Origin of the sequence: Moraxella catarrhalis, assembly GCF_001656295.1 — a bacterium.
Lineage (GTDB): Bacteria > Pseudomonadota > Gammaproteobacteria > Pseudomonadales > Moraxellaceae > Moraxella > Moraxella veridica.
Window position 1 is genome coordinate 1 of the sequence record NZ_LXHE01000022.1, and the last position, 57,671, is coordinate 57,671.

Below are 57,671 nucleotides of genomic sequence, written 5' to 3' on the forward strand. Positions count from 1 at the left end.
GGTAGTGCTTTAAAAAGTATGCTGTAAAAAAACAGGCTGAGAAATTGATAAAATAGTGAAATGCAAATCACACTATACATCAACTGCCCAGCCTGTTTAGGGGACAGTATAAAGAAAAACGGTAAAAAAAGCTATGGTAAGCAGAACTACCAATGCAAAGACTGCAGGCGGCAATTTATTGGCGACCATGCGTTAAGTTATCTTGGATGTCACTCTCAAAAAGAAAGCAAAATACGCCAACTCATGGTACGAGGTAGTGGCATAAAAGACATCGCTTGCGTTGAAAGGATTAGCCAAGGTAAAGTATTAGCTACTTTGGAAAAATGCAACTACCGACTGATACCAAAGCAAAGTCACTATGACCAACTAGAAGTAGACGAGCTATGGATGTTCGTAGGTAAAAAGAGCAACAAACAATGGCTCATCTATGCTTACCACCGTCAAACAGGCGAAATTGTTGCCTATGTATGGGGAAAGCGAGACCTTAAAACGGTTAAACGATTAAGCGCAAAACCTCAAGCCTTGGGTGTAACTTGTGCTGTTATTGCCAGTGATAATTGGGATAGCTTCGTCACTGGCTTTAAAGGCTTTACTCAAAGAATTGGTAAATTTTTCACCGTGGGCATCGAAGGAAATAATTGCCGTATTCGGCATAGGATAAAACGAGCAGTTAGGCGAAGTTGTAACTTTTCCAAAAAACTCGAGAATCACTTTAAAGCCTTTGATTTAGTGTTCTTTTATATTAATAACGGGTATGTCTGATGTCAGCATACTTTTTAATGCACCACCAAATTATAATAATTTTTTGAGCACTTTTGAGTTACGGCTATGATCATAGCTGTCTTGGCGATCTTTTGGCAGCTCATCTACCGACACTTCGCCAAATCCTTGCTCAACAAACCAATGTGCGGTATGAGTCGTCAAAGCGTATAACTGATGGCGTCCATGACTTCTGGCTTGTTGCTCCAAAAACGCCAACAAATCAGCACCGCGGCTGCCTTTGCGGTAATCAGGATGAATGGCAAGGCTTGCTACTTCTGCCGACTGGGTATCTAGTGGATAAAGCGCCGCACAGCCTAAAATGGTGCCATCACGCTCAATCACATTATAAAACTCGATCTCTTGCTCTAGGCGCTCTTGGCTGCGGCGCACTAAGATGCCTTGCTCTTCAAGAGGTTTTAGCAGCTCAAGCAGACCGATGACATCGTTGAAGGTCGCACGGCGGATCTCTTCGTAAGGATCATGGCTGACCAAAGTGCCCGACCCGTCACGCGTGAACAACTCCTCAATCAAGGCGCCATCTTTGGCATACGAGATGATATGAGTGCGGTGTACGCCTTGACGGCAGGCACTGGCAGCGCAGCGCAGAAAATGCGCAATCTCTTCATGATCATCACGATCACGCAGCAGGCGATCGACTTCATTGGGGATCAGCTCATGCAGCAAGCGACCATCACGGCTGATGATGCCATCTTGCTCACCTAAGAAAATCAGCTTATCAGCCTGTAGGGCAACTGCCGTGGTCAGCGCCACATCTTCTGCCAGTAGATTAAAAATTTCACCCGTAACCGAAAAACCCGTCGGTCCGAGTAGGACAATGTGGTCATTATCCAAATTGTGGCGGATGGCATCCACATCAATCGAGCGCACCTCACCTGTCATCTGATAATCCACACCGCCTCTGATGCCATAAGGGCGCGCGGTCACAAAATTGCCTGAAATGGCATCAATGCGAGAGCCGTACATGGGGGAGTTGGCAAGCCCCATCGACAGCCGAGCTTCGATTTGTAGACGAATTGAGCCGACTGCCTCCAAGATGGCAGGCATGGATTCACGCGGTGTCACGCGCACATCCTCATGGAGGCTTGATATCAATCCGCGACCTTGTAAGTTTTTTTCCACTTGTGGGCGCGCGCCATGCACAAGCACCAATTTGATGCCCAAGCTGTGTAGCAGTGCAAAATCATGAATCAGCGTACTAAAATTATCACGAGCGACCGCCTCACCACCAAACATAACCACAAAGGTTTTGCCACGATGGGTGTTGATATAAGGGGCAGAATTACGAAACCAATGCACAGGCGTGAGTGCAGAGGTGTTCTGATAAGTGCTGACAGAATTCATAAATGCTCCCAAGATGTAATGGCTGATAAAATAAGAATGGCAAAAATATATATGGCTAGAGCATCTGATTTTGGTCAAATGTCCCATTAATGACTATTAAGATACATAATACCATAGCAAAGTTTTGGGCAGATGCCAAGCGGTTTATCTGCTTGATAAGGTTGGCATATGATAAAATCGCCATCATCGTCGCCAGTTTTAAGCATGTGTAAGTAGTTACCATAATTAAACAGTCAAGAAATTCACACCGCCAATCAGCTGTGCTATGCTTATGGGCACATAAAACTTGATCAACACAGGATAAATTTATGAAAATTTCTGCTGCTTTTTCTTTGAGTGTCATGGCTTTGGCGTTGTCTGCGTGTGTAACCGCACCAACACAAACCTCGCCAGTGGTTACCGAAACGACTGCTGTTGTACCTAGCATTTCTGAAGAGACGCCATCAGTTTTGCCCTCATCACCCAAAACGACACCAACTGTGGTAACCAGTGAAGATATCAATGCCGTCATGAATGCCTTTATTGTACGCAAGGATAATGCCCAAGAAACACTTGAGCCTGTCACTACTCAAAGTAGTATTAAGGCAGGCGATCTTATTGAATATCAGGTGCTACTTACCAATGATGGTAACAATCGTGTGCGTGATATGCGTGTGGCTTTAAGCTTGCCGCAAGGAGCAGAGTTCACGGGTGTGGTATCACCAAGTGTTGGCACGCAAGCAAGTGCAGATGGTTCACGCTTTGTCTTTATGCCAATTCGCACCACAGCAGCTGACGGCTCTATTCAAAATTTGCCGTTTAAGCAATATCAAGTATTACGCTGGAATATCCAAGACCTCGGCATTGGTGCAACAGCGGTTGTTAAATATCGTGCGGTTATCAAATAATCAGATGAATAAAACAGTGGATTGATACCATCATTTCGTCCCAAAACAAACAAACTGACAGCCAGCTTATATTTGGCTATCTCATCAATCCAAAAACACCAAGACACTGCCTTGGCTGCCTTTTCTTCCAATCAAATGGGTGAACTTGTAGAGATTAAGGTTGAGTCTTGGTGTTTTTTGTTAGTTGATATCTATTTTATCGATAAAACGATACAATCAGAGCAGATACTTTTAGCCAATAGAGTCATATTTTTTGGTTAATAGTTTTATAAGAATATACTTTATAGTGTATTGATAATCATTATTATTCATATTATAATGGTTCTCATATCGTTTATCTGTCATTGATTATCTTAATAATTTTAAGATAAATTATTTGGGACTCATTGGGTAACTTATCATGCAAACTTTTTCTAAATTTTCTAAATCTTTACTTTCTGCCAGTGTTTTGACATTGACTTTAGCCGCTTGTCAAAAACCAGCAGATAAACCCACCGAACCTGTGCAGCCTGCCCAAACGCAGGATGGTCATAAACCCAGCCATGATGGTCATGAGCATCACAAAACAGATGATGATACCATGGTGGATTTGAGTGCCGAAACGGCGGAATATAAGCATTGGGTAGAAGGTCAGATGGAGATTTTATTGGAGCAGACACAAAAATTTGTTGCTCTGCTTGATGCAGGTCAGCTTGAGGAAGCCAAAGCCTTGTATCCGCATGCTCGTATGCCATTTGAACGGTCAGAGCCAATTGCTGAAATTTTTGGCGACCTTGATCCACGCATTGATAACCGTGAAGCTGACCTAGAAGCAGGCGAGGTTTGGTCAGGCTTTCATGCCATTGAAAAAATCTTATGGACAAAAAATACTACCGAAGGCACCAAAGAACTTGGCCAGCAGCTGATTGCTGATATTAAAGAATTAAAAGATAAAATCCCAACTGCTGAGGTAACGGGTGATTTGATGGTAGAGGGTGCGGTAGATTTACTCAATGAGATTTCAACCACAAAAATCACAGGCGAAGAAGAGATTTTCTCAAAAACTGACCTTTATGACTTTAAGGCTAATATTGAAGGGGCACAAAAAATCTTTGAAATTTTAACCCCAAAACTACAAGCTAAAAATCCTGATTTGGTTACCGAATTAACAAAAAAATTCCAAGTTGTCAATGATTTACTTGCCACTCACCAAGTTGGTCAACATGATTACAAGCCTTATAATGAACTGAGTGCCGATGAAACCAAAGCGTTAGCTGAAGCGGTCAATAAATTGGGTGAGCCATTGGCACAAATGGGTGTGGTGCTACAGTAACCGCTCACATCAGACAATGACGCTGCTGTATATCAATCTAGGCAAATAAAGATACAGGCTAAACTTTATTTGCCATTGGTATGTTTAGTTAGGGGTATGATAAATGACGATAAAACAACCAATCAATCGCAGACAATTTTTAACAAAAGTGGGTATTGGTTCTGTCGCTGTTGGTATTGGTGCAATTGGATTGGCAGGATGTCAACAAGGTCATGAAAGTAAATCTGACGGGCAAACTGACCATACGCCCAAACCCGACAGTCCGCCTAATCCCAAGCAGGCAGGTGAACAAAATACCAATGTCAAGCACTGCTTGGCAGATAATCAGTATGATTTTTATGGTAAACATCAAGCGGGTATCATCACGCCAGCACAGCGTAGCATCTATTTTTTGGTCTTGGATTTGCATACAGATAAGTTGGATGACATCAAGGAGGTTTTTAAACAATGGACACAGTATGCCGCAAGATTAACCAAGGGTGATAATATCGCTCCTTATGGCTCAAATCCGCATGTGCCACCAGTTGATACAGGCGAGGCTGATAGCCTTGGAGCATATGGCTTGACTTTAACTTTTGGTGTCAGCCCATCGTTTTTACAAAAATTAAACTTAACTGATAAAAAACCGCCTGAATTTAGCGATTTGCCCAAATTCCCCAGAGACCAAATCCGCCCAGAATATTCAGGGGGCGATATTTGTATCCAAGCCTGCAGTGACGATCCACAAGTCAGCTTTCACGCCGTTCGCCAATTGGTACGCCAAGCCCGCTCAAGCGTTAGTATGCGATGGAGTCAGTCGGGATTTTTGGGTTTTGATTCAGGCAATCAAACCGCTCGTAACTTATTTGCCTTTAAAGATGGCACGGCTAATAGCAACACACTTGATAATGCTGATAAACATGTTTGGATTCAGCAGCCAGACTGGTTAAAAGATGGTACTTATTTGGTCGTTCGGCGTATCCAAATGCACCTAGAAACATGGGATAGAACCAGTTTAAACGGACAAGATGAAACCTTTGGCCGTCATCGAGATAGTGGTGCGCCGATTGGTCAAAGTGATGAATTTGCCCATCTGGATATCACCGCTAAAGATGATGAAGGTAATTTTATCATTCCTGAGATTTCACATGCAGGACTTGCTAAACGCAGCGGATTGCAGTTGCTTCGCCGTTCTTATTCTTATGCCAGTGGCATTGATCCAAAAACAGGTCAATTTGATGCAGGATTGTTGTTTATTTCATTTCAAAAATCGCCCATGCAATTCACCGCCATTCAAAGCTCTCTTGGGCGAGTGGATAAAATGAATGAGTACATCACCCACATTGGCAGTGGGCTATTTGCCTGTTTTGGTGGGGTAAAACAAGGCGAGTATTTGGGGCAAAAATTGTTTGAATAAAACCCATCACACAGTTTTATAAATCTATTTAGACAAATCGCTTGGTTTTGGCATGCCTTAGTGCTGTGGGCTGTATTGTAAAAATGACCGATAACACGGATGATGCTCAATGTGATCATATCTCTTAAGTGATATAAAAGATATGCTCAATGGTGATGAGTACTTTGGATAATTAATTGCTCAATATCACTTTTATTTTTGAGTTTTTTGACCGCTTGCCAAAGCTGATGTGCTTGAGTGTAGCCTTTGGTGAGCATCGCAAGCCACTGTTTATAGCGTCCAATCAGGCCATTTTGGTTATCGGTGCTATCATTAATAAAGTTTAGCTGATGCTGGCATAGATTTGCCCAACCCAAATCAGGCTTACCTGCAATGATGGCTGTTAAGTCAGGGCGAGTGACTGCTCCACGCCCGAGCATGAGATGGTGGGTTTGTGATTGAGCGATGCAGCGTTTGGCATGTTCGGCATTCCAAATCTCACCATTGGCAATGATGGGTAATCCTAAGTCATTAAAAGGTGCAATTTTTTCCCAATAAGCAGGTGGCTTATAGCCATCAACTTTGGTGCGTGCATGAACCGTTAGCCAATCTGCACGAGCATCTGCCACCGCATGACCAATCTCAGCTGATTGACTGGTATCAGTATAACCAAGACGAATTTTGGCAGAAACTGGAATTTGATTTGGTATAGCGTCACGCACCGTACGAATGATGGTATATAGTGTTTCAGGCTCTTCAAGTAAAACTGAGCCGCCTTTATGATTGTTAACGGTTTTGGCAGGACAACCAAAGTTAAGGTCAATGGCTTTAGCCCCCAAACTGACTGCCACCAAAGCACTGGCTGCCATGGTTTCAGGGTTGTTGCCCAAAAGCTGTACATGTACAGGTGTGCCGCTGGCAGTACAGCCTTCGGTGTATAGTTCTGGGACATATTTATAAAAAACATGTGCAGGCAGTGGGTAGTGTGTAACTCGAATAAATTCACTGACAGCCCAATCATAAGGCGAACCCAAATCATACGCAATTTGGGTTAGGATACGACGCATTAACGGATCGGTCAGCCCTTCCATGGGTGCAAGTAGGCGAACAGGATTGTTAAATAAGTGTGTCTTTTGCATGTGATTATCCCAAAATCAACTTTTTGTGTTGTAGAGCATGCAACAGATCGCTGATGTGATGAATGTCTAACAGGTTTTTGCCTCGTGTACAAGCCACATACAATAGGCGTAACTCTTCGGGTGTAATTTTAACAGCCAATGAGTTGATGTCATATAAAAAATCATCGCTGATTTGCACACGATTCCATTCAAGACCTTTAGATTTATGGGCAGTTGAGACGACATAATCTGCATGACTTGGCATGGTCAGGCTATTAATCGCCTTGGTGATGATGGTCGTGCCATGTTCTTCGATGAGCTTCACCCAAGTTTTTAAATCCCCACCCTCACCAGTTTCACTAAATTCTTGAACTTCCTGCCAGTGATTAAAGTAGGCAAGTTCAGGGATGCCAGAGGCAGATTTGCCATTTCTAAGGCTGTCAGCACCTTGGCAAAATCTTAAAATTCGATGACTATCAGCCTGTAAAGCAACCTTATGCCCAAGCTTTAGACCATCAAGCAAATGACTCATGGCAGTGGCATTTGTGCGGCATAAGATGGCATCTTTTGCACCATGAACCAAACTTTTGGCTAAGATTGAAGATTGATTGGGGTTGCCCTTTAAGGGAATGTTTTCATTGAGTGCCTTTAAAAATACATTGGCAATCTTGGCGATCGGTTCACCAAAACGAAACGACTGCGTCAATAGTGTCTGTGGATAGGGCAGGCGTTTCATGGCATTTAGAGCGCCACGCCATTCATAGATTTGTTGATGAGCATCGCCAACATAGATGGTTTGCTTATCTTGGCGAATCAAAGCACCCATCATTAAAGGGTCGGCATCTTGAGCTTCATCAAATAAAATAAAATCAGCAGGAATGATGGGATCAGACAGCGTCCACAATTTTAGATAAATATCATGACTGATGCCTGCTTGATGGCGTGGATCGATCGACTGAAGCCACCGCTGCTCAAAAGCAGGGTATAAAGTCATCTGAAGCGCTTCGGCATCAGATTCGCTCATCCAACTCGGCGCAGTGATGTGACGCGGTGCAGGATAAGCAGAAGAGGTCTTACAAAAAGTGGTGATGGCTTCACTGATGATATTAGCAAGCTTGGCAGGCGTAAGCGTCACTGGCTTTTTGATGCCATCCACGATGCGCTCAGTGCTGATGGCACGAAGCCCAAGCTCGCTTGCTAAGCGCGATGGCGTCAGTCTAGGTAAACTGATTTTGGCAGTCACATCGCGGCTGACATGACGAAATGCCAAAGAGTGAAACGTTTGGCAGCGCACACTGGGCGGAAATTTTTGCTGTGCTTCGGTAGCGATGGCTTTATTAAATGCCAAATACAGCCCCCGACCACGCAGATTTTCGCTGATAAGCTTCAGCGTCGTCGTTTTACCTGCACCAGCATAAGCAACGATTTTGAAAGATTGCCCTGTTTTTGCCATATCAAGTGCCGCCAACTGCTCTTCGGTGGGCGTTGGACGGTCGTGGGCTTGAGTTGCCCCGTACATCGCAGGGCTTTGGTAATCGCTGTGCATCATGGGGCAAAAGATTGACAAAAGCTTATTATACCATAGCTTATGATCGCTGAGCAGATTTCATCTGCCTAAGTCAAACTGCAGTTTAGGAATGACCTAAGCCATTAGGCGTCGGTGCATATTTAAGCTAGACGACTTATGAATTTTAAGACTAATAAAAACTACTGAGATGATCGGTATCATCTCAGCAGTGGTTGGGTATTTGATGAATTATAACCGACCGCCAAATGAAAAACGGCTACCAGGGTGCCACATATTCACAAAAGTGACAGGCTGCCCTTGGGATTTGGTGTGCCGAGCATGCAAGAGTGCGGGCTCATACGCTTGTATTTGCAGCGCTTCACAGACATTGATGGGTGCAAGCTTGGCTTGGATTTGATAATCGCCATACTCAAGTGGCACATGGTCAATCAAATAATCACTGGTATTGATACTGCTAAAATCTTGATTGATAAAATCAGGAATGATGGCAGCATTCACCCAGCGATCTTCATATTGAATGGGTAGGTCGTCGCCATAATGCACGATACACACCTGATAGAGTTTGTCAGTGTGAGCAGGCTGACTGTGAAAAAACAGCGCATTCAGCCAATGATTTTCAGGTTGATTCAATGCCTCAAAATCAAGCGTCTTTTGTGCGATCACTTGAGCGCGATAGTGATTAAATCGCTCATTGATATCTTTGGCGATATTGCGAATTTCAATATGGGCATTATTGTACTTTTGCTGAGCCACATAGGTGCCCGAACCTTGACGACGCTCCAACACACGCTCAGCTTCAAGTTCTTTGACCGCGCGATTGACTGTCATGCGTGATACGCCAAAATCTTCAGCAAGCGTAATCTCAGCAGGAATGGCGGTGCCAGAAGCCCAAGTGCCAGCATGAATATTGTCCAAAATGGCATTTTTGATGCGCAAATAAGCAGGGGTTTTGTTTGACATAATCGGCTAATGAACCAAATGAGGCGGAATGATGCGTGATGATAAATCACTGAAATTCTTGCCATTGTAGCCAATATTTGAGTAAAAATAAAGCGGCTAAATGCTGATTTTTATAATAATTTAAAATCGCGTACTAAAACTTTGGATTGTTTGGATTAAGATTTATCAAAATCTTTGATGACTTTATTACTATTGGCAAATTATTATGATAAATTAGCTATGTTATAATAGCCAAATATCAGCGACTGACAGAATGTGTTTATTTAATCTGTGTCTCGTTTTATATCACAAATAACCTGATTGCCTCATGACATCATCAAAGACACCCTCAAAACCTTCTCAAGATTCAGCCAATTATCTATTTTTGGTCTTGCCACGCTTTGCGCTCCTTTGGGTCTGTGTGGCGCTGATTCCTGTTTCGATTTTATTTAAAATTTGGTGGCTGCTTTTTATCGCCACTTGCTTAACTTGTCTTGGTATTTATAATATCAACCAAAAGCGTCATGCGATTTTGCGTAATTATCCCATCAGTGGGCACATTCGCTTTTTGTTTGAAAATTTTCGTCCAGAAGTGCGTCAATATTTCATCGAAGGTGATCGTGAAGAAGTGCCATTTTCACGGATGCAGCGCTCGATTGTGTATCAGCGCGCCAAAGATGTTGATAGCACGACTGCGTTTGGTAGTTTGAATGACTTGACCAAGCCTGGTACGGATTGGTTTTTGCATTCAGGCAGAAGCCACAAGATCAGCGATCATGATTTTCGTGTGCGCGTGGGCGGTGATCGCTGTGAGCAGCCTTATGACTTATCGGTGTTTAATATCTCGGCGATGAGTTTTGGCGCGCTGTCCGCGGCGGCGATTGAGTCGCTGAATAAAGGTGCCAAAGAAGGCGGTTTTGCGCATGATACAGGTGAGGGGAGTATTAGCCCTTATCACCAAAAGTATGGCGGTGATCTGATTTGGCAATTGGGCACAGCTTATTTTGGCTGCCGTGATGAAAATGGACGCTTTAATCCTGAGACTTTTCGTCAAAGAGCGACACTGCCCCAAGTCAAAATGATCGAAATTAAACTGTCACAAGGCGCCAAGCCTGGTAAAGGCGGCGTATTACCTGCCTCAAAGATTACCCAAGAAATTGCTTTGACGCGTGACATTCCGATGGGGATTGACTGCATCTCACCGCCAACCCATCCAGAATTTAGCACGCCCACTGAGCTTGTACATTTTTGGCAGCGTGTGCGTGAGCTGTCTGGCGGTAAGCCTGTGGGGTTTAAGCTGTGTATCGGCATGCCTTGGGAGTTTATGGCAATTGTCAAAGCCATGATCAAAGAAGATAACTACCCAGATTTTATCGTCGTCGATGGGGCAGAAGGCGGCACAGGTGCAGCGCCTGTTGAGTTCATGGACTCGGTTGGCATGCCTTTGGTGGACGCTTTGATTTTTGTTCAAAATACGTTGGTTGGTGCAGGTATTCGTGATAAGATCAAAGTCGGCGTGAGCGGTAAAGTGATTTCAGGATTCGACATCGCAAGAATGATGAGCTTAGGCGCTGATTGGTGTAATTCAGCGCGTGGCTTTATGTTTGCGGTTGGCTGTATTCAGTCGCGTTCATGCCACACCAACAAATGCCCAACTGGCGTGGCGACCCAAGATCCCGTCCGCCAAAAAGCCATTGATGTCCCTGATAAATCACGACGCGTGGCAAATTTCCATCAAAATACACTCAAGGCACTCGCTGAAATCGTCGGCTCTGCAGGGCTTTGGCATCCATCAGAGCTAAAACCACATCACATTGTACGCCGACAACCAGATGGCTGGATTAAGCTGTTATCTGAGCATTATCAATTCATCGAAACAGGTTCGCTATTAACGGGTGACTGCGGTCGCCGTGTGTTAGATGATATGTGGAAGCTTGCCGATCCAAACAGCTTTCAGGCGATGACGATTGCAGATAAGATTGTTGGTGCTGAAAATAAACGCAACCGCACGATAGAAAGTCTGTATTAATAAAACTAAGGGTAACATAAATTGACCAAGATAGACACCCTTTAAATTGATGTCAAGCAATCAGAGGTTTCATGTGAAACCATCAAAAAAGCCAAGTTAACACCACCTTGGCTTTTTATTTTGAAGGTATGTTCTTAGTGTTGATTTGATTGCAATTGATTTGATTTTTAAGGAAAAATGGTTGGTTTTAGGCGGCGTTTGTCCTATGGTGCTTTGGGTGTTTTGACTAATAATTTTGCCATGATAAGCCCAAGTTCAAACAGTAAACACATCGGAATGGCAAGCATGAGCATACTGGCGCCATCAGGCGGCGTCACCACGGCAGCCACCGCAAAGCAGCCCACGATGATATAGCGGCGCTTATCTGCAAGGCTTGTAACTGTGACAAGGCGCATCAGCACCAAAATCAGCGTCACGACCGGAATCTCAAACATGATACCAAAAACCAAAAACAGCTTCATCACAAAGCTAAGATAGCTGTCAATATCGGTCATCGGTAAGACATTATCAGGGGCAAACATGATAAAAAACTTAAGCGCAGGCACAAGCACAACAAAATACGCAAAAGCCACACCAATATAAAACAAAGCGATGGACGAAAATAATAAGGGTAAGGCGGCGCGCTTTTCATGTTTATAAAGCCCAGGCGAGATAAAGCCCCAAAGCTGAGCTAAGATAAACGGAACAGTCACAAAAAGCGCAATAAAAAACGTCAATCGAATCGGTGCAAGAAATCCAGAGGCAACATCAGTCGCAATCAAGCTTGCCTCACTGGGCAGAAGAGCCACCAAAGGATCTGAGATAAAATCATAAAGCTCGCGGCTAAAACCAACCAATGCCAAAAAGACAACCAAAACTGCCAAAAATATGCGGATAAATCGTCCACGCAGTTCGATAAAATGTGACATCAGCGGCGTGTCATCTGTGGGTAAGTCAGCTTGATTCATAGGGTTTGGTTAGGTTGATTCAATAAAGGATCGGCAGCATAATTGGGCAAATGAGGCGCAGGCGGCAGGCGACGACGTCGGTCATAGTCGCTCAACAAAAACCAGCGGTTAGTCATCGGTAGCGTGATCGCTGTGGCGATGGCATGGGCTTCTTGACGATTTTTGTCGTCAGATGATGCCAGATTGTGCTGATGCGAGGCATTGTGTGTTGGTGAATCGCTCTGCCATGCGTCCATAGTTTGTCGTTTGGAGGTTTGCAAAGTCGCTTCGGTGCGATTGAGCGACTGCTGTAAAGCATCCATCTGAGCCTTCATACGTGCTTCAGACTGGCGAATCTCATCAAGCTCTTTTTTGAGGAGTTCTTGGGTCTCTAGCAGTTGCAGCTCGCTGGTGATCTCGCTTTGTAGTCTTTGACTGGCACGGCGAAAATTGCCATACCATCGCCCAAGCGTGCGTGCAGCGACAGGCAGTTTTTCAGGACCCAAAACAATCAAGGCAATGATACCAAATAAGGTCAGCTCAAAAAACCCAAGGCTTCCAATCATAGTAAAACTTAGCTATTGTCTTTGGTTTTTTCGACTTTGACTTCTTCGGCAATAATGACTTTTTCATCATTATTATTAGCAATTTTTGGCTTGTCTTCTTCTTTGACGGCATCTTTAAATCCTTTTACCGCACTGCCCAAGTCTTTGCCAGCATTTTTTAATTTGCTGGTGCCAAAGACAATGACCACCACCACAAGTAAAATTAACCAGTGCGTAATAGAAAGTGAACCCATAAACTACCCCTTAATTGTCTTAATTATCGTTAAAAATTAGTAAGCTAAGCTTAATTATAGTGCTATTTTGTACGACTGTTCTTTTCTTCGATGCCTGAGATACCAAAGCGACGCACCAGCTCATTGATGACATCTTGAACAGACAGCCCTAATGCTGATAATGCCACCATTTGATGGAACCAAGTATCTGCCACTTCATAGACCAAGTCATGCGCCATCTCATCGCAGTTTTCATCAGCGTTTTTGGCACGCTCAAGCTCTTTGGCGGCGATGATGCTCTCAACTGCTTCTTCGCCCACTTTTTCTAGGATTTTATTTAACCCTTTGTGATATAAGCTTGCCACATACGAGCTGTCTTTATCGGCGGATTTACGCTCATCTAATATCGCATCAAGACTTGCCAGGACATCAGATGACGACTGATTTGTCACAGCTATACTGTCATCATCAGCGGCTGTCGGCTGATTTTCCCCATAAATTTGACTGGGATCTTTGATGACATCACTGATGATTTGCCATTCGCCTTGATCATCAAGCTGTTTAAAAAAACACGACTCGCGCCCTGTATGGCAAGCGATACCGCCGATTTGAGTGATGGACAAAATGATCACATCACTGTCACAATCGGTAAAAATGCCATGAACAATCTGCGTATGACCTGAAGTTTCACCTTTATGCCAAAGCTTGCCGCGCGAACGCGAAAAGTACACCGCTTCTTTGGTCTCATAAGTGAGCTTGAGCGCTTCTTTATTTTGCCAAGCCACCATCATCACGCGTCCTGTTTCTCGGTCTTGTGCGATGGCAGGAATAAGTCCGTCGTCATTGAATTTTAGGGTTTCAAGCCAGTTCATATCAGTTTATGCCAAGGTTTTGGTATGACGGCATTAAAATCGGTCATCAAAATTATGACAAATCTTACGCCAAAAATGTGTCAATCTAATGACGAATGAGCTTAGGCAAAATAAAATCAGTATTTTATAGACACCTTGGTTCGTCAATTGAGATGATAGTGCTATTGTAACGCTTGCTAAGAGCTAAGTAAAGGCAAAGGGTGCTTGTTTTGGCAAGTTTAATCTGCTATAATTTGCGTCCCACCTTCCGTCAGTGCCCGTATGGCATTAGGCAAAAAGGTTCATTGTTGGGATACCAACTTTAATTTAAGAGGTTATTATGAAACTTAAAACCAAACGTGGTGCCGCCAAGCGTTTCAAAAAAACTGCCAATGGCTTCAAGCGTAAGCAAGCATTCAAGCGTCACATTTTGACCAAAAAATCTCCAAAGCGTATCCGTCAATTGCGTGGTTGCGTTATGGTTCATGCATCAGACGTGGCTTCAATCCGTCGTATGTGCCCATACATCTAATCAACTTTTGGATATTTTAGGAGAATAACATGGCTCGTGTAAAACGTGGTGTACAAGCAAATCGCCGTCATAAAAAAGTTCTAGCTCGTGCAAAAGGTTACTATGGTGCACGCTCTCGTGTGTATCGTGTCGCTGTACAGGCTGTCATGAAAGCTGGTCAATACGCATACCGTGACCGCCGTAACAAAAAGCGTTCTTTCCGCCGTTTGTGGATTGCTCGTATCAACGCTGGTGCTCGTCTAAATGGTCTAAGCTACAGCCGCCTGATTAATGGTCTTAAAAAGGCAAATGTTGAAATTGACCGTCGCATTTTGGCCGATATCGCCATGCATGATGCGGCTGCCTTTACTGCCATTACCGAAAAAGCAAAAGCTGCTTTGGCATAATCGTTGCTTTGGCATAATCATAGAGTGTGATGGTTAGTCAACCATCACACTTAGGATTATCACCCAAAAACCATAATACATCATTGTATTATGGTTTTTTTATTGCTTGATTTATGGATATGAACTTAAGACATGAGCCTAACTGGTTGGTATTGATTTATTTATTTACATTAGCTCACAATATTGATGGAAAGTATTAACATGTATTTAAAATATATGTTATACTTTGCTTGTTAATCAATCATCGCTGACTTTAATTGTGCCTTTTCATCATTTTGATGATAACTGTTGAGCCAGTCAATGGATAACAGCAAGTATAAACCAGCCATTATTCAAGCGAATGATATATGTTTCATCCACCTAATGACACTATGAGGAGTATGGCAATGGGTGAATATAAAAAACATTGGTGGGGGCTTATCATTACACTGATTATCGCCTTCATCTTATTGGGTTGGGGCGGTTTTGAGATTTACCGCACCACTCCGCCCATTCCTGATAAGTTCGTTGACTCATCAGGTCAAACTTTAATCACAAAACAAGACATTTTAGACGGTCAATCCGCTTGGCAATCGACAGGCGGCATGCAGTTGGGTTCAGTCTATGGTCACGGTGCGTATCAAGCCCCTGACTGGACAGCCGATTGGTTGCATCGTGAGCTGGTCGCATGGCTTAACATCAAAGCCCAAGCCGATTATGGCAAGGCGTTTGATGAGCTGACCAGCATTGAAAAAATGGGCTTACAACAACAGCTCAAAGAAGAGTACCGTGGCAGTGGCATGGGGTCAGATAACACGGTGATGTTATCCGACACTCGCATAGCAGCGATTAACCAAGTTGCACCTTATTACATTGATTTATATGGCGATACCCCAGAGCTTGCCAGCTCTCGTGAAAGTTTTGCCATGAAAAATAACACATTACCTGATTTGACGGCTCGTCAAAATCTGGCTCATTTTTATTTCTGGACAGCGTGGACATCGTCCGCCAACCGCCCAGGAACGGTTGCCACTTATACCAACAACTGGCCGCATGAACCTTTAATTGACAATGTGCCTACCGCTGAAAATGTGATGTGGTCGATTGCCAGTGTGGTGTTCTTATTGGCAGGCATTGGTCTTTTGATTTGGGGTTGGGCATTCTTGCACAAACAAGAAGAAGATGACATTAAATTAACCGTACCAAAACAAGACCCATTAAGCTTAATTGAGCTAACACCCTCACAAAAAGCCTTAGCCAAATACGCCTTTTTGGTGGTGGCGTTGTTTGTGGTGCAGATATTCTTAGGGGGCTTTGTGGCTCACTATACCATTGAAGGTCAAGACTTCTATGGCATTCCTGTGTCTGATTTTATCCCTTATTCTTTGGCTCGTACTTGGCACATTCAATCTGCCTTGTTCTGGATTGCCACCGCCTTTTTGGCAATCGGTTTGTTTGTTACGCCCATCATTCATGGCGGTAAAGACCCCAAATATCAAAAGCTTGGGGTGGATTTGTTATGGGTGGCGTTAATCATTGTGGTGGTTGGCTCATACATCGGTCAATACCTTGCCATTGCTCACATCATGCCTGCTCATCTTAACTTTTGGTTTGGTCATCAAGGCTATGAATTTATTGATTTAGGGCGTTTTTGGCAAATCCTAAAATGGGTTGGGGTGTTATTCTGGCTGGTCTTGATGTTGCGTGGTGTGATGGCTGGCTTTAAAGGTGAAGGCGATAAGAACCTGTTGTTCATCTTTGTTGCTTCTGTGGTTTGTGTGGGCTTATTTTATGGCTCAGGCTTGTTTTACGGCGAACATACCCCGATTGCCATCATGGAATACTGGCGTTGGTGGGTGGTGCATTTATGGGTAGAAGGGTTCTTTGAAGTCTTTGCCACAGTGTCCATTGCCTTTATTTTTTATAACTTAGGTTTGGTGAGCAAAAAAATCGCCACAGGCTCTTCAATTGCATCAGCTGCCTTGTTTTTATTGGGCGGTGTGCCTGGCACATTCCACCACTTATATTTCACAGGCACAACCACGCCAATCATGGCAATCGGTGCGTCATTTAGTGCTTTGGAAGTGGTGCCTTTGATTGTCTTGGGTTATGAAGGTTATGAACACTGGTCAATGCAACGCCATGCCAAATGGATGGAGCGTTTAAAATGGCCTGTGCTGTGCTTTGTTGCCGTGGCATTTTGGAACATGTTGGGGGCAGGTGTGTTTGGTTTTATGATTAACCCACCCATCTCACTGTTTTATCTGCAAGGTCTGAACACCACACCTGTCCACGCTCACGCAGCTTTATTTGGCGTGTATGGCTTCTTGGCATTGGGCTTTGTGCTGTTGATTGTGCGTTATTTGCGTCCTGAATATCGCTTCAGTGATAAATTGATGAAAACTGGCTTTTGGGGATTAAACCTTGGCCTGTTACTGATGATTTTTACCAGCTTGTTGCCAATTGGTATCTATCAAGCCTATGCGTCTATCACCGAAGGCTTGTGGTATGCCAGAAGTGAAGGCTTCTTACAACAAGACTTTTTAGAAACATTGCGTTGGGTGCGTACCTTTGGTGATGTGGTCTTTATCATCGGTGGCGTGAGCATCGCTTTACAGGTGGTCAAATTGGTATTTGGTCAATCGCCAAAACACCCAAAACATGACACACCCATCACAGACTAACCCTCGTGTGATGTCTAAAGTATTCGTTCTTATCAACCATAAAAATTCCCCCAAAATCATTGGGGGAATTTTTATGGTTGATAGTGGTTAATGGTGGTTTGAATAAATCCAGCCATCATTAGCCGCAAATGAGTCAATCACAAATGAGTAAACTACCCATCATATAAAGACAAACAGTGCCTTAGCTCATCGGCGTTGCTGATGATGTCCGCCAGCGTATAGCTGTCCAAAACCTGCAAAAATGCCTTGGTGGCTTCGGCAAAAACCTGCTTTAAATGACAAGCAGGTGAGATGACACAAGACAGGGCGGGCTGTCCCACAGACAAATCCAAAGTTTTGATTTTTATCAAATTATCTGTCATCACATCATCTGTCATCACATCATCTTGTACTGGCTCATCAGCAAAACACGCCACCACAAAAAAATCTGGCTCTGTTTGGCGAACGATGTTGCCAACATTGATGTTTTTGGGGTGCATTGCCAAGCGAATGCCACCGTTTTTACCCCGCGCACTGTCAATGACTTTAAGCTTGTTCAACTGATGAATGACCTTGGTCAAATGGTTTTTAGAAATCCCATAGCTTTTGGCAATGTCATCAATGCGTACCAATTCATCATCATTGGGTATGGTCGCCAAATAAATCAGCACACGCAACGCAAAATCACTGTATTGAGTTAATCTCATAATCACACTCTGCAACCATGTTCATCTTGACACGCCATTGGTCAATCTAAAACACCCAATCTCAATCCATGCAAATTCAAGCAAAAAAGCTAGGAATTCTATCAATTTTAAATAAAAATGACAATAATTATTATCTTTAATCATGTTTAATTTACATGATAAAACATTGATGTAAAAAGATTGAAAAATTGGTTTACTTTTAAGAAAAATGTATTTAAAATACATGTTAAGGATATGGCATTATACATGTGTTTGACATGTATTTTAAGTGCCTTTTCTAGGCATTTTAACCTTTCTGTGCTTTTTATTTTTATTGATGGCATTGAAGAAAATTACAGGCAACCTTTCTATAAGGAGAACCCATATGTCTAAGCCTACTTTGATAAAAACAACCTTAATTTGTGCCTTAAGTGCATTGATGCTCAGTGGTTGTAGCAATCAAGCGGACAAAGCCGCCCAGCCAAAAAGCAGCACGGTAGACGCTGCTGCCAAGACGGCAGATAATGCTGCCTCACAAGAACATCAAGGCGAGCTGCCTGTCATTGATGCCATTGTTACGCATGCACCAGAAGTGCCACCACCTGTTGACCGTGACCACCCCGCCAAAGTGGTGGTAAAAATGGAAACCGTTGAAAAAGTCATGCGTTTGGCAGATGGCGTGGAATATCAGTTTTGGACATTTGGCGGTCAAGTTCCAGGGCAGATGATTCGTGTGCGTGAAGGCGACACCATCGAAGTGCAGTTCTCAAACCACCCAGATTCAAAAATGCCCCATAATGTTGACTTTCACGCCGCCACAGGGCCTGGCGGCGGGGCAGAAGCGTCATTTACCGCACCGGGTCATACATCAACCTTTAGTTTTAAAGCCTTACAGCCTGGTTTGTATGTCTATCACTGTGCGGTTGCACCTGTTGGCATGCACATTGCTAATGGCATGTATGGCTTGATTTTGGTTGAGCCAAAAGAGGGCTTGCCAAAAGTAGACAAAGAATACTATGTCATGCAAGGCGATTTTTATACCAAAGGCAAATATGGCGAACAAGGTCTACAGCCCTTTGATATGGAAAAAGCCATTCGAGAAGATGCTGAATATGTTGTCTTTAATGGTTCGGTGGGGGCGTTGACTGGTGAAAATGCTCTAAAAGCCAAGGTTGGCGAAACTGTTCGCTTATTTGTGGGTAACGGCGGTCCGAATTTGACATCATCATTCCATGTCATTGGTGAAATTTTTGATAAAGTTCACTTTGAGGGCGGCAATGGCGTTAACCACAATATCCAAACCACGCTAATCCCAGCAGGTGGCGCTGCCATCACTGAATTTAAGGTGGATGTGCCAGGCGATTATGTCTTGGTTGACCATGCCATCTTCCGTGCCTTTAACAAAGGGGCATTGGGCATACTTAAGGTGGAAGGTGAAGAAAATCATGAGATTTATTCACACAAACAAACAGACGCTGTCTATCTGCCAGAGGGTGCAGCACAAGCGATTGACACCCAAGAAGCACCCAAAATACCTGCACCTGCCAACTTACAAGAGCAGATTCAAGCAGGTAAGGCAACCTATGACTCTAACTGTGCTGCTTGTCACCAACCTGATGGTAAAGGTGTGCCAAACGCTTTCCCACCGCTTGCCAACTCTGACTATCTGAACGCCGACCACGCTCGTGCTGCCAGCATTGTGGCAAATGGATTGTCTGGTAAGATTACCGTCAATGGCAGCCAATATGAAAGCGTCATGCCTGCGATTGCTCTGAGCGACCAACAGATTGCCAATGTCATCACCTACACGCTGAACAGCTTTGGTAACAAAGGCGGTCAACTCAGTGCAGACGATGTGGCAAAAGCCAAAAAAACCAAGCCAAACTGATCTTAAAGTTTGATTAAGATATCCGCTGGTTTTCATTGAGCATCATGGCTGTCTTATGGGGCAAGCCATGATGTGCTTAATGGCTTTAATGGTTTTAATGCTTTTTATGCCCAATAATATGCCCAAAGTATGTGTTTAAAAGCCGTGCTAAAAGGTGTATGCTAAAAAGTACAAAAGCTTGACGCCAAATTAAGTGAAAGCTTAATAAAGTGAAAAGATTATTAAAGCGAAATTATTAAAGTATTGTTAAAAGGTAGTTAAAAGATTTTGAATAAGGAGAAAGCCTGATGAGATTAACTCACACCAACACATTGGCTCACTTAACTGGGTGGGATAATGTCATCAGCTCTTTGGTTGTGGCTTTGGCAGCGTTTGTGTTATCACCCCAGCCCATCGCCCACGCCAAAACTGACACCAATGCCATGGCAAGCATCAAAGGTGGCACATATCGCCCTTTATACTTAAGTGAAGACAGCCCCATGGTAACCGTGGGTAATTTTCACATTGATAAAACACCCGTAACCAACCAACAATTTGCCAAATTTGTCGCAAACAATCCCAAATGGCAAAAACAAAACATCGCCAAGCTTTTTGCTGAACCTGACTATTTGGCTCACTGGCAAAAAACACGCCAAGGTTATTATCCAAACCCAGCCGATGTTGATAAACCTGTGGTGAATGTCTCATGGTATGCCGCCAACGCTTATTGTAAAGCTCAAGGCAAACGCTTACCTAAGATTGCAGAATGGGAATATGTCGCACAAGCGTCAACCACTCGCATCAATGGCAGCCAAGAAAAAGGGTATAACCAAACCATTTTAGACTGGTATACCAAATCTGCCACCATGCCATTAAAGCGTGTGGCCCAAAGCCCAGCCAACTACTGGGGTGTGTACGACATGCACGGCTTGATTTGGGAATGGACACAAGACTTTAACAGCAATCTGGTGTCAGGTGAATCACGAGCAGACAGCACATTAAACCAAACCATGTTTTGTGGTTCTGGTGCAGCAGGTGCACCCGACCCATCAGATTATGCCGCTTTTATGCGTTACGGCTTTCGCTCAAGCTTACAATCTCAATTTGCCCTAAAAAGCTTGGGATTTCGCTGTGCAAAAGATTAAAAATCAGCCATGCTTAGAGCCACGCTTAGACAAACGACCAGCAAAATTGCATAAAACGAGCCAATTGGTTACAATCAATTAAACAGTAATTTAAACAGTAACCACTTAGCATCTGTGGCAAAAAACGCCACATCAATCAGGAGCAAATCATGAAAAAACTCATCTTAGCCAGCAGCATTGCCCTACTTTTGAGTGCCTGCCAACAAACCGAACAAAAAGCCGACCAAACCGCCCATGATGGTGAGGTGGTCTCCACAGAACACGCCCATGAACACGCTGCCCATGGCGACGCACACGGACATGATGGGCATGGTCATGGTCATCATGAGCATGTTGAGTTGCCTGTGGCGGACACACCAGCACCTGCCTTAGAAGAGTCAGTATATCTGGTAGGAGGCGATTGGAAAGACCAAGATGGCAACGCCTTTGACTTAAACAGTTTGGCAGGGCAAAAACAAGTGGTTGCCTTTATCTTTACCAACTGTAAAGAAGTCTGCCCATTTATGATGCGTAGCATGAAAAACATTCAAGACAAACTGCCTGAAGAGGTGCGTGCCAACACAGGATTTTTGGTGGTGAGCTTTGACCCTGAGCGAGACACCCCAGCCGTTTTGAAGAACTTTGGTGAGCATTACAAGGCTGATGAACATTGGACTTTCTTAAATGGCAGTGATGATGATGTGCGTACGCTTGCCAACACCATGAATATCCGCTATCAACACGCTGAAGGTGGTATGATTAATCATTCCAACGCCATCATGGTATTAGATGAGCATGGCAAAATGATTGAGCAAGCCAATGGCACAAGCACCGCAGGTGAAGATGCTGTTGTGGCGGCGTTAAAACAATAAGCATAGGCAATATCAAACGATAAACCCAATGAATAAAATAACCAGTGTCACCGCTGGTTATTTTTTTGATAAATGATTGAGACATGTTTTTAATTATTTTCCACAAAATGACAACTTGGTATGATGGTTTTATTTTAATAAATCAGCCATTTTTGATGCTGATAAAAAACAAGGTCATGAAATGGTTAAGATCATGATATGAATAATCCAAATTGCTTGTTTACATTTTTGGGTGAATTATTTACAATGAGTCCCTTATCATCTTAGCAAATTAAAGAAAGTTGTGCTTCTTATGACCACCACGATACCTACTTTAGATCAGCCTTTGATCACGCTTAATGAACAAGATTTTTTGGCATTTGCAGACAGTGCAATTGCAGTGATTGAGACTGCAACCGATGAACGCACACTTCAAGAATTGCGTGTCAGCTTAAGCGGCAAAAAATCAGCCTTGACAGCATTGTCCAAGCAAATGGGTGCACTTGATGCTGACGCCAAAAAACAATATGGCGTGTATTTGCATGAGTTACGCACACATATCAACCAAGCCTTAGAGACTAAGGCAAAACAGCTTGCTACCGCTGCGATGAATGCTAAGCTTGCCAGCGAGCAAATTGATATTAGCCTACCTGCGCGTGGTATTTTAGCAGGTGGATTGCATCCGATTACCCAAACAACCGAACGCATGAAGCAGTTTTTTGTTCAAGCTGGTTTTAGCGTGGCGACAGGCCCTGAGATTGAGAGCGATTATTATAATTTTGAAGCACTTAATATCTCAAGCCATCATCCTGCGCGTGCGATGCATGATACATTTTATTTTGATGCACATTATTTGCTGCGTACACACACTTCAAGTGTGCAAATTCGCACGATGGAAAACAGTGAGCCGCCGATTCGCATTATTTGCCCAGGCCGTGTGTATCGCTGCGACTCAGACCAAACGCATTCGCCGATGTTTCATCAAATGGAAGGTTTGATGATCTCAAAATCAAGCAATTTTGCAGAACTTAAGGGGTTGATTCATGAGTTTTTGGATGCGTTTTTTGGCAAAAAAATGACGGTTCGCTTTCGTCCATCATTTTTCCCATTCACCGAACCATCCGCTGAGGTGGATATTTTGTCCGACAACGGGAAATGGTTAGAGGTTTTGGGCTGTGGTATGGTACATCCACAAGTGCTCAAAAACTGCGGTATCAATCCTGATGAGTATACTGGTTTTGCTTTTGGTATGGGCATTGAACGCTTTGCGATGCTGTATTATGGTATTGATGATTTACGCCTATTTTTCCAGAATGATTTGCGTTTTTTAAAGCAATTTAGTTAATATTATTTAACTTATTATTATTTAATTTTGATGAATTTATTACAGAGATAGCAAATGAAAATCAGTGAAAATTGGCTAAGACAGTGGGCAAATCCAAGCGTCGATAGCGAGACACTTGGCGAGCAGCTGACCATGGCGGGGCTTGAGCTGGACGGTGTTGAAACTGTTGCACCACCATTTAATGGTGTGGTCATCGGTGTGGTCACTGAATGTCAGCAGCACCCAGATGCCGATCGCTTGCGTGTTACTAAGGTTGATATCGGTAGTGGCGAGCAGCTGCAAATCGTCTGCGGTGCGCCCAATGTATGTGTTGGGCTAAAAGTTGCTGTGGCAACCATTGGTGCGGTGTTGCCCAGTGATGATCATAAGGGCTTTAAAATCAAAAAAGGTAAGCTTAGAGGTGTTGAATCACAAGGCATGCTTTGTGGTGCTTCAGAGCTGGGTCTTGAAGATGAGATTGATGGCTTGATGGAGCTTCCAAAGGATGCCCCAATTGGCGTGGATGTGCGTGATTATTTAAACTTAGATGCGAAGATTTTTGAAATTGCTATTACGCCTAATCGTGGGGATTGCTTAAGTGTATTGGGTTTGGCGCGTGAGATCGCTGCCATCAATCAGATGCCACTAGATCGTCCTGTGATCCAACCTAGCAAGGTGGTCACTGATACTGCTCCGAGTGTGCAAGTTTTGGATGCCAAGGCTTGTCCCAGATATTTGGCACAGCGTATTGATGATATTGATCGCACTTGGCCAACCCCCCAATGGATGACCGACGCTTTGATTGCTTCTGGCGTTCGAAGCCATAATTTTTTGGTGGATGTGACCAATTTTGTATTACTTGAATTAGGTCAGCCGCTACATGCGTTTGATGCTGATAAAATTCAAGGCGATATCATCGTGCGTATGGCACACTCTGGCGAGACGCTTGAATTATTAAACGAACAAGTCATCACCCTCAGCGGAGATGAGCTGGTGATTGCTGATGATGCTGGCGTCTTGGCATTGGCAGGCATTATGGGTGGTGCACGCTCAGCGGTCAGTGATGAGACAACCAGCATCGTACTAGAAAGTGCACATTTTGATCAGCTCACCATCGCAGGGCGTGCACGCCGTTTTGGACTGCATACGGATGCTTCTCAGAGGTTTGAGCGTGGTGTGGATTTTGCGTTGCCAAAGCTTGCAATGGATCGTGCTGTCAGTTTGATTGTTTCGGTTGCAGGTGGTAAGGTTAGTCAAATGACTACCGCCGAGCATTTAGATGCATTGCCTGTCAGACATAAGATCATTGTACCTGTGGATAAGGTATCAAAGCTTTTAGGTGTACATATATCCTCTGATCAGATGGTGGATATGCTCAATCGTCTTGAGATTGCAACCACGGTGGAACAAGACAGTTTGGTATGCCAAGTACCCAGCCACCGATTTGATTTAACAATTTATCAAGATATCGTTGAAGAGATTGCTCGCATGTATGGCTATGCCAATATTCATGCGACATTGCCAGAGCTTTCTGTGGATATGCGATATGATGATACGGCAGATTTGATTCAATCAGTTAAGCGATCTTTGGCAAATGCAGGTTATTACGAAGCGGTGAGCTTCAGCTTTAGCGATGCTAAAATTGAAGCACTGTTTGATGATAAAAGCCTAGGTGCGGTATTGCCACTTGCCAATCCCATCTCCAGTGATCTTGCGGTGATGCGTCGTACCTTAATGTCGAGCCTATTACCGATTGTTAGCTATAATCTGAATCGTCAGCAGTCTCGTGTCCGCTTGTTTGAAACTGGATTAAGCTTCGTTGGCGGTGATGTTGAGCATGTGGTTCAGACACCAAGCTTGGCTATGATTGCAACAGGCGAGCTGACTACTGAGCAAAGTCATGGGACACGCAAGATGGATTTTTATGATCTAAAGCGTGATATTGAAAGCCTGCTGCCAAATACTTTGGATAAAGCCAAAGTGACTTATGAACGCACGACTTTGACTTTCTTGCATCCAGGCCAAAGTGCTCATCTGATGATTGATGGCGAAGATTTGGGCTTCTTTGGTCAGCTACATCCAAGCATCTGTAAGGCTTTGGACTTGCCAACGGTGTGGGTGGCTCAAATGGATTTGGATAAGCTGATTGCACTTAACCGAAAATCAAACCCCATCATAGCACCAAGTAAATTCCCATCAGTTCGTCGAGATTTGGCGGTATTGGTGGATCAAGATGTCGCTTGGCAAACTCTTGAAAAAGATATTCGCAAGGCAGCGGGCAAATATTTGCAAGATATTTGGCTGTTTGATATCTATGTGGGTGAAACATTGCCCAAAGGCAAAAAATCGCTTGCTTTTGCGATGGTTTTTCAGGATCAAAATGCCACACTTGAGGACGAGCAAATCAAAGCAGCAGTTGATAAAGTCATTCAAAATTTGGCAGATAAACACGCTGCCTATCTGCGAGACTGACCCAAAACCGCCATAATGCCGACTTATGGCGGTTTTGAGTTTTAATACAAATTAATTTGCATTAAGTATATTATAAAGTGTAAAATAATCAATCTGCTATAAAATGCTGTATTATTTTTGGTAGCTGATTGATAAACAAGGATAAATCATGGGTGCACTGACAAAGGCGGATATGGTTGATGAATTGACCATTCGACTGCGATTGACACGCCAACAGGCAAGAAAATTGGTCGATGGATTTTTTGAAGAAATCAGTCAGGGTCTTGCCCAAGGTCATGAGGTCAAATTGTCAGGTTTTGGCAATTTTGAATTAAAAGATAAAAAACCCCGCCCAGGGCGTAATCCAAAAACAGGCGAAAGCGTTCCCATTCAGGCACGCCGTGTTGTCACATTTAAGGCAGGTCAGAAGTTGCGAGGCTGGATAGATAGCCAAAATGAAGGCTGAGCAGCTTGGATATTTTTCATCAATCCAACTTGCAAGCCTAATGGCTTTTTGTTAGAATATCTGCTTTATTTTCCCACTTAAGTTGGCTAATAACATAGAAAAGCATGGTGCGTAATGCCAAAGTTGGTTGGTGATGGCGTGGCTATGCTCCATCGTATGAGTATCATCAGCGATGCTTATTGGTGCTTAGGTTTATTGGATAGAGAGTTATCATGCGTAAAGACATTCACCCAGAATACCGTGAAGTATTGTTCCACGATACTAATGCTGATGTGTACTTTTTGACTCGTTCAACGGTTTCAACCAAGACAACTCGTGAATACGAAGGTCAAGAATACCCATATTTCCCATTGGATATCTCTAGTGCTTCTCACCCATTTTATACAGGCGAGCAGCGTAAAACAGCCAACGAAGGTCGTGTGGCAAGCTTTAACAAGCGTTTTGGTGCATTTGCAAGCCGTGGCAAAAAATAAGCCTTTATCAGCTATTTTTAAAATCGCTCTTCTTGAGCGATTTTTTTATTTCCAAACTAAGATGGTGTTATCATCAGGTTGGGCTGAGATGTTATTTTATGAGCGTATACTCAGGTACGCACGCATTAAATTGTAACAAATTTCTAGCTTATTCATGTAAAAGATGACGAAATCGTCTTAGTCTGATAAACTAATATAGAATACCTAAATTGTGCCTATTTTATGGCAATTTAGGGATATTTTTGTCATGTTTGAATAATTTTACGATTTTTAGATAAGTTTGCCCATCAATTGGAATGAGATGGCTGGGAAATAATTTGGGGTAGCTATGCAGTGGAGTGGTCTTTGGTTAATTTTAGCGTTGATGGTTGTGATTTTGGGCGTATTTTTTGTGATGCGTAATTTGCGTCGTAATAATTTGGCACCAGAATCTGAAGCCTTGGGCGTAAAAACCAAATATGGATTACCGATTATTCCAAGAGACGAAAGGGTCTTGCCGTCTAGAGTTGAGAGTTCAAATAAAAAAGTAGAGCCTGAAGATGCATTATCCAGTATGGCGGCTGCTGTGGCGGCTGCACCTGTGATGTCACAAACCTCACACGCACAAATGGTTGATAAGCCTTTAAAAGAGGATAACAAAGTAAATCAGGCTAATACGCAGGCAAAAATTGATGTAAATTCACAAGATCAAGATAGTATTCGCATCAATAATCCAAGTGACGGTCTGTCGCACGCTCAAGATTGGCAAGCGTATGATGATGAAAATCAGGACGCTGATTATGTGGTAGATATGACCTTTGATAAACGCTCGGCTGTGCTCGATGAGCATTTGGATGAACGCCGAGCTTTTGACCAAAATAATGACCCTTTGCTGAATGCAACAGAAACGGTGAGCGTTGCCATTATGCCACGCAACTCGTTTGCTGGGTTGCCAGGTCGTACCGTACTTGAAATTGTGCGTACATATGGTATGAAATATGGTGTTATGAATCTATTTCATCGCTATGAAAATGAAGATGGTACAGGTGATTTGTGGTTTAGTATGATGGGCGTTGGATATGAGGGAGTGTGTGCATTTGACTTAAACAGTTTGCCCGAATCCCATTTTATGGGGTTGACTTTATTTTTGGCACTACCGCATCCACATGCGTTAAGAGGATTTGACAGCATGGTCTCGGTGGCACATATGATTGCTCAGGACTTGTCGGCAGATATACTTGATGAGCAAGGTAATTTGTTTGATGATACTTATTTTGCGAAGCTTCGTTCGGTCGTTGCTGAGCATAACGCCAATTGATGACTTCTCCAAAAAACAGCCCAATCGTGGGCTATTTTTTTTGGCAAATTAATTGTTATTGCTTGGGTCATTGTAATCATGATAAGGCTGGCAGTTTGGACAATAGACGCTTGCCCGACCACTGATTTTGATATTTTCAAGCAAACTACCGCAAGTGGTACATGATTCCCCTTGCCTGCCATAGACGAGCAAGGTTTGCTGAAAATAACCCGTCTTACCACCGCCAACTGTAAAATCCCGAAGGGTTGAACCACCTTGGGCGATGGCACGAGCTAATATTTGTTTGATGTGATGAGTTAATCGTACCAGCTTATCTTCATGAACCAAATAGGCAGGCGTGAGCGGATGAATGCCTGACAAAAACAAACTTTCGGCGGCATAAATATTGCCCACGCCAACCACAACGGACTGATCCATAATCAGTGATTTGATGGGTTTATTTAAAGGTTTTTGATGAGATTTGGGACGCATGATGTATCTGATGAGATAGTTAGCATCAAAATCATTGCTCAAAGGCTCAGGTCCTAAGTGTGCCAAAAATCGTGCGTAGGTGTTTGGCTGATCGATATAATCATCATTGACGAGCCAAAGAATCATGCCAAAGCGTCTAGGATCATGATAATGTAAAGTAATGATTTTGCCATGAGAATCGGTAAAATCAATCAAGACATGATCGTGCTTGCGGGGTGGTTCATCGATATGCTGTTGTAAGCTGCCCGACATGCCCAAATGAATCAGTAAAGTTTTTTGGCGACTGTCATGTGCGTGATAAAAATCTAATAGTAAATATTTAGCACGCCGCTGTAGTTTGGTTAGGACAAAGCCAACCAAACTGTCCAAATCTTTGGCAATATCATAGCGTAAGCGTGGATGCCTGACTTGAACGCATGTGACAGTTTGACCAATCAATGGTTCAAGGCTTAATTTTGTCGTCTCAACTTCGGGTAATTCTGGCATGATAATTGGCTAACTTTAATAGGCTGATTTTAAGTGGTTGCACGGCGAGCATGTAGCACACTGGGCTGCTGTTCTATTTTGTTGAGTAGGCGTGATAAATGTGCAATGCCTGCCACCTCAACATAAAACTTCATATGACTGATTGCACCATCATTAAAGACAGTTTCAGCACGGTGAATATTGACTTTTTCTCGATCAATCACATGTACCAAATCACGCAACAGTCCGTTGGTATTTTGGGCTTCAACATGGATGACCACAGGCTGATAGCGTCCAAAGCTTTCTTGCCAGCGTGCGATCACAGAGCGATCTGGCTCACGCTCAATTAAGCGTAAATACTCAGGGCAACCATCATTGTGGATACTGACCCCGCTTGATAAGGTGATAAATCCAGCAATCGGTTCGCCATGTACGGGGTTACAACATTTTGCCAAATGTATCTCAACATTATCAAGGTCTTCAAGCTCAATTTTGTATTTATTGGGGCGAATCGGGTTTTTGATTTCAATTTTGGCTTTATCAGGCACTTGGGCGGTTAAATTAAGCTTTTGGGCGACCAAATTACTGATTTGTGTGACGGTAATATCACCAATGACCAACGCCACATACAGATCATCTTCATGTTTGACATTCAGATCGGTAAAGTACTCCGATAGGCTGATTTGATTGGGTGAAATTGATAAACGATCGAACTCTTTGAGTAATAACGCCTTGCCTGTTTCAATGTTTTTATCCCGATCTTGCTTATTGAACCATTGACGCAGTTTGGATTTTGCCCGTGTGGTATGGATATAGCCAAGCGATGCCATCAACCAATCACGATTTGGTTCACGACTGGATTTGGTGATGATTTCAATTTGGTCACCCGTTTTTGGCTGATAAGTCAGCGGTACATAGCGACCATTTACCCGTGCACCTTGAGCACGGTTACCCACTTCAGTATGCACATAATACGCAAAGTCAAGCACCGTTGCACCTTTTGGCAGCTCAGTGATATCGCCATCACGGCTAAACACATAAATCCGCTCGGCATTATCAATATCAAGCTCGATATCTTCTTCGCCATCTGCTTTTTCATTGCCCAAAAGCTGACGCAGTGAGCTGATTTTTTGGGTGAGATAGTCGTCCTTTTTGGCTTTGAGTCCTTCTTTGTAATTGACATGCGATGCCTTGCCAAGCTCTGCCTCAAAATGCATATCAAAGGTACGAATCTGAACCTCAAGTGTACGCTGCTCAGCGATGACTGCGGTATGTAGTGATTTATACCCATTGGGCTTAGGATTGGTGATGTAGTCATCAAATTGCTCAGGAATATGCCGCCATAAACCATGCACAATGCCCAGTGTATAGTAGCATTCGGCATTGGTATTGACCATCACACGCAAAGCACGAATGTCATAAAGCTGATCAAAAGAAAGATTCTTTGACTTCATCTTACGCCAAATCGAATAAATATGCTTGACACGCCCCGACACTTCGCCTTGGATACCTGCACGCTCAAGCTCTTGGCTAAGCTTGGATTGAACCAGCTGAATATAAGCTTCTCGTTCGCTGCGTTTTTCGGCAAGCAGACTTGCGATTTTTTTATATTCATCAGGTGCAAGATAGCGAAATGCCAAGTCCTCAAGCTCCCATTTAAGCTGAGCGATGGAGAGTCGATGTGCAAGCGGTGCATAAATGGTCATCACCTCTCTTGCGACTCTTTTTTGGCGGTCAGGAGGTGCAAAGGACAGCTCACGCATCGCAAAGGTGCGTTCAGCCAATTTGATTAGCACAGCACGCACATCATTGGTTGTGCTGATGAGCATGCTATAAATATTAGAAAGTTGCTCTCTTTGATTAGACTCAAAATAATCTTCAAGTCGTTGATTGCTCTCAATGCTTTCAGATAATCTGCCCATCGCTAAAGCATCCAGCACCAAATGGGCAATGTCCTCCCCAAAATTTGCCCGAATCGTCTGAATACTGACCAATTCACGGCGTGCTGTACGATAAAGCATCGCAGCGGCTAAGGCATTTTCATTTTGAAAAAGATACGCCAAAATATCCGCCATACCAATACCTGTGATATAAGCACCTGAGCGGGTGACATGGGGCTTGTTGGCATGGATTTGTACAAATTGGCAGGCTTGGCGTAAGATGGGCAGATCTTCTTTACCAATGCGAGCGGCAACATGACAAATCCAAGTCTCAATATCGATATCTGACACATTGATATCACAAGGGTTGGTCGCGCCACTACTGTGATCAATTGCACTAATGAGTTTATGATTGGCAAGCTGTGCCTTAAAATCTGGATGTAGCTGCTTGGCAACCAAACTGGCTGCCAAAGTTGCGCTATCCATGCTGCTGCTATTACCGCCCAACAAGGGTAGGCTGTCTCGTATCTGAACCACGGCAAATCCTTGTAAATCTAAAAAACAAATAATTTCAATGATTTCTAGGTTGTATTATTATAAATTGTTAAGTTAATGCATAAGCTATTATCGCACCTTGTCATCAAATTTTAAAGGACAAAAGCATAATTTTCAAACAAATCGTTATGCCAAAAAAGACAATCCTCATCTAAAGATACTTAATATCATACAAAATAGCATACAAAATCCCAACGCTAAAGTATCAACTCAGCCGACTGTGTCCATCTTGGTGTGTCTATACGGCTGTATATCATAAACCGAATCTGTTGAATTTTTATGAAATAAAACAAGCATTTGCCCAAAAGATATGCTATAATTATTTTTTGTGAATTGTTCACACTCGCTATTTGATGACATCGCACCGATATTGATACGGAATTTTCCGAGCGTTCTAGATTTTTATCAGTTCAATACAATCAGCTTTTGATTGATTATCTTAATTTACTGTCGCGATGATTTTGGCTTGTAAGACTTGGGGGATATACCCCTTTTTGATGAGTATTAGTCAAGCAACAGCGACAAACCTGCCACCACATTCAAAATGCCATTGATAAGATCCCAAGGCTTAAGCCCATCAGCTTAGCGACATTGGCGGTCTGTGTTATTTATTAAATAAATACATTTGCATTGGCTCATCAGCGGGGCATATCAGTTGAGATAATTATGACCGAATCAACCACCCAAACCACTGACAGCACCACCGAAAATTTTGTACCACAGTTTAGTGACTTGGGACTTAATAAACCCATCTTAAAAGCACTGACAAAAAGTGGTTATACCACACCCACGCCAATCCAAGCTCAAGCCATTCCACATGCTCTAAATGGTCGTGATTTGCTTTTGTCAGCCCAAACTGGCTCTGGCAAGACAGCAGCATTTGTTTTGCCTGTCTTGGATAAAATGAGCCGTAAGCCGACCATCGAAAAGCATGTACAAGCACTTATCCTAACGCCAACGCGTGAGCTTGCACTACAAGTCCAAGACAGTGTACGACGCTATGGCGATGGCATGCGTAATATGTTTAGCGTGCCTTTGGTGGGCGGTGCACCTTATGGCGGTCAGCTGCGTGCCTTAAAAAAAGGCGTACAAGTCATCATCGCAACGCCAGGCCGCTTGATTGACCATATGCGTGAAGGCCGTGTTGACTTATCAAAACTGGATATGCTGATTTTAGATGAAGCAGATCGTATGCTTGACATGGGATTTGCAGATGATATTAAAGAAATTCTACAAAACACGCCCAAGACACGCCAAACCGTGATGTCCTCAGCCACTTGGGATGGTGCGGTTGGTAAAATTGCTGAAAGCTTTACGGTTAATCCTGAAAAAGTTTCTATTAAAGTTGAGTCAGCACATATCGATGAAAGTGTGTATTATTGTGATGATTTTAACCACAAAAATAATATCTTGCTTCAAGTATTAAATAACCCTGAAATTAAGCAAGCGGTGATTTTTGCAGCCACAAAAATGTCCACAGAAAAATTGGCAGCGCAGCTTGTCGAAGCGGGTTTTAAGGCACGCTATTTGCATGGTGATTTGCCTCAAGGTAAACGAAATCGTATCGTTAGTGATATGAAATCGGGCAAATGTGATTTGTTGGTCGCTACTGATGTTGCTGCACGGGGCATTGATATTTCAGCCATTAGCCATGTGATAAATTATGATTTACCTCGTCAAGTTGAGGATTATGTGCATCGTATTGGCCGCTGTGGTCGGGCAGGTCGTACTGGCGTGGCGGTGAATTTATGCAGTATCGATGACAATCGTCAGCTTGAGCATATTAATCGTTATCTGAAGCGACAAATGAGCGTCTCAACCATCGAAGGATTAGAGCCACGCCGTAATTTTGGTATCCAATCACAAGAGCGTCGCCGTGGTCGCAGCAAGTCTCAAAACCGTACTCGCCAAGATGGTCGACAAAATTTTGAGCGTACTGAAAATAAATTTGGTAGCCGTAATCGCCATGAACATCGTCATGAGCGTTCATTTGAGGGCAAGCGTGAACGATTTGAGGATCGTGAACGCAGCGTTTATCGTCGTGAAAATGATGAAAATCATGAGCGTCGTAATAGTCGCTTTGAGGCTCGCTCTGATCGCCGTTTTGATAAAAACAGACAAGGTTATTATCAAGCTGATGGCACAGCTCGCCAAGATAAAAAAGCGTATACGCACAATTTTGATCGCCGTGACAACGATCGTAACGATACTCGATTTGATAAGCCTGCCAAAAAATTTGGCACACAAACCGACTTTGATCGTCCAAAACGCAACAAAGCATTTGGTGATAAAGCCAAGCCAAATACAGGTTTTGATAAATTTGGTGGTAAGTCTCGCCCAAAGGCAGCTGAAGAGATCTTTTTTGCCAAGCGACAAGATAAAAAAGCCAAGCGTAGATTTGGTGAATTTTAAGTCTTTTTAACCCAAAACACCCTCAAAGATATGTTTTGAGGGTGTTTTTTTGTGGTTTAAGCATCAATACGCTCAAATCGTGCGATGCTCTCAACATGGCCTGTATGGCTAAACATATCCATCACACCAGCATGTGTCAGCCGATAGCCAGCTTCTATGAGTGCTTTGGTATCTCGAGCCAGTGTGACAGGGTTGCACGAGACATAAACGATGCGTTTGGCATTAAATTTTGGCAAGTATGTCATCACCTCCCAAGCACCTGAGCGGGGTGGGTCGATCAAAAGTGCGTCAAAGCAATTATTGCCCGTTGCCCATGGCTGATCGCTCAAATCTTGGGTCAAATCTTTGGCATAAAATTCAGTATGGGCAATGCCATTGGCACAAGCATTCATTTTGGCGCGTTCGGTCATCTGCTCACTGCCTTCAACACCGACCACAAAACCACTTTCGCCAACTTGTCTTGCCAAGACTAAGCTAAAATTACCCAATCCGCAAAATAAATCCAGTACACGCTCACCTTTTTGTAGGTTTAACAGTTCGCTTGCCAAATCCATCATTTTTTGATTGACGGATAAATTAACTTGCGTAAAATCCAATGGCGAAAATTCATAAGTCAACTCAAAATTTGGTAGATGATAAAACAGACCACCTGTGGGTGGTACAGTCAGCGAAGTTGGACGCGCATCTTTGGTATCGATGCGATGTACGCTGTCTGCGCCTTTTGGTTGTAAGAACAGTTGCCAGTTGCGAGCTGCAAAAAATTGACGCAATTTCGCCAAGTCTTCATCATCAAGCTCCTGCATATGACGCACAATAACCGCAACCGATTTGATGCTGTCAGGCACATGTGGCAGTGTCTGCCCCATGGCAATCTCAAGCTGTGGAATGCTATCTCGTGCATTTAGGTCGGTGATGAGTGCTTTTAAATTTTCAAGCTCAAAGCCGATGCGTTTATCTAAGATATGGCATTCATTGAGTTCTGCCAAAAAGTTACTGGCGCGTTCACGAAAACCGACCAGTGCCGATTCTTTTTTGGCAACATAGCGTACACCCATGCGTGCTTTGGTACGATAGCCAAGACGGTCACCAACCAAAGGCTCAAGCCAAATATCAGGCTCGATGCCTGCTTGATGTATGAGCAGCTCTTTTAGTACGGATTGTTTGAAATCAATTTGAGCATCTGCCTGCCAGTGCTGTAGACTACATCCGCCACACACCCCAAAATGTGGACAGGGCGGCATTTGACGCTGTGGGTGGGCATGATTGACGACTTGTAAGGCATCGCCTTCTTCAAAATTTTTCTTAGAATTGGTCATCTTGACCAAGGCAGTTTCGCCTGGTAATGCAAAGCTGATAAAGACTTTTTTGCCTGCTTTATCAGGATTGTGGGTGGCGTTATCGGCGTCATAAACTGCCACGCCACGCCCATCGTGTGCTAAGTTTGTGATATGAAACTCAAGGGGTGGTGCATCTGCCAAACGCTTGCGTGCACGAGCGGTGGGCTTGCCTTTTTTGCTGGGACTTGCGATGAGTGAATGCGCTGTCATATGAAAAATATGCCTGTCGTTAGATGGGTGTTGGACTTGGGTTGTCATGAAAGCGATTTTGGCAAAATGATTCAATCATAAGCACCAAGCTAAGCCATGATAGACTTTAGTTAAACGCATATTATACCATAGCGTGCTTTGGCTGTGAATTTGATTGGGAAAAGGACGATCAGCGGTTATAATGATCCCATCTTTTATCAACACTCAAGGAATGCCCCATGAATGAGATGCTGCTTGCACTGGCCAGTCTGCTGACTTCGGTGATGTCGGGTATCGCAGGCATGGGCGGTGGGATGATTTTGGTGGGGCTGTTGCCTTTATTTTTACCGGCGGCGGTGATTGTGCCTGTGCACGCCACCGCACAGCTGGCAAGCAACGCCAGTCGCACTTGGTTTGGGCGGGAGCAGATGGATTGGCGATACATTCCGCCTTATGTGGTCGGTGCGCTGGCAGGCGTGGCGGCATTTTGGCTTGTCGTGCGATTTGTCAATCTTGAGTGGGTGCCTTTATTTATCGCAGCGTATATTTTGATAACTTTATGGGTGCGTCCAGTCAATCATTGGCTCAAACACCGTGAAAATTTTTATTTGATTGGTTTTATTCAAGTGGGCGTAGGCATGTTTGTGGGCAGCCCAGGACCTTTACACATGCCACTATTGACCAGAAAATACGAAGATACGCACACGGTCGTGACGGTCGCCTCGATGATGATGACCTTTTTTCATACTTTCAAAATTATCGCCTATGTGATGCTTGGTTTTGTGTTTATGGAATACTGGCAGATCATTGCCATTTTGGCGGTATCAGCGACAGCAGGGTCTTGGCTGGGCGTCAAATTACGCAAGCGCTTGCCCATGCCGTGGCTAAAAACAGCCATTCCTTGGATTTTGACGCTCATTGCTGTGCAGATCATCATCCGATTTATCGTGAAAATGGGCTGATTGCTTGCTATCAACTACAATCTTAAAACCAAAGACGGCTAAATCCTAGCGCACCCAAGCATCCAAAAAGCTTTGATGGCGCAGTTTGCCATCTGAATTGGTCAAGGTCTGTATGAATTGGTCGGTTTTGTCGATGAGCATTTGGCATTCATCGGCAGAAGATTTGCCTGTCAAAGTCAGCCATCTTAAATAAATCAGCCAAGTATTGAGCACATCAGATTCACAATAAGTCCCCAGTTTTTGCCACTCAGACGCCTGCACCATCGGTAGAACCTGAGCACCGTCGATATCACCTTTGCCAGCAAAACCACACAGGCTTGCCACGGTGTCAAGCGACTGCTTTTGTTGGTGATGGTACAGGGAAGTTTTGTCCATCAAATCAATGTGCATCTCACCATAGCGATATAAATAATCTGGTTTTTGAGCGCTGTTAAACAGTGCAGGCGCTGACAGCTTATGATGCATGGCTCGGTACATAACGACAGGCAAATCAAAGTTTAAGCCATTCCAGCTGATGAGCGTGGGCTTTTTGTCAAAGGCTCTAAAAAAATTGACCAAAATCTGACGCTCATCCATCGTCTGTAGCGTCAATGATTTTAGATGAAAATGATCGCCATCAAACCACAAAAATGATAAGCAAGCAATTTTATGTAAAGGTAGGCGCATAAATTCCGTGCCTGCTTCCGCTTGGCGCAGGGCGATGAGTGCGCTCAAAGCATCGGCATCATTCAAGGTGCGCAAATTTGGATACAGCCGCTTACCGCTGTCAATATCAGGAATGGTCTCAATATCAAAAACCAAAATGGGGGTAGAAATCATACCAAGCCTTAGTCAATAACACCAAATAACCCAGTGGATAAATAGCGGTCGCCTCGGTCGCAGACAATGAAGGCGATGACTGCCTCAGGCGTGTTCTTGGCAATTTGGTGGGCTGCCCACGCTGCACCGCCAGACGATACCCCACAAAAAATCCCCTCTTCGCGCGCCAGTTTGCGCATATAACGCTCGGCATCGGCTTGGCTGACATCCATGATCGTATCGACCAAAGAGGCATCAAAAATCCCTGGCAAATATTCAGCCGGCCAGCGGCGAATGCCTGCGATGGATGACTGTTCATCTGGCTGAAGTCCAATGACTTGAATGGCTGGATTTTGTTCTTTGAGATATTGGCTGACACCCATGATGGTGCCTGTCGTACCCATACTGCTCACAAAATGCGTGATTTTACCATCAGTTTGCTGCCAAAGCTCTGGACCTGTGGTCAGATAGTGCGCTTGTTTATTATCAGTATTATTAAATTGATCAAGCACAACGCCCTGACCGTCAGCCTGCATCTTTAGCGCCATATCTCGCGCCGCTTCCATACCGTCAGCCACTTCGATGAGTGTTGCGCCATAAGCTGCCATGGCGTCTTTACGCTCTTGGGTAGAATTGGCAGGCATCAGCAGCGTCATCTGATAGCCGCGCATCGCTGCAACCATCGCCAAAGCAATGCCAGTATTGCCACTGGTGGCTTCGATGAGTGTATCACCTGGCTTGATTTGTCCACGCATTTCAGCTTGATAAATCATATTAAAAGCAGGGCGATCCTTGACCGAGCCTGCTGGATTATTGCCCTCAAGTTTGGCAAGTAGCACAGATTGGGTGTCTTTGGCAAGTGTATTGAGTTTGACAAGCGGGGTGTTGCCCACGCAGTCAGAGAGTGTGGTGGTTTGATGGATAAAATCTTTGGTCATTGTGGTTGTCTCATGAATTATTGATTATGCCAAATTATAGCATAATTAAAACCGAGCCATCAGCATTGTTCGACGGGGTTTGGTGTACTTATGATACTGTTTTTGGTATAGTGCTACAAAATCTTGGGGTGATTATCCATGCAAATCAATAAAGCATTTGGCATAAAAAGTGCTTATGGCCAGCTGATCTTGTTGGTGTTCTTGCCGATCGTCGTATTGGCATTTGTGGGTTCGTATTTGGTGATGAGCGAGATACGCCGCGCCATTCTTGCTGAGCAAGACACGATGGCGCAAGCGGCTTTGGTGCGCTATGATGCCATGGTGCGCCCTTTATTGACTGACATTCAGCATCGCCAAAGTCGGATGGATGAGCGCGTGGCTCAGATGAATGAAGATGAGATCCTAAGCGCCATCACCCCACACGATGCCCCCGCCCTAAATGGCGTGATCATTCGCAGCAATGAAGATGACTCGCGGTTTTTTAATGAAAATTGGTTTGTGCAGCTTCAGCAATCGCGTAATCAGCATGTGCTTCGGGTCGCGGTGATGGATGGCATTGGACGAGTGCTGTTCAGTACGGGGATGCAGACGGATTTGTCGTGGGGGGATTTTGATTTACAAGCCGAACAAATCTATCGTGTGCCAACCGCTGTAGGCACTGCCTATGGCAAGTCGTTTATATTTGATAATGAGCGCTACTGGCTTGTGGTTGATATGGATAATACGCCACTGACCATTACCTCATATCGGGTGGCACTGGCGCTTACCATCATTGGCTTGACGACCATTTTATTACTGCTTTTGATTTTAAATATATATTCTAAACGCTGGATTACGCCGCTGTATGAGATGCGTCTGTATCTACAAAGGCTCAATACCGACAATTTATCGCGCGTGCCTCAGCTCAGAACCAACGGCGAGTTTGCTCTGCTGCGAGATGATTTTACACGAGCGGTTCGTCGCCTGCATGCCAGCTTTACAGAACTCAAAAACCATGCCGATGAAACAGAACATGATTTACAGCAAGCATTTGATGAGATGGAAATGCAAAATATCTCTATCCGCAATGCTCGTGATGCAGCAATTTCAGCCAGTCAAGCCAAATCCGCATTTTTAGCAAATATCAGCCATGAGCTGCGTACACCATTAAATAGCATTGATGGCTTTATCAATTTGCTTGCGCGCAAAGGCGAGCTGACGGGCGAACAAAACCTATATGTACAAACCATCAAAAAATCATCCGCGCATTTATTAGCACTGGTTAATGATGTGCTTGACTTTTCTAAGATGGAAGCGGGTAAGCTGATCTTGGACAGTCATGATTTTGATCTGTATGCGGCGGTGTATGATGTGGTTGATATGCTCTCACCTGCAGCGCTTGAGAAGCGGCTGCGTTTGGCGGTTTTGTATTATGATGATGTGCCGACGCGCGTGGTCGGAGATAGCCTAAGAGTTAAGCAAATTCTAACAAACTTAGTCGGCAATGCCATTAAATTCACGGATACAGGTGGAGTGGTCGTCCGCGTCAGCTTAGCAGATCAATCAGGCTATCTGCGCATCGAAGTTGAAGATACAGGTAAAGGCGTCAGTGAAAGCGATAAAGCTCAGCTCTTTCAAAGCTTTGGGCAGGGTGATCTGAGCGTAACGCGGCGCTATGGTGGCACAGGCTTGGGCTTGGTTATCTCAAAGCAGCTGACGCATCTGATGGGTGGGGCGATTGGATTTTTTGATAATCGCAGCGAAAATATCGCAAATGCTGGTGCGACATTTTGGTTTGAGATGCCCACAGGTGGACATGAAGCGTCATTTGATGAGGCATCAATTCAGATTCCTGAAACCTTAAACCTGCCCATGCATCTATTGGTGTGGATTAACCATGCACCAGCACTGCAAGTGCTCAGAGCCAGTTTGATGGGCACCAAAGTGCAATTAACAATTGCTATCGGTCTTGCAGACTTATTAGAAAAACTTGATAAAAAAGACACGGAATATGACTGGGTTATCGTAGATAATTTTGGTCAAGATGCCGCCAAGGATGATGTCGGCGCCATTTTACGCCAAATTCGCTTGCGGTATCAGGGTAAGCTTGCCAGTTTTGGTTATCAAGTGGGTATCAATGAGCAGCTCATCTCACGCTATCAAACCCATGCCTTGTACGAGCCGATGGACAAAAGGCAGCTGTACGCCATGCTGTCAAATCAGCAAAACATCATGACAATGCAGTCATCACGCCAAGCCAAATTTGTGGGGCGCCGTATCTTGGCAGTGGATGATCATTTACCAAATCTTTTGGTGTTGGATGCGCTGCTTGGGGAGCTGGGCGTTGAAGTGGTGACAGCCAACAGCGGATTTGACGCCATAGAAAAAATGACTCAAAGCATCACAGGCTCCATACCCCCGATTGATATGATTTTTATGGATGTTCAAATGCCCAGAATGTCAGGGCTAGAAGCTTCCATCGAGATCCGTAAAATTGAGCAGACGCATCTGGTAGAGCCTGTGCCAATCGTGGCACTCACAGCGCACGGTCTGTCAGATGAAAAAGATCGTTTGGTCGCAGCAGGGCTGAATGATTATGTCAGCAAGCCCATCGGAGAGGTGCAATTGGTGCAGACGCTGCAAAAGTGGCTTGGTCGCAGCGGTGAGTCAGCTGATGATCTTGATGTCAGCGCTGTGTTTGAGTCGCTACCTGTGGTCCATGTCTCCGATCAGCCAAGCGATGCGGCAGATGGGCTGATTGATGTGGATTGGCAAGATGCGCTTGAGCGTTCAGCCAATAAGCCCAAACTGGCTTATAAACTGCTTGAGATGATCATTGACAGCGCCGATGGCGAGCGGCAAGCGATTGAGCGTGCTTGGGCGGATCGCGACAGGCAGAGTCTGGCAGACATCAGCCATCGCATGGTCGGGGCGGCGCGCTATGCAGGCGTGCCAAGACTGCGAGCGGTATCAGAGCGGTTTGAATCAGAATGTCGGCGTGATCTTAGCGCGGTCAGCGCCAGTCAATTCATCGCCATGCGCCCAACTTATCGCGCTTTGATTGATGCACTTGATGCGCTGCAAGCAGTGGAGCTAGATAAAGTGGCGATGGATGCAGATTTGGCAGATTAGGCATTAAGATTAACCAAATACCACCTAGATGGCCATATTAATAAGTTATCATTAATATGGCCATCTGGTTTTATTGTGCATAATTATCTTTTGTATTTACAGGTATTGATACCAAGTAAGCGGTAGATTGGGCAAAAATTAATCAGGCCTGTTGCCAGTAGTATCGCCCCAACAACATAGCCCCACCAGCCGATGACCGCAAATAAAGGCAATAAAATTAATGCGATACCAATAACAATACGAATGATACGATCGACTTGATGTAAATTTGCTTTCATTATTATACTCCTAGGATAGTTTATTGATAATCATTTACAGTAAAAAAGTTTAAAAAACGCCTCAAATAGGCTGTGGCAGTTAAGATGATTTGAAAAATCATCACAGGGTGTTTTATTGAATTTTTTCAAATTCTACGCTAAAAATATCAAAATAACAAGCAAATTTTTAGGGCATCATTGCCTTTTATATTTGCCATAAAAATGGCTGTTTTGGTGTTTAAAAAGTAAGAAAATTATCTCTTAACCACCAGCTTTAGCCATTTTCATGAAAAATCATTGTTTTGGTTTGATAAATTTTACACCATAACCTGTGTTATCAGACAGGCATATTGCCAATTGCCTGACCCATCACGACTTTTGTACCGTGAGTGATGTGTGCAAGCCAGTCATTATTTGCTGATTGTGGTAACAACACGATGGCGGTTGAGCCTAAATAAAAACGCCCAAGCTCATCGCCTTTTGATAAAGTTAACTCATGGGTACGATATTGAATGTGGGGCGTGCGATTAATCTTACCAGTTGCGACCGATTCAATGCCTGCAACAATCATCGCTCCAACCATCACCACAGCCGCTCGCCCAAAACTGGTATCAAATAAACAAATTAGCCGCTCATTTCGTGCAAACAAATCAGGCACATGCTCAGCGGTTGTGTGATTAACCGAAAACAGCGTCCCTGGCACATAGCGCGTCGCCACCAATTTGCCATCAAATGGCATATGGACACGGTGATAGTTGCTTGGCGCCAAATAAATCGTCGCAAAACTGCCGTCCATAAAATACTGACCATCATCATAATCAGCCAGTAGCTGACCGACATCATAATCCCGACCTTTGGCTTGTAAAATCGCCCCATGACGGATATGACCAACTTGCGAGATGGTGCCATCAGCAGGACAGATGAGATGGTTTTTTTGATCATCAATGGGGCGCACGCCTTGTTTTAGCTCGCGCGTAAAAAAATCATTAAAGCTGTCATAGTCATTCAACCGACCGCGCGCATAGTCATCCAGTTCAATGTCATACGCCTTGGCAAAAGCTTGAATGAGCGCTTTTTTAACATACTTATTTTCACTCGCTGCTAAATTGCCTGCAAATTCGCTCAATGCTTGCTGCGGAACGAGATTTTGGATGAGTGCAAAAGGATTCATAAGACCGCCTAAGAATATAAATATTTTTTATTTTAGCACAAAGCCTGATCAAAAACCGTTTAAGTTCTGAAAAAGCGGCAGCATGGGTTGTGACAATCAACTACTATAATGAGAATGATTTATATTTTCAAATGTAAACTTATAGGACAATGCGCTATAATGCGCTATCATGAACCACTTAACCCCCAAAGCCATGACCTCATCACCTCATCAGCCCATTCACCAAAGCAGTCTTATGCGCGCACTGTTTTTTGTGTTGGGCTTGGTGTGTTTGATTTTGGGGCTAATCGGTATCGTTGTGCCAGGCATGCCGACGACGGTTTTTATTTTATTGGCGGGCTATTTTTGGGCAAGAAGCTCACGGCGGTTTTATGCGTGGCTGTTGGCGCACCGTATCTTTGGACCGATGATTGTTGATTGGCAGACTCGCCGCGCCATGCCAAGATTTGCCAAATATTTGGCTTGGCTGATGATGACTGTATCAACTGTGGCGCTTTTTTTGCAGCTGTCAAGTCAATGGCTTTGGGTGGCTTGGCTTGTGGCGATTTTTTGTCTTGCTGTCGGGATTTGGATGGCAAGACTGCCTGACGCATGATGATTGGGCGTGCCTTACCTAAGCGATCACCCTAGCGCCTTCAAGCCCTATCATTTTTTGTCTAAATTCGTTATGATAAGCCATATTTGACGAAAGAATTGGCTGATGATTGACGCATTTGATACCCAACACCTGTGGCATCCTTATACTTCTATGACACACCCTTTGCCGGCACTGCTGGTTGAGCGTGCTGAGGGCTGCTGTATTCATCTGACGGATGGCACGGTGCTCATTGATGGCATGTCATCGTGGTGGTGTGCGATTCACGGTTATAATCATCCTGTCTTAAATGACGCTATCACCGATCAGCTCACCAAAATGTCTCACGTTATGTTTGGGGGGCTGACCCATCAGCCTGCCATTGAGCTTGGCAAAATGCTACTTGACATCACCCCAAAACCCCTTGAGCATATCTTTTATGCTGATTCAGGTTCGGTGGCGGTTGAGGTGGCGCTAAAAATGGCGATCCAATACCAACACGCCTTAGGCAAGCCTGCGAAGCATAATATCATGACCACTCGTTCGGGTTATCATGGCGATACCTGGAATGCCATGAGTGTTTGTGATCCTGTGACGGGCATGCATCAGATTTTTGGAAATGCGCTGCCAAGCCGTATTTTTGTTGATGCGCCTAAGATTGGCATGGATGAGCCTTGGGACGAGTCAGCAATGGATGGCATTCGATCGGCATTTGAAAAGCACCATGAGCATTTGGCGGCGTTCATTATTGAGCCTGTTGTTCAGGGTGCAGGTGGTATGCGCTTTTATCATGTCAATTATCTAAAACATCTGCGCAAATTGTGCGATCACTATGGTGTTTTATTAATTTTTGATGAGATCGCCACAGGATTTGGGCGCACAGGTAAGCTGTTTGCTTGCGAGCATGCCGATGTTGTGCCTGATATTATGTGCTTGGGCAAGGCGCTGACAGGCGGCTATCTGACGCTATCGGCAGTGCTGACGACCGCTCAGGTTGCACATACCATCAGCGAGGGCGAAGCTGGCGTGTTCATGCACGGTCCGACATTTATGGCAAATCCTTTGGCGTGCGCGACGGCTTTGGCAAGCACTCGGCTGTTAATACAAAGCCCGTGGCAGCATCATGTTGAGCGCATTGCTCAGGCTTGCCGCACGGCGTTTGGCGATCTTAAGAGCCTTTGGCATGTCCAAGATGTGCGTATTTTGGGCGCGATTGCGGTGATTGAGATGTGCCATCTGATTGATATGCCGACCATTCAACGCGAATGTGTGGCGCGCGGAATTTGGATTCGACCATTTGGGCGGCTGGTGTACTTGATGCCGCCATTTATTATCAGTGATGATGAGCTTGCAGTTTTGCTTGATGAGGTGTCAGACTTGGTACGCACCACGCTTGCACCCACACCCAAAGACAGTGCCGAGGCGCGCGATGAGTGAGTTATTAAATCATTATGCCGATAAACTGTCCGCCCTAAAATCTTGCCACAACCACCGCCAATTTCAAGCACTGCACCACCGCGGGCGCTTTATTTGTGTTAATGACGGCAAGCCTTTACTCAATTTAGCGAGTAATGATTACTTAGGCATTGCTCAAGATCGGCAGCTTTATGAGGAATTTTTGGATGTTTTGCATGAGCAGCATCAGCCGTTTGGGTCGTCTTCATCGAGGCTGTTGACAGGGAATTTTGACAGTTTTGAGCGCTTGGAGGCTCAGATGGCATCGCTGTTTGGTCGCCCATGCCTGCTGTTTAATAGCGGCTATCATGCCAATATCGGCATTTTGCCTGCCATCTGTGATGCTAAAACGGTGATTTTGGCGGATAAATTGGTTCATGCTAGTATCATTGATGGGATGCGACTGGCTGCCCAAAATGGCACTAAAACTGTCCGCTATCAGCACCAAAATTTTGATCAATTAAAACTTCTCATCGAAAAATATCACGCAGATGACAGTGTTGAGCGCATCGTCATCGCCACTGAGAGTATCTTTAGCATGGATGGTGATGTGACCGATTTGGTGAAGCTTGTCAGCTTAAAATCGGCATCTCAAAAAGTCATGCTGTATGTTGACGAGGCTCATGCCATCGGTGCGCGCGGCGCTCGCGGATTGGGCTGCGCCGAAGGGTATGGCGTGATTGAGCAGATCGATTTTATTGTCGGTGCTTTTGGTAAGGCGATGGGGTCTGTGGGTGGCTACTGTATTTGCCATGAGGTTTTGCGCGATTATTTGATTAATACGATGCGTCCGCTGATTTTTAGTACGGCTTTGGCGCCTGTCAATATGGCTTGGACGGCGTTTGTACTCGAAAAAATAGTCAATATGACCCAAGCAAGATTGCGCTTGGCGGCGATGAGTGATCAATTATCACAAGCGCTGATCGCCATGCGGCTGTCCTGCCCGTCTGCCAGTCAGATCGTGCCAGTGATCTTGGGAGAAAACGCGCGCGCCCTCAAGGCAGCCGATGCCCTAAAGCAGCAAGGCTATTATGTGTTGGCGGTGCGTCCACCGACAGTACCAAAAGGTCAGTCGCGCCTGCGCATCTGCTTGACCGAAGCGATCAGTGATGATGAGATGGCAGGGTTTATCCAAGCGCTGCAGCAAGTCGTTGGGGGTGGGGTGTGACTCAGCCTGTTTTGACACCCGATCTGACTACGGTTGCCCAGCGATTTTGCCGAGCGCATCTTGGCTATCGGCAGCACGCCACCGTCCAAGCCGACATGGCAACCAAGCTCATCGCGCATCTACAGACCATTCAGACACATAAAAACATCTCAAGACTGCTTGAGATTGGGGTGGGTAGCGGATTTTTGACCGATGCTTTACTGAGTCATTTTAGTGTGGATCAGCTTTATTTGAATGACTTATATGCAGGCATTCAAGCCAATGCACTGCCGACAGGTGTTTGTGCTGAATATCTGATCGGCGATATTCAGACGCTTGATTTGCCGCTGGCGCTTGATGGCGTGATTTCATCATCGGTATTTCAGTGGATTTATCCACTCGATACGCTGTTTGCCAAAATTTTTGAGCATCTAAAGGCAGGTGGCTTTTTGGCAGTCGGTACTTTTGTTCAAGGCAATTTGCACGAAATACGAGCGCTGACAGGGCAGGGGCTTTGTTATGATACGCCCCAGGTGCTCAGTGAGCGTCTGCACCGAGCAGGCTTTGTGATTGATGTCATCGAGACTCAAGCTTGCGTGCTGACTTTTGATTCTCCGATGGCGGTACTTCGCCATCTGCAGGCTACAGGTGTAACAGCCACAGGCTCACAAAAAGCTTTTTGGACAAAACAGCGCTTGGCGACCCTTTGTCAAGAATATCAACAATTTAATACCCAAAGCGGCTATACCCTGACTTATCAGCCGCTACTTTTTGTCGCTCATAAACCGAAAAACTCATCTTTATGAATACATTACCCGATCTTCACCAAATGCAAGGCGCTTATTTTATCAGCGGTATCGATACCGACATAGGCAAAACTATCGTAACAGGCTATATTGCGCGCAGGCTTTTGGATAGTCATCAGCAAGTCATCACCCAAAAACTGATTCAAACTGGCAATGCAAAGATCAGTGAAGACATCGAAAAGCATCGGCGAATGATGGGCGTGGGTATGCTGCCTGATGATGACGCGCGCTTGACGATGCCACTGGTGCTCAGCTATCCTGCTTCACCGCATCTGGCAAGTCGCATTGATGGCATCGCTGTAGATACCGACCACATCACAGCATGCACAAAGCAATTATTAGCGCGTCATGATGTTGTGCTGATCGAAGGTGCGGGCGGTCTGATGGTACCGCTCAAGGATGATACCAACGATGGTCTGATCATCGACTACATCCAAAGCCAAGGCTACCCTGTCATTTTGGTGACATCAGGCAGGCTTGGCAGCATCAATCATACCTTGCTTAGCTTGAGCACCCTAAAGTCTTATGGCATACATCTGCATGCACTGGCGTATAATCAAGCCGATGACAGCAGCGATGAAGTGATCGCTGCTGATACCAAGCAGTATTTACAAGCTTATCTAAAAACGCACCACAGTGACGCCCTTTGGTGGGAAATACCCAGAGTAGATGAGCACAGTTTTGGTCTTAAACACTCTTAAAAAAGGGCAATCATGAAAGCATTGATACAGCGAGTGCACCATGCGCGCGTCGAAGTACAAGGGGAGGTGGTCGGTAAGATCGATGGCGGGATACTTGCCTATATCGGTATTGGCAAGTCGGATGATTTTGAGCAAGCAAAGCGCTTGGTGAATAAGATATTAAGTTATCGCATCTTTGAAAATACCACTGACGCAGATAAGCTTGGCAAAATGGATAAAAGCGTGGCTGATGTGGGCGGTGGTTTGCTGTTGGTGTCGCAGTTTACACTGATGGCACTGACCGATAAAGGTCGCCGCCCTGACTTTGGACCAGCGATGCCACCTGATCAGGCAGCACAACTGTTTGATGAGTTGGTTTGTTATGCCAAACAGTGTCATACGCCAGTGGCGATGGGTCAATTTGGTGCTCATATGCAAGTGATCGCCCATAATGACGGTCCGATTAACTTTATCCTAGAAGTATGAATCGGCAGCTGTTGGGATAAAATGGGGTGCGCTTTTTATTGTAATTCGTCCGCGACAATTTCGTCCAAAGTGATTTGATGGATCGGATAATTGGCAAACTCATCAGCATCCTTGCCTTGGGCGATGATCGCAGCTTTATCCGCCAGATAGCGTTCAAGCGTCAAGCGAATCGTGCGAAATGCCAAATCCTGCCACGGAATATCCTGCTCATCAATCAAGGCACACTCTAAGCTTTCAACGCCAACCCCAAATCGCCCATCACGAGATAAATTCGTCAAGTACATGGCGTGGATCTGCCCCAAATACGGAATGTCAAATAAACAATACAGCTTGGCGTCGGTGGCGATCGCGGCGGCTTCCTCGATGGTTTCGCGCAGCGCACCTTCCATCATCGTTTCACCAATTTCCATAAATCCTGCTGGCAGCGTCCAGTAGCCATGCCGAGGCTCAATGGCGCGGCGACAAAGCAAAATTTTATTCTCATGGCGCACCAAAGCCCCACAAATCATCTTGGGATTATCATAATGAATGAATCCGCACGCTGGGCAGACGAGGCGCTGACGGCTGTCGCCTTCGGGGATGGTGTAGGTGGCGGTATGTCCGCATTGCATACAGTAGGGCATCGGTCTATAATAAACTGGCTGATTAATGAACACTACCCAAAAATCATATTAGTAAGGATAGCTTTGATTGTCGTGACTGATTCAGTTTAAGCCAATTTCACCAAAAATACAAACTTTATGAACTATTTTTCAAGCCAAATTAAGGCCCATACTGATCCAAATTTCGTCGATAAAACAGCAGTCTATCTGCCATCGGAGCATCGGTTCTCTAAGCTTAGCCGCTCATTATCTGGCTATCAAGGCGTGGATATTTTGTCTTTGACGCAGAATAATGATCTGATCGAAGGGGCTTATAGACAGCAGCTGAATCAAGCCTATGAGCAGCTGCTCATTGACAAGCCGCTGCCCCATGCTTGCGTGCTTGTTGCCATCACTGATGAGATTAGCCCAAGGCTGTTATTAACTCGCCGCGCAAGTAATTTATCCAGCCATGCAGGCGAGGTGTCACTGGTGGGAGGTAAGCGCGATGAGACGGATCGATCTTCTTATGAGGTGGCGATACGAGAGGCATTTGAGGAGGTGGGATTGGTGAATGATGCCAGTACGCTGCTTGGGTTTTTGCCGATGCAAATCTCCAAAAAAGGCTTATTGGTGCGTCCTGTCGTTGCCAGTATCACGCCTGACACAGCGGACAGTTTAATCGCCAGCGAAGATGAAATTCAGCGGTTATTTTGGGCTGATTTGACCTACCTAAAAACAACGCCGCCTATGGACTATCGCTTTGAGCGTCCTGAGCTTGGGCGCACGCACTTGCACACCCCAGCATGGCTGATCGATGATAGGCAGATTGGCGAGCCTGAAGTGGTGTGGGGATTGACAGGGCGTATCATCGCCAATCTGCTGCACATCGGCTATGGGGTGCGCTATCAGTGGTATTACCACCTGCAGGCACACCGCTAATTAAGCTGGCTTAGTCTCTTTGGGCTACTAAGGCTTTTAGTGCTTCTGGAGATGACCACAAGCCTTCTAAATCATAGAATTCTCGCGCTTGTGGGGTCATGATGTGCACTACCACCGAGCCCAAGTCCACCAGTGTCCAATCACTGTCTTTATCGCCTTCACGGCCAAGCGGCATCAGCCCTGCTTCTTTGGTTGCAGCACCCAATTTGTCCGCCAAGGCTTTGACGTGGCGTTTACTGGTGGCTTCACAAATGATGATGCGTTCGGCGACTTCGGTGAGGTGTTCGATTTCAAGGGTCGTTATGTTTTTTGCTTTTAAGTCATCAAGCGTTTTGGTGACAAGTGACAGCGTTTGGTCTAAATTCAATGTGGTCATAATTGATTGATAATTTGATGGATAACTTTTAATTATAGCATATTTTTAGGGCTTTGGTATAAACCTTCTTCATGGATATACGCCAAGACGCGCTCATCCAGCAGTGGTGCAGCAAGCTTAGGGTGACCATCAGCGATTAGGGCACGGATTTGACTGGATGAGATGTTTAAGATGGGCGTCGGATCCAGATAGATGGTCTTGTCATTTGCCAAAAATTCATCCAAATCGGTGGTGCATTTTGTAGCCACGGTCTCATCAGCTGGCGTAGTATCAGCGCGGTCAAATGCCCACAATTTGGCTTGGCAAATGAGCTCATCATACGCCTTCCAGTGGTGCAGACTCGCCAAACTATCGCCCCCAATAATAAAAATCAAAGAGTCGTCAGGATAAGCTGTCTTAAGCTGTCGTATGGTGTCGATGGTGTACACAGGGGGTGTCAAAGACAGCTCACGCTCATCAATTGATACATCCATGCCTTGTCTTATCAAGGGTGCGATGGCAAGCTTGAGCATGGCGATGCGGTGTGCGTGCGATGTCGGCGCGCCCTTAAAGGGGTTGCCGGCAGTCGGTAGCAGATGAAGGTAGACCTTGTCAGCAGTTTTTTGGCGTATGGCATCATGTGCGCTTAGCACCATCTGCAGATGCGCCCGATGGATGGGGTCAAATGAACCACCAAGATAAATGCGATGGGTCATTTTAGTCTTGATTGAGATGGTCTGGATCAAGGGTCGGGTGCTTGTGCAGTGCTCGTCCAGCGTGCCAACCCGTCTCATCACCAAAATACAACAAGCCTTGTTCATCATCCCGATAAAATTTCAGGGTCTCGCCCTTGGAATCGGTGATGACCAAAGTCTGGATCAAGTGCTCACACAACTGTTTAATTTCGTCTTCATGATTACCCATCGTCGGACGGGTGATGGTGTTTAGCATCTCACGTTGTTCATCACTTAGTACAGCGTGCTTTTGGTCGTAGGCGATGATGTGTTCGGCGATTCGTTTGGCATAAGTGACTGAAAAATCATTGGGATCAACGGCGATAAAAAACATAATACTGCTCCAAATTAATCAAAATATGTCATTATCTTACCAAAATTTGCCAAGAATCACGACAATTTATCCTCCCTCACCGTAAACCCACCGACTTTAAGCGGTGGTATCAGGCAACTTAAGTAGTTATGCTTACGCATCGACCGCTGTTTAGGGTATAAGATTTGTTGTAACATATTACAATGTCTCATTTAAAAATCTATCTAGGTTATTGCCTAACAACCGCTGTAATATAATAAAAAGTCGGCACCGATTTAATATTGAAAGATATAAAACCAATGTTGCAGACTTGGCGTTAATTGCGATAGTTCTAAAAAACACCAGTCCGTTACTTTTTAGCGACATTAGGGATTGAGTTAATAGAAGTGATAATGAGCTTAATCAAAGTTGGCAGAATTTACGCCAAGAATAAAAACAGGCGTTGGTTATTCTTTAAAATCATTGGGTAAATAACCGAAATAAAACATTGCAAAGATTATAAAACCCTTACAATTTCTCACTTTAAAATCCATTAAAACTACCCCATTATGTCTTATACTATCTGTTTAACATATCAAAAGGCAAGTCTATGGCGCACGACAAAATCAGTATCCGCGGTGCACGCACACACAATCTAAAAAATATTGATGTGGATATCCCTCGAGATAAATTCGTGGTGATTACTGGTTTGTCAGGCTCTGGCAAGTCGTCGCTTGCTTTTGACACGCTGTATGCCGAAGGTCAGCGCCGATATGTAGAAAGCTTATCAGCCTATGCGCGTCAATTTTTAAGCCAAATGGAAAAGCCTGAAGTCGATAGCATCGAAGGCTTGTCACCTGCGATCGCCATTGAACAAAAATCCACAAACCACAACCCACGCTCAACGGTGGGCACTATTACCGAAGTGTATGATTATTTGCGCTTGTTGTTTGCGCGTGTGGGCGTGCCGTATTGCCCTGAGCACGGCGAGCCGATGGTCGCACAGACCGTCAGTGAGATGGTGGATGGGGTGATGAGCTTGCCTGTGGATACTAAGCTGATGATACTGGCGCCTGTGGTGCGTGAGCGTAAAGGCGAGCACACTGCGCTACTTGAACAGCTGCCTTCTCAGGGCTTTACGCGCGTGCGTATCGATGGGGTGATTTATGAAACTGATGATTTGCCCAGCCTTGAAAAAAACAAAAAACACAGCATCGAGGTGGTCGTTGATCGCTTCAAAATGCGTGAGGACTTGGGTAATCGCGTCGCTGAAAGCTTAGAGGTGGCACTTAAATTGGGTCATGACATCGCCATTTTATATCACATGGATGGCAATCCTGAGGGCGAAGATGAGCAGATATTATCTGCCAAGCATTCTTGCCCTGTGTGTGATCGTGCGGTGAGTGAGCTTGAGCCCAGATTGTTTAGTTTTAATAATCCTGCTGGCGCGTGTCCTGCGTGTGATGGCTTGGGCAAGCGCCAGTATTTTGCCGCTGAGCGCATTGTCACTCATCCTGAAAAGTCACTCAATCAAGGTGCGATCCATGGGTGGGATAAGCGTCATGCGTATTATTTTGGCTTGCTGTCGACCGTGTGCCGCCATTTTGGGATAGATATGGATGCCCCTTGGCAAAGTCTGCCAAATCAGCAACAAGCCCTGATTTTAAAAGGCTCAGGCAAAGAAAAAATTGAGTTTAATTTCACCGATGAGCGGGGGCGCAAAACGACTAAGACTGCACCATTTGAAGGGATTTTACCGTATTTGGAGCGCCGCTATGCCACGACGACGAGCAATTTGGTGCGAGATGAATTGGCACAATATCTTTCGGATACCGAGTGTAATGTGTGCCATGGCGTGCGCCTTAATGACATCGCGCGTCATGTACGCGTTGAGGACAAAGCGATTGGCGACATCATTCACTTGCCGATCGGAAAGGCTTGGCAATATTATGAAAACTTAAAAATCAAAGGCGCAAAAGGCGAAGTTGCCGACAAGATTTTTAAGGAAATCAAAGAGCGCTTAGGCTTTTTAACGAAGGTTGGTTTGGAGTATTTGACCTTAGCGCGGTCGGCTGAGACGCTGTCAGGCGGTGAGGCGCAGCGCATTCGATTGGCAAGTCAGATTGGCGCAGGCTTAATGGGCGTGATGTATGTGCTTGATGAGCCATCTATCGGTCTGCATCAGCGCGATAATGACCGTTTATTATCCACCTTGATGCACTTGCGCGATTTGGGCAATACGGTGGTGGTTGTCGAGCATGACGAAGACGCCATCAGACAAGCTGATCATATCATTGATATTGGCGTGGGTGCAGGCGTGCATGGCGGACGTGTTGTGGCGTCGGGTACGGCAGCTCAAGTGGCCAAAACCAAAGGGTCGCTGACGGGTGAGTATTTGTCGGGTAAGCGGCGCATCGAGGTGCCAAGCACTCGCCATTCGCCTAAAACCATCGAAAAAACCAAAGGCAAAAAAACCATTCAAGAGCCATTGCACATTTGCTTGGACGGCGCTAGCGGCAATAATCTTAAAAATGTCAGCTTGCAGATCCCGATCGGCGTGATGACTTGTATTACAGGCGTCTCAGGTTCGGGAAAATCGACGCTGATTAATCGTACGCTCATGCCACTGGCTGCCACTGCCTTAAATAACGCCACCACACTTGTCCCCGAAAAATACGAAAAAATCTCAGGGCTTGAGCATTTGGATAAGATGGTCGATATTGACCAAAGTCCCATCGGTCGGACACCACGCTCAAATCCTGCGACTTATACGGGGGTGTTTACTTTGATACGCGACCTATTCACCCAAACGCCAGAAGCCAGAGCGCGCGGCTATAAAGCAGGGCGATTTAGCTTTAATGTCAAAGGTGGTCGCTGTGAGGTGTGCCAAGGCGATGGTTTGATTAAGGTTGAGATGCACTTTTTGCCAGACATGTATGTGCCATGCGATGCGTGTCATGGTAAGCGTTATAATCGCGAAACGCTTGAGGTCAAATACAAAGGCAAATCCATCAGCGATGTGCTTGATATGACTGTCGAAGAAGCGATGGTGTTTTTTGAAGCCATTCCTGCGATCCATCGCCGCTTAGAAGCGCTGCACGAAGTGGGTCTTGATTATATCCGATTGGGCCAGTCGGCGACCACACTGTCAGGCGGTGAAGCTCAGCGCGTCAAGCTTGCCAAAGAGCTTGCCAAGCGAGATACTGGCAAAACTTTATATATCTTGGATGAGCCGACGACAGGTCTGCATTTTCATGATATTGCTAAGCTGTTACATATCTTGCATACACTGCGTGACCGTGGTAATACTGTTGTGGTGATTGAGCATAATTTGGACGTGATTAAGACGGCAGATTGGATTGTGGATTTGGGCTATGAAGGTGGCAGCGGCGGCGGCGAGATTGTCGCGACTGGCACGCCTGAGACCGTCGCCCAAGATGATCGCTCACATACGGGCAGATTTTTAAAGCCCATGCTTGAGCAGGCGCAGTCACTTTCTGAAGATTAGCCAAGGATGAGACTTTACAGAATTATTTTGTAAATTTGCCAAAAACTGATGGCAATTTATCCAAAAATTGCGTAAAGTATGCTTAATTCCAACCATTTAATGATTAAAATTTATTAAAAAACTAGCAAAGGAAATCTTATGAGTGTGAATAAGGTCATTCTTGTGGGTAATTTAGGTAACGACCCAGAAGTTCGTAATTTTGATAATGGTGGCATGATCGCAACGGTATCGATCGCTACTTCTGAGCGCTGGACAGACAGAAATACGGGCGAGCGTAAAGAGCATACCGAATGGCACCGTGTGGTATTTAATAACCGATTGGCGGAGATTGCCTCACAATATCTTCGTAAAGGTTCACAGATTTATGTTGAGGGCAGTTTGCGCACACGCAAGTGGCAAGATGCCCAGACAGGTCAAGAGCGTTATGCCACAGAGATCCGCGCTGATAATATGCAGATGCTTGGCAGTCGCGCCAGTGGGGATAATAGCGGCTATGCCAATACTCAACAAGGTGGCTATGCTGGTAATCAGCCATATCAAAATCAGGGCAATCAAGGTGGACAATACCCAAATAACGCCTATCAACAAGGCAATCAATTTAGTGGTCAAAATTCATCAGGATATACGCAGGCTCAGCCAAACCAAGCTTACCCAAATTCAGGCTATCCCCAAGAGCGAGCGCCTCAGGCTCAGGGTAACCCGATGGCACAAAACCACTCTTTTGGGCAGCCAGCGCACATTGAGCAAAATACAGACGCACCGCCTACCCAAAAGCCAAATACGCCACCAGCGAATAAGCCCGTGATCACGCCATCACAAGGTTTGTCGGATGATGATATGCCTTTTTAAGCTTCATTAGCGTGATCAATGTTTTTGATAAAAAATCTCAAGCCGTGTTCTGCTTGAGATTTTTTATGGACATAACTCAGTCAGATAAAGGCGTGTGGGACAAATAAGCTGGTGTCTTTGGTGATGAGCGTGCTGTCCTCTCGGATGCCGATGCCGGCAGCGCTATGCCCGACGATCCAGCTGCCAATGACCGCAAACACATCTTGTCCTTGATTGTTGCTAAATTTTGGTAAAGGTGAAGATGCTTGATAGACATAGCCTTCGTGACCATACTGTCCATCGGTCGCAAGCGTCTGACCTTCATGGATTAGGCTGATATTGGCGCCTTCACGAGAATAAAAGGGCTTTTTAACCACATTGCCTGTCATGTCAGCCGCAGTTAGACTGGCTGGCAGCAGATTGGGATGATTTGGAAACAGCTCCCATAAGACGGCAAGCAGTGCTTTATTGCTCATCAAAAGCTTATAGGCAGGCTCAATCAGGCGAATGCCGCTACTGGCAATATACTTTCCAAAGTCTTCTGCCATCAGCCACTCCCATGGATACAGCTTAAACAGATTGTGGATAACACGATCTTGTAAATCGGTAAATTGACCATCGCGAGCGCGATAGCCAATGCTTCCAATGTCAATATATTCTGTCTGCAGTCCCGCTTGAATGGCGACATCTTGTAGGTATTGCGTGGTGGTCAAATCTTCCATGCTGTTTGATACCGCCGTCAAGTACAGCGTGTCTTGGTTGATGGTGGATTTGAGTGCGCCAAACTCTACCAAAAGACGCTCATGAATGCTGTTAAATTGGTCAGCACCGCTCAAGATACCGCTCTGAGCCTGAAGCCAATACCATTGTGCGACGCTTGCCTCAAATAAGGCAGTGGGCGTATCGGCGTTATATTCATAAAGCTTGGGCGGATTGAAGCCATCAAAGCACAAATCAAAGCGTCCATACAAGCTTACCGCTTGGGTGCGAAAGCTGTCCTCGATTTGTTTGGCAATGGCATCATCAATGCCAAGTCTTTCATAATCGCCAGTTTTCACCACATGGGCGACCGCTTGCACATACATTTGGTGCAAGGCGTTGGTCGCATCTTCAATGAGGTCAATTTGCCCCTCGGTAAACACATAGCAGGCGTCTTCTTGCCAATAATTGCCATCAATGCTGTGATAATTAAAGCCAATGCGTGCCATCTCGTCTTGCCAATCTGGACGCGGTGTGACGGCAATGCGTCTCATGAGGCTGCGCCCGTCGAGCCGCCCGTCGCACCAAACCCTTGGCGACTGGTGCCAGTTTTGTTATCTTGAGTGGCTTGTGCCAAGCTTTGGCGATTGCCATTGGTGGCTTGCTGCTGAGCGCTCTGTGCCGGCTGCTGCGTGGTGGTAGGCGTTTGAGCAGTTTGTGAAGCTTGAGCAGTGGCAGCTCGGTTGCCAGCTGCTCGGCTTGCCACATAGCCTGCCGCCGCACCTGCCGCTGCCGCTGCCAGTAAGCTGCCTGTACCATTGCCATCGGTGGCAACTGCTTCACCCTCATCTTCGGTCTGGCTGACTGCCATTTGTGCTTCTTGAGCCTGCATCTCAAGTTCGGCAGCTTGCGCTTGCAAGGCGGCGGCTTGCTCTTGAAGTGCTTGTGCTTCAGGACTGGTATATTGTGCAGGCTGCTCGTGTGGCTCGGCAGGTGCTACCGCTTGCGGAGCTTCAGATGAGCATGCCGCTAAGCTGAGTCCTGCGCCACCAAGCAAGACCAAAGAGATTTGACGAGACGATTTGCGAGTTTTTACAGAATTTGTCATAAAGCTACCTAAAAATAAAGACACTGTCTTTCATTATGACGACAAACGCTTGATTTTACAAGTCAGGATCAGTAAAACAGCCTCTTAAATGCCCAGTTTATCAGCAAATTGTATATGAGTGATGGGGGTGATGTGATATAATAAGACGTTTATATTCTCTTTAATGATTGATAAGCATTAAATAGCTAGGTGATTTATGCCAAAACACAGCCCAGCCCCAAACACAGCTCCCAAAAATGGCGGGTTTTTTGACCGTCTGTGGCAAGGGTTTTTGACTACCGTTGGTACTGAGCGATTTTTCCATATTTTTTCGCCTTGGGTGAAGTATTTGGCTGCAATCGCTGCTGTGTTGCTTGGCGTTGGTCTGGTGTGGGCGCTTGGTTTTGCGCCACCTGATTATCTGCAAGGTAACAGCTATCGCATTATCTTTATTCATGTACCCGCAGCAAGTCTTGCGATGAGCATTTATTTTGCTTTAAGTGTGCTTGGTGTGATTTTTTTGGTTTGGAAAATTAAGACCGCCAACATCGTCGCCCAAGCCATTGCACCCATTGGATTCATCTTTTGTGTGATCAGCTTATTGACGGGTTCAATTTGGGCAAAACCCACTTGGGGTACTTATTGGGTTTGGGATGCACGCCTAACCTCCATGCTGATTTTGGCGTTTTTGTATGCTGGTGTGATTGCGCTGTTTTCTGCTTTTGAAAATAGTAGCAACCGCGGAAAAGCAGCTGCCATTTTATCCATCGTAGGTGCGGTGAACTTGCCCATCATCAAGTACTCTGTTGAATGGTGGAATACGCTACATCAAGGTGCAACATTTACCGTTACCAATGCACCAAAAATGAGTGCGTCCATGTGGGTGCCACTTTTGATTATGATTTTGGGCATGTACTTTATGGTGGCGGCAATTGCTATTTATCGTGCCAATTCACTGATTTTAGCTTGTGAAGCCAATAAGGCT

General features: G+C 44.9%; 51 protein-coding genes (1 of these 51 running past the window's edge). 29 read left to right on the top strand and 22 right to left on the bottom strand.

From position 1 onward, the window contains the following. Nucleotides 1–60: 60 nt before the first annotated feature. Nucleotides 61–762, top strand: a complete 702-nt coding sequence (locus AO382_RS08715) for an IS1 family transposase (RefSeq protein ID WP_064618156.1) — start codon at nucleotides 61–63, stop codon at nucleotides 760–762. A 30-nt stretch (nucleotides 763–792) separates the two neighbouring features. Here AO382_RS08715 and argA read toward each other — a convergent pair whose 3' ends face one another. Continuing rightward, nucleotides 793–2,124, bottom strand: a complete 1,332-nt coding sequence (gene argA / locus AO382_RS08720) for an amino-acid N-acetyltransferase (protein ID WP_064620252.1) — start codon at nucleotides 2,122–2,124, stop codon at nucleotides 793–795. A 308-nt stretch (nucleotides 2,125–2,432) separates the two neighbouring features. Between argA and AO382_RS08730 the strand changes: the two genes are divergently transcribed. The 3 genes from AO382_RS08730 to efeB all read left to right on the top strand — a co-directional run bounded on the left by AO382_RS08730 (nucleotide 2,433) and on the right by efeB (nucleotide 5,719). After that, nucleotides 2,433–3,011, top strand: a complete 579-nt coding sequence (locus AO382_RS08730; protein ID WP_227513671.1) for a DUF11 domain-containing protein — start codon at nucleotides 2,433–2,435, stop codon at nucleotides 3,009–3,011. 400 nt (nucleotides 3,012–3,411) lie between these two features. Next, nucleotides 3,412–4,323 (top strand): iron uptake system protein EfeO, encoded by a 912-nt coding sequence (efeO, locus tag AO382_RS08740; RefSeq protein WP_064620261.1) that lies wholly within the window; start codon nucleotides 3,412–3,414, stop codon nucleotides 4,321–4,323. Nucleotides 4,324–4,426: 103 nt separating this feature from the next. Next, entirely contained in the window at nucleotides 4,427–5,719 is a 1,293-nt protein-coding gene (efeB, locus tag AO382_RS08745) for an iron uptake transporter deferrochelatase/peroxidase subunit (protein WP_115346487.1), read from the top strand. 146 nt (nucleotides 5,720–5,865) lie between these two features. Here efeB and AO382_RS08750 read toward each other — a convergent pair whose 3' ends face one another. The 3 genes from AO382_RS08750 to AO382_RS08760 all read right to left on the bottom strand — a co-directional run bounded on the left by AO382_RS08750 (nucleotide 5,866) and on the right by AO382_RS08760 (nucleotide 9,304). Continuing rightward, the gene (locus AO382_RS08750; protein ID WP_064620265.1) at nucleotides 5,866–6,837 is read right to left on the bottom strand and encodes a tRNA dihydrouridine synthase; all 972 of its coding nucleotides are present in this window, start codon (nucleotides 6,835–6,837) and stop codon (nucleotides 5,866–5,868) included. 4 nt (nucleotides 6,838–6,841) lie between these two features. Next, nucleotides 6,842–8,335: a UvrD-helicase domain-containing protein gene (locus tag AO382_RS08755; protein ID WP_064620461.1), complete on the bottom strand. Its 1,494-nt coding sequence runs from the start codon at nucleotides 8,333–8,335 to the stop codon at nucleotides 6,842–6,844. A gap of 237 nt (nucleotides 8,336–8,572) precedes the next feature. Next, the gene (locus AO382_RS08760) at nucleotides 8,573–9,304 is read right to left on the bottom strand and encodes a UTRA domain-containing protein (protein ID WP_064620267.1); all 732 of its coding nucleotides are present in this window, start codon (nucleotides 9,302–9,304) and stop codon (nucleotides 8,573–8,575) included. Nucleotides 9,305–9,611: 307 nt separating this feature from the next. Between AO382_RS08760 and AO382_RS08765 the strand changes: the two genes are divergently transcribed. Then, a complete protein-coding gene (locus AO382_RS08765; protein WP_064620270.1) occupies nucleotides 9,612–11,312 on the top strand; it encodes an FMN-binding glutamate synthase family protein in 1,701 nt (566 codons plus the stop codon). A gap of 203 nt (nucleotides 11,313–11,515) precedes the next feature. Here AO382_RS08765 and tatC read toward each other — a convergent pair whose 3' ends face one another. The 4 genes from tatC to hisIE all read right to left on the bottom strand — a co-directional run bounded on the left by tatC (nucleotide 11,516) and on the right by hisIE (nucleotide 13,888). Next, nucleotides 11,516–12,259 (bottom strand): twin-arginine translocase subunit TatC, encoded by a 744-nt coding sequence (tatC, locus tag AO382_RS08770; RefSeq protein ID WP_064610060.1) that lies wholly within the window; start codon nucleotides 12,257–12,259, stop codon nucleotides 11,516–11,518. Next, nucleotides 12,256–12,804, bottom strand: coding sequence for a Sec-independent protein translocase protein TatB (gene tatB, locus AO382_RS08775; protein ID WP_064620273.1), 549 nt, complete (start codon nucleotides 12,802–12,804; stop codon nucleotides 12,256–12,258). The genes tatC and tatB overlap by 4 nt, the downstream gene beginning before the upstream one ends. A gap of 8 nt (nucleotides 12,805–12,812) precedes the next feature. Next, complete coding sequence (gene tatA, locus AO382_RS08780) at nucleotides 12,813–13,037, bottom strand: Sec-independent protein translocase subunit TatA (protein WP_064620275.1); 225 nt, start codon at nucleotides 13,035–13,037, stop codon at nucleotides 12,813–12,815. 62 nt (nucleotides 13,038–13,099) lie between these two features. Beyond that, nucleotides 13,100–13,888, bottom strand: coding sequence for a bifunctional phosphoribosyl-AMP cyclohydrolase/phosphoribosyl-ATP diphosphatase HisIE (hisIE, locus tag AO382_RS08785; protein ID WP_064620278.1), 789 nt, complete (start codon nucleotides 13,886–13,888; stop codon nucleotides 13,100–13,102). 316 nt (nucleotides 13,889–14,204) lie between these two features. Between hisIE and rpmI the strand changes: the two genes are divergently transcribed. The 3 genes from rpmI (at nucleotide 14,205) to AO382_RS08800 (ending at nucleotide 17,448) form a co-directional block, all read left to right on the top strand. Further along, nucleotides 14,205–14,399, top strand: a complete 195-nt coding sequence (gene rpmI, locus AO382_RS08790; RefSeq protein ID WP_036331620.1) for a 50S ribosomal protein L35 — start codon at nucleotides 14,205–14,207, stop codon at nucleotides 14,397–14,399. A gap of 29 nt (nucleotides 14,400–14,428) precedes the next feature. Further along, nucleotides 14,429–14,785: a 50S ribosomal protein L20 gene (rplT, locus tag AO382_RS08795; RefSeq protein ID WP_003661132.1), complete on the top strand. Its 357-nt coding sequence runs from the start codon at nucleotides 14,429–14,431 to the stop codon at nucleotides 14,783–14,785. A gap of 386 nt (nucleotides 14,786–15,171) precedes the next feature. Further along, nucleotides 15,172–17,448: a nitric-oxide reductase large subunit gene (locus AO382_RS08800; protein ID WP_064620464.1), complete on the top strand. Its 2,277-nt coding sequence runs from the start codon at nucleotides 15,172–15,174 to the stop codon at nucleotides 17,446–17,448. A gap of 152 nt (nucleotides 17,449–17,600) precedes the next feature. On the opposite strand, the gene AO382_RS08805 is transcribed toward AO382_RS08800, so the two are convergent. Beyond that, nucleotides 17,601–18,134, bottom strand: a complete 534-nt coding sequence (locus tag AO382_RS08805; RefSeq protein ID WP_064620283.1) for an Rrf2 family transcriptional regulator — start codon at nucleotides 18,132–18,134, stop codon at nucleotides 17,601–17,603. A 364-nt stretch (nucleotides 18,135–18,498) separates the two neighbouring features. Here AO382_RS08805 and nirK point away from each other — a divergent pair, with 364 nt between their 5' ends. The 8 genes from nirK (at nucleotide 18,499) to AO382_RS08850 (ending at nucleotide 27,966) form a co-directional block, all read left to right on the top strand. Continuing rightward, nucleotides 18,499–20,001 carry a copper-containing nitrite reductase gene (gene nirK / locus AO382_RS08815; protein WP_064620288.1) on the top strand — a complete coding sequence of 501 codons (1,503 nt, stop codon included), beginning with the start codon at nucleotides 18,499–18,501 and terminating at the stop codon, nucleotides 19,999–20,001. A gap of 287 nt (nucleotides 20,002–20,288) precedes the next feature. Next, a complete protein-coding gene (locus tag AO382_RS08820) occupies nucleotides 20,289–21,125 on the top strand; it encodes a formylglycine-generating enzyme family protein (protein WP_064604795.1) in 837 nt (278 codons plus the stop codon). A gap of 149 nt (nucleotides 21,126–21,274) precedes the next feature. Further along, a complete protein-coding gene (locus AO382_RS08825) occupies nucleotides 21,275–21,976 on the top strand; it encodes an SCO family protein (protein WP_064620290.1) in 702 nt (233 codons plus the stop codon). A 292-nt stretch (nucleotides 21,977–22,268) separates the two neighbouring features. Beyond that, nucleotides 22,269–23,300: a phenylalanine--tRNA ligase subunit alpha gene (pheS, locus tag AO382_RS08830; protein ID WP_064620293.1), complete on the top strand. Its 1,032-nt coding sequence runs from the start codon at nucleotides 22,269–22,271 to the stop codon at nucleotides 23,298–23,300. Nucleotides 23,301–23,354: 54 nt separating this feature from the next. Next, entirely contained in the window at nucleotides 23,355–25,751 is a 2,397-nt protein-coding gene (gene pheT / locus AO382_RS08835; RefSeq protein WP_064620296.1) for a phenylalanine--tRNA ligase subunit beta, read from the top strand. Between the two features lie 148 nt (nucleotides 25,752–25,899). Next, on the top strand, nucleotides 25,900–26,196 hold the full coding sequence (locus tag AO382_RS08840) for an integration host factor subunit alpha (protein WP_064604803.1): 297 nt from the start codon (nucleotides 25,900–25,902) through the stop codon (nucleotides 26,194–26,196). A 212-nt stretch (nucleotides 26,197–26,408) separates the two neighbouring features. Beyond that, on the top strand, nucleotides 26,409–26,669 hold the full coding sequence (locus AO382_RS08845; RefSeq protein WP_003669998.1) for a type B 50S ribosomal protein L31: 261 nt from the start codon (nucleotides 26,409–26,411) through the stop codon (nucleotides 26,667–26,669). Nucleotides 26,670–26,997: 328 nt separating this feature from the next. Further along, nucleotides 26,998–27,966 (top strand): cell division protein ZipA C-terminal FtsZ-binding domain-containing protein, encoded by a 969-nt coding sequence (locus tag AO382_RS08850; protein WP_064620299.1) that lies wholly within the window; start codon nucleotides 26,998–27,000, stop codon nucleotides 27,964–27,966. Between the two features lie 48 nt (nucleotides 27,967–28,014). Here the strand turns inward: AO382_RS08850 and mutM are convergent, their stop codons facing one another. Both mutM and AO382_RS08860 read right to left on the bottom strand, forming a co-directional pair. Next, nucleotides 28,015–28,923 carry a bifunctional DNA-formamidopyrimidine glycosylase/DNA-(apurinic or apyrimidinic site) lyase gene (gene mutM / locus AO382_RS08855; protein ID WP_064620300.1) on the bottom strand — a complete coding sequence of 303 codons (909 nt, stop codon included), beginning with the start codon at nucleotides 28,921–28,923 and terminating at the stop codon, nucleotides 28,015–28,017. Nucleotides 28,924–28,952: 29 nt separating this feature from the next. Further along, nucleotides 28,953–31,319: a RelA/SpoT family protein gene (locus AO382_RS08860; protein ID WP_064620301.1), complete on the bottom strand. Its 2,367-nt coding sequence runs from the start codon at nucleotides 31,317–31,319 to the stop codon at nucleotides 28,953–28,955. A gap of 684 nt (nucleotides 31,320–32,003) precedes the next feature. Here AO382_RS08860 and AO382_RS08865 point away from each other — a divergent pair. Beyond that, nucleotides 32,004–33,749, top strand: a complete 1,746-nt coding sequence (locus tag AO382_RS08865; protein WP_064620305.1) for a DEAD/DEAH box helicase — start codon at nucleotides 32,004–32,006, stop codon at nucleotides 33,747–33,749. A gap of 56 nt (nucleotides 33,750–33,805) precedes the next feature. On the opposite strand, the gene rlmD is transcribed toward AO382_RS08865, so the two are convergent. Continuing rightward, a complete protein-coding gene (gene rlmD / locus AO382_RS08870; protein ID WP_064620310.1) occupies nucleotides 33,806–35,296 on the bottom strand; it encodes a 23S rRNA (uracil(1939)-C(5))-methyltransferase RlmD in 1,491 nt (496 codons plus the stop codon). A 218-nt stretch (nucleotides 35,297–35,514) separates the two neighbouring features. Between rlmD and AO382_RS08875 the strand changes: the two genes are divergently transcribed. After that, a complete protein-coding gene (locus tag AO382_RS08875; protein ID WP_064620312.1) occupies nucleotides 35,515–36,237 on the top strand; it encodes a sulfite exporter TauE/SafE family protein in 723 nt (240 codons plus the stop codon). Nucleotides 36,238–36,282: 45 nt separating this feature from the next. Here the strand turns inward: AO382_RS08875 and AO382_RS08880 are convergent, their stop codons facing one another. Together AO382_RS08880 and cysM are read right to left on the bottom strand one after the other, a co-directional pair. Continuing rightward, nucleotides 36,283–37,056 carry a 3'-5' exonuclease gene (locus AO382_RS08880; RefSeq protein WP_064620314.1) on the bottom strand — a complete coding sequence of 258 codons (774 nt, stop codon included), beginning with the start codon at nucleotides 37,054–37,056 and terminating at the stop codon, nucleotides 36,283–36,285. An 8-nt stretch (nucleotides 37,057–37,064) separates the two neighbouring features. Continuing rightward, nucleotides 37,065–37,994: a cysteine synthase CysM gene (gene cysM / locus AO382_RS08885; RefSeq protein WP_064611676.1), complete on the bottom strand. Its 930-nt coding sequence runs from the start codon at nucleotides 37,992–37,994 to the stop codon at nucleotides 37,065–37,067. A gap of 117 nt (nucleotides 37,995–38,111) precedes the next feature. Here cysM and AO382_RS08890 point away from each other — a divergent pair, with 117 nt between their 5' ends. Next, nucleotides 38,112–41,084 (top strand): ATP-binding protein, encoded by a 2,973-nt coding sequence (locus AO382_RS08890; RefSeq protein ID WP_064620316.1) that lies wholly within the window; start codon nucleotides 38,112–38,114, stop codon nucleotides 41,082–41,084. Between the two features lie 83 nt (nucleotides 41,085–41,167). On the opposite strand, the gene AO382_RS08895 is transcribed toward AO382_RS08890, so the two are convergent. Further along, nucleotides 41,168–41,362, bottom strand: a complete 195-nt coding sequence (locus AO382_RS08895; protein ID WP_049167103.1) for a DUF2892 domain-containing protein — start codon at nucleotides 41,360–41,362, stop codon at nucleotides 41,168–41,170. 316 nt (nucleotides 41,363–41,678) lie between these two features. Beyond that, entirely contained in the window at nucleotides 41,679–42,512 is an 834-nt protein-coding gene (gene asd / locus AO382_RS08900; RefSeq protein ID WP_064620321.1) for an archaetidylserine decarboxylase, read from the bottom strand. A gap of 169 nt (nucleotides 42,513–42,681) precedes the next feature. Between asd and AO382_RS08905 the strand changes: the two genes are divergently transcribed. From AO382_RS08905 to dtd, 6 genes are all read left to right on the top strand, one after another. After that, nucleotides 42,682–43,107: a YbaN family protein gene (locus AO382_RS08905; protein WP_081261401.1), complete on the top strand. Its 426-nt coding sequence runs from the start codon at nucleotides 42,682–42,684 to the stop codon at nucleotides 43,105–43,107. Between the two features lie 105 nt (nucleotides 43,108–43,212). Next, complete coding sequence (gene bioA, locus AO382_RS08910) at nucleotides 43,213–44,523, top strand: adenosylmethionine--8-amino-7-oxononanoate transaminase (RefSeq protein ID WP_064620324.1); 1,311 nt, start codon at nucleotides 43,213–43,215, stop codon at nucleotides 44,521–44,523. Further along, nucleotides 44,516–45,709, top strand: coding sequence for an aminotransferase class I/II-fold pyridoxal phosphate-dependent enzyme (locus AO382_RS08915; RefSeq protein ID WP_064620327.1), 1,194 nt, complete (start codon nucleotides 44,516–44,518; stop codon nucleotides 45,707–45,709). The genes bioA and AO382_RS08915 overlap by 8 nt, the downstream gene beginning before the upstream one ends. Then, entirely contained in the window at nucleotides 45,706–46,494 is a 789-nt protein-coding gene (bioC, locus tag AO382_RS08920) for a malonyl-ACP O-methyltransferase BioC (RefSeq protein ID WP_064620330.1), read from the top strand. Before AO382_RS08915 ends, bioC begins: the two co-directional genes overlap by 4 nt. Then, nucleotides 46,491–47,195, top strand: coding sequence for a dethiobiotin synthase (gene bioD, locus AO382_RS08925; protein WP_400260272.1), 705 nt, complete (start codon nucleotides 46,491–46,493; stop codon nucleotides 47,193–47,195). Before bioC ends, bioD begins: the two co-directional genes overlap by 4 nt. Nucleotides 47,196–47,207: 12 nt before the next feature. Continuing rightward, nucleotides 47,208–47,660 carry a D-aminoacyl-tRNA deacylase gene (gene dtd / locus AO382_RS08930; protein WP_064620333.1) on the top strand — a complete coding sequence of 151 codons (453 nt, stop codon included), beginning with the start codon at nucleotides 47,208–47,210 and terminating at the stop codon, nucleotides 47,658–47,660. Between the two features lie 35 nt (nucleotides 47,661–47,695). On the opposite strand, the gene AO382_RS08935 is transcribed toward dtd, so the two are convergent. Then, complete coding sequence (locus tag AO382_RS08935; RefSeq protein WP_080975540.1) at nucleotides 47,696–48,271, bottom strand: NUDIX hydrolase; 576 nt, start codon at nucleotides 48,269–48,271, stop codon at nucleotides 47,696–47,698. A gap of 129 nt (nucleotides 48,272–48,400) precedes the next feature. On the opposite strand from AO382_RS08935, the gene AO382_RS08940 reads away from it, so the two are divergent. Further along, a complete protein-coding gene (locus tag AO382_RS08940; protein WP_064620335.1) occupies nucleotides 48,401–49,183 on the top strand; it encodes an NUDIX hydrolase in 783 nt (260 codons plus the stop codon). A 10-nt stretch (nucleotides 49,184–49,193) separates the two neighbouring features. Here the strand turns inward: AO382_RS08940 and rsfS are convergent, their stop codons facing one another. From rsfS to AO382_RS10725, 3 genes are read right to left on the bottom strand one after another with little or no spacing between them, the layout of a single operon-like run. Continuing rightward, nucleotides 49,194–49,559: a ribosome silencing factor gene (gene rsfS / locus AO382_RS08945; protein ID WP_049238169.1), complete on the bottom strand. Its 366-nt coding sequence runs from the start codon at nucleotides 49,557–49,559 to the stop codon at nucleotides 49,194–49,196. Nucleotides 49,560–49,591: 32 nt separating this feature from the next. Beyond that, nucleotides 49,592–50,254, bottom strand: coding sequence for a nicotinate (nicotinamide) nucleotide adenylyltransferase (gene nadD / locus AO382_RS08950; protein WP_227513672.1), 663 nt, complete (start codon nucleotides 50,252–50,254; stop codon nucleotides 49,592–49,594). 1 nt (nucleotide 50,255) lies between these two features. Beyond that, nucleotides 50,256–50,606, bottom strand: a complete 351-nt coding sequence (locus tag AO382_RS10725) for a hypothetical protein (RefSeq protein ID WP_115346489.1) — start codon at nucleotides 50,604–50,606, stop codon at nucleotides 50,256–50,258. Nucleotides 50,607–51,174: 568 nt separating this feature from the next. Here AO382_RS10725 and uvrA point away from each other — a divergent pair. After that, nucleotides 51,175–54,072 carry an excinuclease ABC subunit UvrA gene (gene uvrA, locus AO382_RS08955; RefSeq protein ID WP_064620341.1) on the top strand — a complete coding sequence of 966 codons (2,898 nt, stop codon included), beginning with the start codon at nucleotides 51,175–51,177 and terminating at the stop codon, nucleotides 54,070–54,072. 138 nt (nucleotides 54,073–54,210) lie between these two features. Beyond that, on the top strand, nucleotides 54,211–54,921 hold the full coding sequence (ssb, locus tag AO382_RS08960; RefSeq protein ID WP_064620344.1) for a single-stranded DNA-binding protein: 711 nt from the start codon (nucleotides 54,211–54,213) through the stop codon (nucleotides 54,919–54,921). 80 nt (nucleotides 54,922–55,001) lie between these two features. On the opposite strand, the gene AO382_RS08965 is transcribed toward ssb, so the two are convergent. After that, nucleotides 55,002–56,153, bottom strand: coding sequence for a glutathionylspermidine synthase family protein (locus AO382_RS08965; protein ID WP_064620346.1), 1,152 nt, complete (start codon nucleotides 56,151–56,153; stop codon nucleotides 55,002–55,004). After that, nucleotides 56,150–56,707 carry a hypothetical protein gene (locus tag AO382_RS08970; RefSeq protein WP_064620348.1) on the bottom strand — a complete coding sequence of 186 codons (558 nt, stop codon included), beginning with the start codon at nucleotides 56,705–56,707 and terminating at the stop codon, nucleotides 56,150–56,152. The genes AO382_RS08965 and AO382_RS08970 overlap by 4 nt, the downstream gene beginning before the upstream one ends. A gap of 196 nt (nucleotides 56,708–56,903) precedes the next feature. On the opposite strand from AO382_RS08970, the gene AO382_RS08975 reads away from it, so the two are divergent. After that, a protein-coding gene (locus AO382_RS08975; protein ID WP_064620350.1) for a heme ABC transporter permease crosses the window boundary here: on the top strand, nucleotides 56,904–57,671 show its 5' portion. It continues 42 nt past the right edge of the window; only the first 768 of its 810 coding nucleotides appear in the window; the start codon lies at nucleotides 56,904–56,906; its stop codon lies beyond the right edge, outside the window.

Excerpts from the sequence above, each read along its gene's own strand:
- tatC (WP_064610060.1), bottom strand. The coding sequence starts at position 12,259 with ATGAATCAAGCTGACTTACCCACAGATGACACGCCGCTGATGTCACAT.
- AO382_RS08800 (WP_064620464.1), top strand. The coding sequence starts at position 15,172 with ATGGGTGAATATAAAAAACATTGGTGGGGGCTTATCATTACACTGATT.
- AO382_RS08890 (WP_064620316.1), top strand. The coding sequence starts at position 38,112 with ATGCAAATCAATAAAGCATTTGGCATAAAAAGTGCTTATGGCCAGCTG.
- AO382_RS10725 (WP_115346489.1), bottom strand. The coding sequence starts at position 50,606 with ATGTTTTTTATCGCCGTTGATCCCAATGATTTTTCAGTCACTTATGCC.
- AO382_RS08880 (WP_064620314.1), bottom strand. The coding sequence starts at position 37,056 with ATGATTTCTACCCCCATTTTGGTTTTTGATATTGAGACCATTCCTGAT.
- AO382_RS08715 (WP_064618156.1), top strand. The coding sequence starts at position 61 with ATGCAAATCACACTATACATCAACTGCCCAGCCTGTTTAGGGGACAGT.
- AO382_RS08760 (WP_064620267.1), bottom strand. The coding sequence starts at position 9,304 with ATGTCAAACAAAACCCCTGCTTATTTGCGCATCAAAAATGCCATTTTG.
- AO382_RS08905 (WP_081261401.1), top strand. The coding sequence starts at position 42,682 with ATGAACCACTTAACCCCCAAAGCCATGACCTCATCACCTCATCAGCCC.
- AO382_RS08865 (WP_064620305.1), top strand. The coding sequence starts at position 32,004 with ATGACCGAATCAACCACCCAAACCACTGACAGCACCACCGAAAATTTT.
- rplT (WP_003661132.1), top strand. The coding sequence starts at position 14,429 with ATGGCTCGTGTAAAACGTGGTGTACAAGCAAATCGCCGTCATAAAAAA.
- bioA (WP_064620324.1), top strand. The coding sequence starts at position 43,213 with ATGATTGACGCATTTGATACCCAACACCTGTGGCATCCTTATACTTCT.
- mutM (WP_064620300.1), bottom strand. The coding sequence starts at position 28,923 with ATGCCAGAATTACCCGAAGTTGAGACGACAAAATTAAGCCTTGAACCA.
- ssb (WP_064620344.1), top strand. The coding sequence starts at position 54,211 with ATGAGTGTGAATAAGGTCATTCTTGTGGGTAATTTAGGTAACGACCCA.
- nadD (WP_227513672.1), bottom strand. The coding sequence starts at position 50,254 with ATGACCCATCGCATTTATCTTGGTGGTTCATTTGACCCCATCCATCGG.
- pheT (WP_064620296.1), top strand. The coding sequence starts at position 23,355 with ATGAAAATCAGTGAAAATTGGCTAAGACAGTGGGCAAATCCAAGCGTC.
- AO382_RS08840 (WP_064604803.1), top strand. The coding sequence starts at position 25,900 with ATGGGTGCACTGACAAAGGCGGATATGGTTGATGAATTGACCATTCGA.
- nirK (WP_064620288.1), top strand. The coding sequence starts at position 18,499 with ATGTCTAAGCCTACTTTGATAAAAACAACCTTAATTTGTGCCTTAAGT.
- AO382_RS08750 (WP_064620265.1), bottom strand. The coding sequence starts at position 6,837 with ATGCAAAAGACACACTTATTTAACAATCCTGTTCGCCTACTTGCACCC.
- rlmD (WP_064620310.1), bottom strand. The coding sequence starts at position 35,296 with ATGACAGCGCATTCACTCATCGCAAGTCCCAGCAAAAAAGGCAAGCCC.
- asd (WP_064620321.1), bottom strand. The coding sequence starts at position 42,512 with ATGAATCCTTTTGCACTCATCCAAAATCTCGTTCCGCAGCAAGCATTG.
- AO382_RS08765 (WP_064620270.1), top strand. The coding sequence starts at position 9,612 with ATGACATCATCAAAGACACCCTCAAAACCTTCTCAAGATTCAGCCAAT.
- hisIE (WP_064620278.1), bottom strand. The coding sequence starts at position 13,888 with ATGAACTGGCTTGAAACCCTAAAATTCAATGACGACGGACTTATTCCT.
- tatA (WP_064620275.1), bottom strand. The coding sequence starts at position 13,037 with ATGGGTTCACTTTCTATTACGCACTGGTTAATTTTACTTGTGGTGGTG.
- argA (WP_064620252.1), bottom strand. The coding sequence starts at position 2,124 with ATGAATTCTGTCAGCACTTATCAGAACACCTCTGCACTCACGCCTGTG.
- AO382_RS08970 (WP_064620348.1), bottom strand. The coding sequence starts at position 56,707 with ATGACAAATTCTGTAAAAACTCGCAAATCGTCTCGTCAAATCTCTTTG.
- AO382_RS08895 (WP_049167103.1), bottom strand. The coding sequence starts at position 41,362 with ATGAAAGCAAATTTACATCAAGTCGATCGTATCATTCGTATTGTTATT.
- pheS (WP_064620293.1), top strand. The coding sequence starts at position 22,269 with ATGACCACCACGATACCTACTTTAGATCAGCCTTTGATCACGCTTAAT.
- AO382_RS08850 (WP_064620299.1), top strand. The coding sequence starts at position 26,998 with ATGCAGTGGAGTGGTCTTTGGTTAATTTTAGCGTTGATGGTTGTGATT.
- AO382_RS08875 (WP_064620312.1), top strand. The coding sequence starts at position 35,515 with ATGAATGAGATGCTGCTTGCACTGGCCAGTCTGCTGACTTCGGTGATG.
- dtd (WP_064620333.1), top strand. The coding sequence starts at position 47,208 with ATGAAAGCATTGATACAGCGAGTGCACCATGCGCGCGTCGAAGTACAA.
- efeO (WP_064620261.1), top strand. The coding sequence starts at position 3,412 with ATGCAAACTTTTTCTAAATTTTCTAAATCTTTACTTTCTGCCAGTGTT.
- AO382_RS08805 (WP_064620283.1), bottom strand. The coding sequence starts at position 18,134 with ATGAGATTAACTCAATACAGTGATTTTGCGTTGCGTGTGCTGATTTAT.
- AO382_RS08755 (WP_064620461.1), bottom strand. The coding sequence starts at position 8,335 with ATGTACGGGGCAACTCAAGCCCACGACCGTCCAACGCCCACCGAAGAG.
- AO382_RS08730 (WP_227513671.1), top strand. The coding sequence starts at position 2,433 with ATGAAAATTTCTGCTGCTTTTTCTTTGAGTGTCATGGCTTTGGCGTTG.
- AO382_RS08915 (WP_064620327.1), top strand. The coding sequence starts at position 44,516 with ATGAGTGAGTTATTAAATCATTATGCCGATAAACTGTCCGCCCTAAAA.
- AO382_RS08965 (WP_064620346.1), bottom strand. The coding sequence starts at position 56,153 with ATGAGACGCATTGCCGTCACACCGCGTCCAGATTGGCAAGACGAGATG.
- tatB (WP_064620273.1), bottom strand. The coding sequence starts at position 12,804 with ATGATTGGAAGCCTTGGGTTTTTTGAGCTGACCTTATTTGGTATCATT.
- AO382_RS08820 (WP_064604795.1), top strand. The coding sequence starts at position 20,289 with ATGAGATTAACTCACACCAACACATTGGCTCACTTAACTGGGTGGGAT.
- AO382_RS08825 (WP_064620290.1), top strand. The coding sequence starts at position 21,275 with ATGAAAAAACTCATCTTAGCCAGCAGCATTGCCCTACTTTTGAGTGCC.
- uvrA (WP_064620341.1), top strand. The coding sequence starts at position 51,175 with ATGGCGCACGACAAAATCAGTATCCGCGGTGCACGCACACACAATCTA.
- rsfS (WP_049238169.1), bottom strand. The coding sequence starts at position 49,559 with ATGACCACATTGAATTTAGACCAAACGCTGTCACTTGTCACCAAAACG.
- AO382_RS08940 (WP_064620335.1), top strand. The coding sequence starts at position 48,401 with ATGAACTATTTTTCAAGCCAAATTAAGGCCCATACTGATCCAAATTTC.
- bioD (WP_400260272.1), top strand. The coding sequence starts at position 46,491 with ATGAATACATTACCCGATCTTCACCAAATGCAAGGCGCTTATTTTATC.
- AO382_RS08935 (WP_080975540.1), bottom strand. The coding sequence starts at position 48,271 with ATGCAATGCGGACATACCGCCACCTACACCATCCCCGAAGGCGACAGC.
- AO382_RS08845 (WP_003669998.1), top strand. The coding sequence starts at position 26,409 with ATGCGTAAAGACATTCACCCAGAATACCGTGAAGTATTGTTCCACGAT.
- efeB (WP_115346487.1), top strand. The coding sequence starts at position 4,427 with ATGACGATAAAACAACCAATCAATCGCAGACAATTTTTAACAAAAGTG.